Here is a 54,594-nt window from a genome sequence, read left to right as displayed (position 1 = left end):
GCGTGGACCGCGGCCTCCGCGGCCGCGTACTTGCCCATGTTGGACGCCTCCCCGGCACCCTTCCAGCCGGCGTCGTAGAGGGCGCAGGCCTTCGTGACCATGAGGCGTGCGAGCTCGACCTCGACCTTGATCTTCGCGAGCGGGTGGGCGACCCCCTGGTGGGCGCCGATCGGCTGGCCCCACACGTTGCGCTCGCGGGCGTAGGACGCCGCGAGGTCCAGGGCACGGTCGGCGGCGCCGAGGGCACCGGCGGCGGCCATGATCCGCTCGGGGTTCAGCCCGTCGAAGAGCGCGCCGAGGCCACCGATCTCGCCGCCGAGCACGCGGTCGGGGGAGACGGTGAGGTCGTCGAAGAAGAGCGTCCACTGGCGGTCGGGCATCCGCAGCGCCGTCGGGATCGCCTCCCGCGTCATGCCCGGCGCGTCCGCGTCGACGATGAACAGGAGCGGCAGGCCGAGCGTCCCGTCCTCCTGCTCCGCCCGCGCGACGACGAGCACGGCGGTCGCGTGCTCGACGGCGGAGATGTACGTCTTCTGGCCGTTGATGACCCAGTCGCCGCCGGGGCTGCGCTTCGCGCGCGTCTTGATCTTGTGCGTGTTCGTGCCGGCGTCGGCCTCGGTCACCGCGAAGGAGATCCGCTCGGTGCCGTCGGCGAGGCCGGGGATCCAGCGCTGTTTCTGCTCGGGCGTGCCGTGCTTGGCGAGGATCGAGCCGGCGATCGCGGGGGAGACGACGAGCAGCAGCTGTGTGCAGCCGTGATGGGCGAGCTCTTCCTGGACGATCGCGAGGCCGGTCATCCCCATCCCGCCGCCGCCGTACTCCTCCGGGAGGTTCGCGCCGACGAAGCCGTGCTCGGCGAGCTCGTCCCACAGTGCGGTCGGCGGCTCACCCGCCTCCGTGCACTCGAGCATGTACTTCTGCCCGTAGCGGGCGGCGATGGCGCCGACCGACTCGCGCAGCAGGCGCTCCTCGGCGGACGGGACGAGCCGGATGACGGGCTCTTCGGCGGTGGCGGGGGTCTCGGTGGTGCTCACCCGCGGATCTTCCCGGTCCGCCCGCGCGCCGTCAATGAACTGGATTCACTTCGGGCACGGTTCTACGCTGGTCCCTATGTGCCGCGGGGGCCTGGTCCCCGCGTTCGCGCCGTTCTACGCTGACGGATGTGCCGCCGGCCTCCCGTCGGGGCCTGGTCGTGGCGCCGGCGCCGTTCTACGCTGACGGGATGTGCCGCAACATCCGTCAGCTCCACAACTTCGCGCCGCCGGCGACCGAGGACGAGGTCCGGGCCGCCGCGCTGCAGTACGTCCGCAAGGTCAGCGGGTCCTCCAAGCCCTCGCAGGCGAACGCCGTCGCGTTCGAACGGGCGGTCGACGCCGTCGCGGCCGCCACCACCGCGCTGCTGGAGGACCTCGTCACCACCGCGCCGCCGAAGGACCGCGACGTCGAGGCCGCGAAGGCTCGGGCCCGGAGCGCCGCGCGGTTCGCGACCGAGCGCGGGCGGGCGGCCGCGGCGGGCTGAGCGCCCGCCCGGGGCGCTGACTGACAGCTCACGCAGACCTGTCCTGCCTGAGCTGTCACTCGGCGTGGGCGGCTGACGTTCGCCGCGACGACTCAGCGGCGCTCGAACCGCTGCTGCTCGGCCGGCGTGCGCTCGGCCTCCGGGTCGGTCGGGCCGCCGGGGATCGGGTCGCCCTTGTAGTCCTCGGGGTTGTCGACCTGCTCGCCGTTGACCATCACGGTGCCGTCGGCGCCGCGCTCGACCGTCCCCGGCCCGAGCTTCGCCGTCGGCCCCTCGCCGTACGGCTCATCGCTCTCGTGGCCGAAGGTGAGGAACTTCGCCTTCCCGTCCGGCCACTCGCTCGGGTCCGACGGGAGCTCGTCACGCGCCTCGAAGGCCCGCATCTCCTCCCGCGCGGCCTCCGGTCCGTCGTCGCCGGTCTGCTCGTCTGATGAGGTGGTCATGTCCTACGCGTACCCACCCCGCTCGTGACGAACCGCGCAAGCGGCGCTGCGATGACACCCACACCGTCACCGGCCGCACGGGTCGCCTACCATGTGATCCGACGGGCGCCCGCGCGCCCGCCACGCGCCCGTAGCTCAGCTGGATAGAGCGTCGGTCTACGGAACCGAAGGTCAGAGGTTCGAATCCTCTCGGGCGCGCTCTGTTTTCCGCGACAAATCGCCTGCAAACAGGCGGTTTCTCGCTAGTCCTGATGTTGTTGCCCGATGGCAACACCGGGGGCAACAGGGCAACACTCCAAGGCGCTGAGGACGACAACGCACCCTGGGGTCTATCAGCGAGGTTCGCGCTGGGTGGCGGTCTACCGACAGGATGGCCACCAGCGCAAGGAGTTCGCGGCGACGTTTCGCGAGGCGCGCGAGATCAAGATCCGGCGCACCGCCGAGGAGGCGAGCTGGCGCGCCGGGCCGACGCTGCACGCCTACGCGCTGGAGTGGGTCGACAACTACGCCGGCCGCGGCGCCAACGACGTCATCAACGACCGCACGCGCCGTGAGTACCGGCGGCTACTGATCACCTACGCGCTGGCCTACTTCGCGCCCGAGGAGCGCCTGCGCGACATCGACGAGCGTCGCGCCCGCGCGTTTGTCGACTGGCTGTGCCGTCTGACCGACGACGAGGGTCACCGGCTTTGCGACCGGTCGGTGCACAACGCCGTGCTGCCGCTGCAGTCCTGCCTGCGACACGCCGCCCAGTCGGGCCTGCTCGGCGACCGATCCGAGCCGATGATCCTGCTGCCACGGCGCCGGCGCGGACGCGCCTACGAGTTCGACGAGCGCCGCTTCCTCAGTCGCGCGCAGCTTGCACGACTACTGGCGGAGATCCCCGAACCGTGGCAACCGTTCTTCGACATGCTGGCCTCGACCGGCTTGCGGATCTCCGAGGCGATCGCGCTGCGGATCATGGACGCCGACCTCGATGCGGCGCAGCCGCGGATCCACGTGCGGCGTGCGATCGTGGACGGCCAGCTCACAGGCCCGAAGTCCCGGCACGGCCGGCGCACGATCCCGATCAGCCGCGACCTCGCCGAGCGACTGACCGTGCTCGCGGCCGATCGGGCGGAGACCGAGTTGCTGTTTGTCGGCGCGCAGGGCGCAGCCTTGCGACCGGGGAACCTGCGCTATCGCGTGGTGATCCCGGCCGCCGAGCGCGCGGGCGTGCCGTGGGCGCGTTTCCACACGCTGCGCCATACGTGCGCCGCGCTGCTGATCGACGCGGGCGCGAGCCCGCTTCGCTTGCAGCGCTGGATGGGGCATCACTCCGCCGCGTTCACGCTGGACAACTACGGCCATCTCATCGACGACAGTCTCGGGCCCTCGCTGGACCTGAGCGATCAACTCGCCGCGCGGCCTCAGCCGGTCTTGTAGCCGAGGCTCGTGTAGGCGCGCTGGCGCTTTGCGTACATGCGTCGCAGCACCGGGACCGCATGGTCGACGTAGTCGACGATGCGGATCTCGTGCTTGGTGTCGTGGTGGCGGTGCAGTCGGCCGGCGTACTGGGTCATCGTTCCCTTCCACGCGATCGGCATCGCGAGGATGAGCGTGTCAAGGCGCGGGTCGTCGAAGCCTTCGCCGATGTAGCGGCCGGTCGCAAGGACCACTCGCGGTCCGTCGCTGGTCAGCACCTCGTCGCTGCGACGGCGTGCTTTGACGCCCATGCCGCCGTGCAGCACGACGACGCGGTCGGTCTCAGCGGTGATGAGTTCGGCGATCGCGTTGAGATGTTCGCGTCGTTCGGTGAGCACGAGCGGGTAGCGGTCCTCACTCAACTCAGCGATGGCGTCGGCGGCGATGCGACGTGTGCGCGAGGCGTCGGCGGCGACGGCGCTGAGGACCTCCTGGATGCCCGGGTCGACCGGGAGACGGACGGGATCGAAGCCGCTGTCGCGGGCGATGAGTACCCGGCGGGTCGCCGTCTCGACCTGTTCGGACCGGGTCAGCGTGTGGCGGACGGGTCCGCACTGCATCGTGATGATCGGGTGGTGCCCGTCGCGGCGCTGCGGGGTCGCGGTCAGGCCGGTGATGGCGCGGGCCGGGAGCTCGCGCAGGAGGCGTTCGACTGAGAAGGCCGGGACGTGATGGCACTCGTCGACGATCACGTGTCCGTAGCGCGACAGGTCGAGGCCTTCGCGACGGGTCAGGGTCTGGACCATGACGACGTCGATGCCGCTGGCGCCAGGGGCCTTGGCCGGCGATCCGATCTGATCGCAGGAGATGTCCAGGAACTCGGCCAGCCGGCTGATCCACTGCTCAAGCAAGGGTCGACGGTGGACCAGCACGAGCGTGGATCGGGCGCGATTGGCGATGAGCGCGGTCGCCATCACGGTCTTGCCGGCACCGGGCGGTGCCACGAGCACGCCGGTCTCGTGCGCGGCCATCGCTTTGACCGCCGCCCGCTGCGGCCCGGTGAGGGTGCCGGCGAACGTCACCGAGATCGGGGTGCCGGGGCTGCGTTCGTCGCGGATGGTCACGGCGGTGCCCGCTGTTTCGAGTTCGTCCACGACGCCGCCGAGGCAGCCTCGGGGGAGAATCAGCCGATCGTCGGTGTCCTCGTGGCAGGCGATGACCCGGGGCGTTTGGTGTGTCGAGAGTCGCGCGCGTTCGCGCTCGAAGAACTCCGGGTTGGCGAAGGCGGCCGTGCGCCGGAGACGGTCGCGGAGATCTGCCGACATGCCGGCGGTGGGAATCTCCACGCGCCCCGTCAAGCAGACCTCAATCGCGCCCGAAGGGGCCGGCGTCAGCTGGCGCGGGCGCGAGCGGGCCTTCGTGACCGCGCGTTCGGGCAGGCCCAGCGTCCCGCCGGCATCTTCGGCGTCGGCGGCGATCTGCTCGGCCTGCTCGCTATCCAGCCGCTGAACATCGGCGAGATAGAGCCACTGATCCGGCCATGGCTCAAGATCTGAGTCGAGGAACACTGTGCAGCCATCGCCGCGCCGCGCGTGCTGCAGCGGCAGTGCGATCAGGTTGCCAAAGCCGCCCGCGGGCATCGTGTCTTGGTTGGGGAACAGGCGGTCATAGGAGGCCATCGAGATCGACCGGTGGTGCATAGCGCGCGTCAACAGCAACGAGCCGATGGCGCGCGCCACGCGCGCGCCCACGGGTCGCGTGAACAGCACCCACAGGTGCGCGCCGTTGCCGGAGCGTGAGCGCTCGACGAGCACTGGGATGTTCAACTCGCGGGCGCTGTCACGCAGCGCGCCAACGTCATCGCGCCAGCCTGGGCCATCAAGGTCGATCGCGACCAGCCAGCAGGTCTCGTTGGCCAGCAGTGGATAGATGCCCGCGACCTGGCGCCCCTCGAGATGGCGACGCGCCTCGGCCTCTGACCACGCGACAAAGCGTCGGTGCCCGCAGTCGGCGCACTTGACCCTCGGTTTCTCGCACACACCGGGCCGCCACTCGTTCAAGCAGCGTGGAGACCAGCCGGTCTTGCCGGGGCTCTTGGTGCTCTCCCAACGAGTGGCGAAGACATCCGGGCGCCCACGGAAGAGCGACGTGAACAGCGCGACGCGGCCCTCGGCCGTCGTGACATCCGGGCCGCCGGTGGCGGCTTCGATGCCGGCGATCGTCCGGCACAACTCCGCCCGTTCGCGATCGAGTTCCACGAGTCGCTCACGCGCTCGCGTCAGTTCGATCGTTGAGGCCCTCTTCACCATCCCATCGTCTCGGAGTCGTCGGACCGCTTGCGGTCCCGGCGCCGCTTCGAGCGGGAGCGATCTCCGAACCCAGCATCGCCGGAGTCAGGCCGTGTCCATATTTGTCCGTGATTGTCCAACCATGGTGTATCTTGGATCGGGACCTGTCGATGATCGCGATAAGGATCGTCTCGTCATGCGCCAAACCGCCGCTCGCCCTCAACTCCTGACCGTCGCTCAAGCGGCGTCGCTGCTGAACGTCTCGGAGAAGACGATCCGCCGGTGGGTCGCCGGCGACAAAGTGCCCTACGTGAAGTTGCCAGGCGGCAGCCTCCGGATCCCGCAAGGGGCGCTGCTGGCTTCGCTTCAGGGCACGCACGATCTGGCGGCAGAGGTCGCCGCGCTCGACGAGCGCTTCGCGGACCTCTCGGAGGACGACGTGCGCGCCGCAACCGGCGAGTCGCGCGGCTGAGTTCAGTCCGTCGCACGGATTAGCGTGCGACGGTAGTGCCTCTGGTCACCGTCGATACGAGCGTCGCGCTGCCGGCGATGCTCTCGCCGAGCGGCCATCCACGCAAGCTCCTGGTCGTGTTGGCCTACGGGGCCGTCGGTTACCGGGCCGAGCACCTGCGCCTCGACCTCGATGCGTTGAAAGAGCTCGCCGAGGCTGAAGGCGGCTCGGTGCACGGCGTCGACGTGCTCGAGCAGATGGTCGAACGCGCCGAGCGACGGCGAGCAGCCCTCGCCGAACTGCTGCCCTTCGATGCCCCCGGTGATTGGCACGCCGTCGGATTCTCGACGCTGTTCGACGAGTTCGCCCGCAAGCTCCGCGAGGCAGGGCCGCGCCTTGACCCGACGATCCGCGAGCAGGACATCCTGCCCCTGCGGCGCCAGTTCGAGAGCGTCTGCGTCGCGGGGCCTGCGCCGTTCGACCCGACCGACGTCCCCCCACACACCCGAGACCCGAACGACGACGCGATCGTCCACGGTGCGCTGCTTGCCGACAGCGACTTCCTCATCTCCGACGACCGCGACATCGTGCCTAACGGCGAAGCGCAGGACTACGACCACGACGGACACCGAACCCTCGCCGTCACCTTTCGTCACTTCACGCGCGAGCACTTCCGGCCAAGCGATTTCGGCTGGCCGGCGGTCGACGGTACGTGGCTTCGCACGGCCTTCGACCCTGGCGACTGACGCGGCCCCGTGGAAGATCGGAGAGTTTCTGGCGAGTATTTGGCGAGTTGACGACACCCAGGTGGCTTGCTAGAGCCAAAATCCGACGAAACGCCGCGGTCTACGGAACCGAAGGTCAGAGGTTCGAATCCTCTCGGGCGCGCTCAGGCTCTCGGCAGTTCGTGAACATCTCCAGGGGGTCTGCCGGCCGGCGTCGGGCGCGATGAGCAACCGTGCCGCGGCACCCCCGGTCAGCGTCGCCGCGTGGACCACCGCGCCGCGGACCTTCCCCGGCCGTACCGCGGCCCTCCACGGATGCCGCCACGGCGAGCCGGCGCCATCCTCGTCCGGTGACCCCGCCCTCGCCTCGGCTCTCGCGCGCCCGAACACCGCTGCGGCGGCTGGCCGACGCGCGAGCGCAGATCCTCGCTGCGATCGCCGTCGTGGCGATCGCTGCGGGCTTCCTGCTGCACGCGCTCGGCGCCCCTGAAGCCGGCCATCAGGTCTGGCGCGCCGCCGTCGCACTGCTCGCCGCCGAGCTCGCCTTCGAGGTGGTCCGCACCGTGGTGGTCGATCGCCACCTCGGGGTCGACACGATCGCCCTGGTCGCGATGCTCGGTGCGCTCGCCCTCGATGAGGAGCTCGCCGGCGCGGTCATCGGCCTGATGTTCACCGGTGGAGCGGCGCTGGAGGCCGTCGCGTCGCGGCGCGCGCGCCGCGAGCTGACCCTGCTCGTCCAGCGCGCCCCGCGCGTGGCGCAGCTGCACGTCGATGGCGCCATCGAGGAGATACCGGTCGATCAGGTCCGAGTCGGTGACACCGTGCTCGTACGCAGCGGCGAGGTCATCCCGGTCGACGGGACCGTCGCCAGCGACGAGGCGGTCGTCGACACCAGCACGCTCAGCGGCGAACCGCTGCCGCTCGCCCTCAAGGCCGGGATGGCGGTCAGGAGCGGCAGCGCCAACGCCGGCGCGCCGTTCGACGTCCGCGCCGGCCGTCCCGCCGCAGAGAGCGCGTACGCCGCGGCTCGTGCGACTCCGTCGAGCAAGCCCAGGCGCAGCGCGCGCCGTTCGTGCGCATGGCCGACCGCTACGCCGGCATCTTCCTGCCCATCACGCTCATCGTCGCCGCGCTGGCCTGGGCGCTCAGCGGCGACCCCGTGCGCGCGCTGGCGGTCGTGGTCGTCGCGACGCCGTGCCCGCTCATCCTCGCCGCGCCGATCGCCCTCGTGTCGGGGTTGTCCCAGGCCGCGCATCACGGCGTGATCGTCAAGGGCGCCGGCGCGATCGAGACGCTCGGCGAGGCCCGCACCGTCCTGATCGACAAGACCGGCACGCTGACCGTCGGTAGGCCCGAGGTCCGCGAGATCGTCGCGCTCAACGGCCTCGCACGCGGCGAGGTGCTGCGCCTGGCGGCGTCCGTCGACCGACTCTCGGCCCACGTGCTCGGCGAGGCGCTCGTCCGCGCCGCGAAGCAATCCGGGCTTGCGCTCACGATGCCCGCCGATGTCGACGAGGACCCCGGCCAGGGGATCGCCGGCACGATCGACAGCCGCCGCATCGCGGTGGGCAGCCGCGGCTTCCTGTGCGCGCAGGGCTACGACCGGGACGCGGTCACGGGCGCGTCGCTGGCCACCGGCAGCGGCTCCGGCGAGGCGCACGTGCTCGTGGGGATCGAACGGCGAGCCCGCCGGCGTCATCGTCATGGCCGACGAGCTGCGCCCCGACGCCGACCGGATCGTCGAGCGCCTGCGCCGGGAGGGGGTGCTCCACGTCGCGATGGTCTCCGGGGACCGCGCATCGGTCGCGCAGCGGATCGGCGACCTGCTCGGCGTCGACCGCGTCTACGCCGAGCAGTCGCCGGAGGACAAGCTCGAGGTCGTGCGCCGCCTGCGCGAGGACCCGCAGCTCAGCCCGGTGATCATGGTCGGCGACGGCGTCAACGACGCGCCCGCGCTGGCGATCGCCGACCTCGGCATCGCGATGGGCGCTGCGGGCGCCACCGTGTCCTCGGAGACCGCCGACGCGGTCATCGTCGTCGACCGCGTCGATCGCGTCGCCGACGCCGTCCACACCGGGCGCCGGGCGCTGCACATCGCCCGCCAGAGCGTCCTGGCCGGCATGGGACTCAGCATCGCGGCGATGGGCGTGGCTGCCGCCGGCTACCTTCCGCCCGTCGCCGGCGCGCTCCTGCAGGAGGTCATCGACCTCGCGGTGATCCTCAACGCGCTGCGCGCACTGCGCGGCTGACCACGGCGACCGCGGCGGCATCCGTGCTGCCGGCGGCGGCCTTCCGGCGGGCGCTGCTAGAGCGCGGCGGTCGCGACGCGCGTGCCGTGCGTCCGGTGGCCGCCGCGGGAGGTGACGCGCTTGGCCAGCAGCTGCGCGGGGATCGCGACGAAGAGGATCGCGCCCTCGACGAAGAGGTTCGCGAGGCCGATCGGCTCGGTCCAGTTCCCGATGTCGCCCGAGGCGTTCGGGAGCCCGGTCGTGCGGTCGAGGATGAACCCGGCGAGGGCGCTGGCGACGAGGCCGATCGCGGCCGGCATGGCCAGGCGCGAGCGCGTGAACAGCAGGGCACCCGCGATGGCGATGCTGCTGAGGATGAGGCCCATGTACATCCAGAACAGGTACGGGGTCTCGGTGTACTTGCCGACGGAATCGATCACGTGGATGAGCCCGACGCCGAGCAGGCCGACGGCGACGGTGGCGCGGGTGGCCATGTCGCGGACGGCGGTGGTGAGGTCAGGGGGCGTGTCGGTGGCGTGTTGCATGTCGGTGGTCCTGTCGTTCGAGGGTCAGGGAGGAGCTGAGGTGCACGGTCAGGATTGCCCGCGGCGGGTCAGGTGAGGGGCGACGTTCGGCAAAGCTTTGGCAAAACGCCTGCGTCCTGTCGCATATCGCCGTACGATCGGTGCGTGGCCCACCTGCTCTTGGCCGAGGACGACGACGGCATCCGCGTGCCCCTCATCCGTGCGCTCGAGCGCGAGGGCCATGAGGTCGAGGCGTTCACGAACGGCCTCGACGCCGCCGCCGCCGCCGAGACGGGGTCGCACGCGCTGCTCGTGCTCGACATCGGGCTGCCCGGGCTCGACGGTCTCGACGTCTGCCGGCGGGCCCGCGAGGCCCGGCCCGGCGTCCCGATCCTCTTCCTGACCGCGCGCGACAGCGAGCTCGACGCCGTCACCGGTCTCGACGCCGGCGCCGACGACTACGTCACCAAGCCCTTCGGCGTCGCGGTGCTCCTCGCGCGCGTGCGCGCCCAGCTGCGCCGCGGCGCCCCCGAGGCGCTCAGCGCCGGCGAGGTGAGCATCGACGTGTCCGCCCGCCGGGCCTGGCGGGGCGACGAGGAGCTCGAGCTCTCGCCGAAGGAGTTCGACCTCCTCGAGCTCCTCGTGCGCGAGGCCGGCCGCGTCATCACCCGCGAGCGGATCATGGCCGAGGTCTGGGACGAGAACTGGTTCGGGTCCACGAAGACGCTCGACATGCACGTGTCGTGGCTGCGCAAGAAGCTCGGGGACGACGCCCAGGCCCCGCGGCATCTCATGACGGTCCGTGGGGTCGGGCTGCGCTTCGAGCCGTGACCGTCCGCCGGCGCCTCGTCCGCTCGACGGTCTTCATCGCGCTCGCGGCGGTGCTCGTCCTCGGCATCCCGCTCGTCGTCGTGGAGACGGCGCGGGTCGGCACCGACCAGGCGTTCCGCCTCGAGCGTGAGGCGGACGTCGTCGGCGGCGTCATCGACGACCGCGTCGAGGCCGGTGAGCCGATCAGCGCGAAGCAGATCGCGCAGCACGTCCAGCCCGGCCACCGGGTGAGCGTCACGCTCGACGGCCGGACGCTCACGGTCGGGGCCCACCTCACGGGCGGGATCCGCAGCAGCCGCGCGTCGTCGTCCCGCAACGCCGTCGTGGTCGCGTCGGCCCCGCGCAGCGAGGAGTCCGCCCGCGTGCGCCGCGTGTGGCTCCTCATCATCCTGCTCGGGACCGGAGGCGTCGTGCTCGCCGTCGGGCTCGCCGCGTTCCAGGCGCGGCGCCTGTCCCGCCCGCTCGAGCGCCTCGTCGCGACGTCGGTCCGCCTGGGCGACGGCGACTTCTCTGCCCGCGCCACGCGCTCGGCGGTCCCCGAGATCGACGCGATCGCCAGCGCCCTCGACCGCAGCGCAGAGCAGATCGCGCGGCTCGTCGCCCGCGAGCGCGAGTTCTCCGCGAACGTCTCCCACCAGATGCGCACGCCGCTCACCGCCCTGCGCCTGCGGGTCGAGGAGCTCGCGCTCATCGAGGACCCGGCCCAGCGTGAGGAGGAGGCCGCCGCGGCGCTGCGCGAGGCCGACCGGCTCGAGGCGACGATCGTCCAACTCCTCGCGTACGCACGTGAGGAGCGGGTGGGCCGGGCGGTGCGCCTGGACCTGTCGGCCATCGCGGCCGATCACGTGGCGACGTGGAAGCCGGTCTTCGCGCAGACCGGGCGTTCGGTCCGGCTCGACGCGGCCGCCGGTGTCCGCGGCGTCGCCTCCCGGGGCATGGTCGGGCAGGTCCTCGACGTCCTGCTCGAGAACGCGCTGCGTCACGGGCGCGGCGCCGTCGCCGTCCGGGTGGCCACCGACCGGCAGCGGGCGACGGTGACCGTCGAGGACCAGGGGGCCGGCGTGCCTCCCGAGGGCCGCGAGGCGGTGTTCCACCGTGGTGCCAGCACGAGCGGCGGCACGGGCATCGGGCTGTACCTCGCGCGTGCGCTCGCGGAGGCGGACGGCGCGAGCCTCCGCGTCGTCCCGGGGCGGCCGTCGTGCCTGGAGCTGCGGCTCCCGCTCGAGAGCGGACCGCCCGGGCCGGTCGTGTCCGCCGCCGAGGTCGCCGCCCGCCGCTGAGGCCTGCGCGCGACGGCGGGGCCGTGAGTGGGCGCACTCGCCGCAGCGGTTTTTGCCGAGTCTTTGCCCGGCCTGCGCGAGCATCGCCGCCGTGCCTCCGCATCTCTCCGAACTCCACGGCGCGGCCACTCATCTGGCCGTCGTCGCCATTCCGCTCTACGCCGTCATCATGGGCCTGCGCCGCTACGGACGTGGGGGCGCGACGCTCGTCACGGTCGAGCCGTGGGTGCTCGGCGCCGCGGTCGTCGGCGTCGCCGCGTCGGGTCTGACCGGGCTGCTCGTCTGGGGCCAGGCGCAGCAGCAGCTCCGCGGCCACGCCTTCCGCAACGGCACCGTCCACTTCTGGCTCGGCATCGCGCTCGCCCTCGTCGTCGTCGGCACCGCTGCGCTGCGGTACCGGCCGCTGCGCACGGGGGGGACCACCGCGGTCGGGACCGCGCTGGCGGCGGTCGCCGTCCTCGCCTTCGCGATGGTCGCGGTCCAGGGATACGTCGGCGGCCGGATGACGTACGAGCACGGCGTCGGGGTGGAGGCCGGCGGGCAGTTCGCCCAGACCGCGCGCGGCGCGGGCGCGCTGAACCTCGCGCTCGTGGCGGGGATGTCCCCGGTGAAGGCGGGCGCGCAGGCCTTCTCCACGACCGGCCTCGGCTGCGCCGCCTGCCACGGCGACCACGCCCAGGGCGCCCGGGGTCCCGGGCTCGGCGGCGGCCGCGAGCTGGACGCCTTCCGCCGCGTGCACGCGCACGGGCTCTTCCCGCCGTCGGTCGTCACCGACAAGGACTTCGCGGCGATCAACGCCTTCCTGCGCACGCAGCCGCGCGTCAGGGGCGGCGACTGAGTCGCCGCCGGCCCGCCGGCCCGCCGCCCCGGACCCGTCAGAGCCCGTAGCTCTTGCCGATGACGTCGAGCATGATCTCGTCCGCGCCGGCGCCGATCCGGTAGAGCCGCAGGTCGCGCATGACCCGCTCGACGGGGTACTCCTTCATATAACCGGCACCGCCGTGGATCTGCACGCACTCGTCGGCGACCATCCACGCCACCTGCGTCGCCTTCAGCTTGGCCATCGAGATCTCGCGGACGTTGTACGCGCCCGCCGCGTAGTCGGCGGCGGTCGCGTAGATCATCCGGCGCGTCGTCTCGAGCTCGGTCGCCATGCGCGCGAACTTGTGGCGGATGGCCTGGTGGGTGCCGAGCGCCTGCCCGAACGTCTTGCGCTCGAGCGCGTACTCGAGGGTCTTGTCGAACGCGTACTGCGCGTAGGCGAGGCAGCCGGCGGCGGCGATCGACCGCTCGGCCTGGAGCTCCCACATGATGTGCTGGAAGCCCTTGCCCTCCTGCCCGAGGATGTCGTCGTCGGTCACGCGGACGTCCTGGAAGGCGAGCAGCGCGGTGTCGGACGCGTGCATGCCCATCTTCTCGAGCTTCTGCTCGCGGATGACGCCGGGCGCGTCCATCGGGACGAGGAAGAGCGTGAAGCCGCCGTAGCCGGCGTCCGGGTCGGTCTTCGTGACGAGCACGATCATGCTCGCCCGGTGGCCGTTCGTGATGTAGGTCTTGGAGCCGTTGATGAGCCACTCGCCGGTCGCCGCGTCCCGCACGGCACGGGTCTTGATCGCCGAGACGTCGGACCCGGCGTCCGGCTCGGTGATGCCGAGCGCGTAGATCTGCTCGCCCGCGATGCCCGGCTTGAGGTAGCGCTCCTTCTGCGCCTCGGTGCCGAACTCGAGCAGCGGCGGCATGACCATGTCGGTGTGGACCGAGAGGCCCATGAGGAAGCCGCCGCTGCCGGCGCGCGCGATCTCCTCGGCGAGCACGACGTTCGTGAAGTAGTCGCCCCCCTGGCCGCCGTACTCCTCCGGCATCGAGAGGCCGAGGAAGCCGAGCTCGCCCATGCGGCGGACGATGCTGTCGGGGAAGGTCGTGGTCTCCCACTCCTCGACGTGCGGGGCGACCTCACGGTCGACGAAGGAGCGGATCGACTCGCGGAGCATCCGATGCTCCTCGGTGAACACGCCGGGACGGGGGGCGACGGTGGACATGCACCACATCGTACAGGTTGTACGAAGTCCGGCAAGGGTCGTAGGATCGATCATCTTGTCTGCCGATCCCCCGACTCCGACCCCGGTCCCGTCCTCGCAGCAGGGCCGCGCGTACGCACCCGACCAGATCGAGCAGCTCTTCCGCGACGCGCTCGGCGTCCTCATGGCCGACGGCACGCCGTACCGGGACGTGAGCGTCGCCCGGCTCATCGGCGAGACCGGGATGGCCCGCTCGACGTTCTACGGCTACTTCGGGGACAAGGCGGCGCTCCTGCACGCGCTCAGCGCCTCGACGCTCACCCGCCTGTACTCGCCCCAGCGGGACTGGCTGCGCCGCGGCCGCGACGTCACCCGCGCCGACGTCGGGGAGGGGATGCGCCGGCTCCTCGACCTCTTCCTCGAGGACGAGGCCGTCCTGCGCGCGGTGGGGGAGGCGTCCGTCTACGAGCCGACGATCCGCGAGGCGTACGTCCGCAGCGTCGACGACTACGCGCGGGCGCTGGAGCGCTTCGTCCGCAAGGGGCAGAAGGAGGGCTGGGTCCGCGCGGAGGTCCGTCCCGCCGACACCGCCGACGCCCTCGCGTGGATGACCGAGCGCGCCGTCGGCCGCGTCCGGCCGGGGACGCCGGCGCGCCGCCTGGACGCGATCGCGGCGTCGCTGGCGGACGTGGTGTGCTCGACGCTGCTGGTGGCGCCGTAGCCGGGTCCTCGCCGACGCCGCGCGGTCCTACGACGCCCTGGGCTCGCTCGAGACCACCCGCTCCGTCCTCGGCGGCGCGACCGCACGCCGGTCGCGCCCCGGATCCGGGAGCGGGTCACGGCGTCGCCACCTGACGGGTCAGGCGGCGACCGCCTCGGCCACGACCGGCGTCCGCCCGTCGTCTACGACGCTGCCGAAGAGCACGGTGGCCAGGCGCGCGAGCTGGGTGACCTGGCCGGGGACGAACTGCAGCCGCAGCAGGGCGCCGCCGTCGCCGAGCGGCTGGCGCCCCCGCTCGTGGGCGACCAGCCGGATGTCCTGGCCGCCGAGGCGCATGGTCACCTCGACCGGGTCGTCGCCGGCCGGGGCGGGGTCCTCGCAGCGGACCATCGCGCCGCCGGTCGAGACGTCGACGAGGAGCCCGGGCCGGTCGTCGAGGCCGACCGCGCCGCCGAGGGCGAGCCGGACGGAGCCGCGGCGCTCGGAGGCGAAGCGGTCGGAGCGGATGCGGGCGAGCGCGCCGCCGAGGAAGGCGAGGTTGACGACCGCCCAGAACGCCGCGCCGTACGCGGTCCACACCACCCGGTAGTGGGCGGGCGTCAGGCCGGCGAGCGTCGCGCCGAACCACGCCAGCGCCACGACGGACGCCGCGGACAGCACCCACAGCGAGCGGGGCGCGGGGGACCGCCGGCGCTCCTCGGTGATGCCCTTCGTCGTCACCGTGAAGGCGTGCTCGCCGCGGGTGAGGAACGTGATCGTCGCCCGGATGTTGCTCTGCAGGCGCACCATGTCGAAGAGGGTGGCGATGCCCTGCGGCGCCTGCCCGCGCGCGAGCAGCCCGAGCGCGAACCGCTGGGCGACGAACGTCACGAGGAACGCCGGGAGGAAGGCCGCCATCGGCGCGTGGACGGGGTTCGTCCCGCTCGCGAGGACGACGAGCGGCAGGAGGACGTAGCCGAGCGTCCGCCACGCGTCGAACCACCCGAGGATCGTCGCCGCGTAGGAGAGGCGCTGGCCGAGCGTGAGGCCGCGGCGGGTCAGCGGGCGCTCGAGCCGGAGGATCTGCATCGCCCCGGTGCCCCAGCGCAGGCGCTGGCCCTGGTACTCGTCGGCGTTGCGGGCGGCCAGCCCGTGGGCGAGGACCTCGTTGTGGTAGACGGTCCGCCACCCGCGACGGTGCAGGCGGATGGTCGTGTGCATGTCCTCGGTGACCGTCTCGCACGCGACGCCCCCGATGTCCCGCAGCGCGTCCACGCGGACGACGGCGTTCGTGCCGCACCAGAACGCGGCGCCCCAGCGGTTCTTGCCCGGCTGGATGACGCGGTAGAAGAGGCCCTGCTCGCTGAAGGGCGCGGCCCCGTGGCGGGCGCGGTTCAGCCGCGAGCGGTTGCGCCCGTGCTCGAACGAGTCCACGTTGTAGAAGGCCTGCGGGGTCTGGACCACCGCGATCCTCGGGTCGTCGAAGTAGGCGAGCGTGTTCGTCAGGAAGCCGGCGCGGGCGACGTGGTCGGCGTCGAGGACCCCGACGACGTCGAAGTCGAGGACGGCGAGGGCGTGGTTGAGGTTGCCGGCCTTCGCGTGGTCGTTGCCCTCCCGCGTGAGGTACTGCGCGCCGAGCGACGCGGCGAGGGCACGCACCCACGGCCGGCAGCCGTCGTCGAGGACGACCGTGGCATGGGCGGGCTCGAGCGCGACGGCGGCCGCGATCGTCGGGAAGAGGATCTCGAGCGGCTCGTTGTAGGTCGGGATGAGCAGGCCGACCCGCAGGTCGGTCCGCGTCAGCGGCGCCGGGACGGTCGCGTGGTCGACGTTCCACAGCGAGAAGGCGAAGAGGGCGAGGCCGACGGTCGCGTGGAGCTCGAGCAGCCACAGCGGGATCGCCACCCACAGGTCCCCGCCGAGCGTGAAGCCGGCGCGCCACACGAGGTAGGCGACGCTCACGGCGAGCGCGAGGCAGGCGGCAGCCTGGATCGCGCGGCGGCGTGCCGCCGACTCGACGGGCGGGAGTCCCCCGCCGGGGAAGAGGTCGAGCGGCTCGCGCCCGTCGGCCGGTGGCCGTGGGGCAGGGGTGGAGGGGGCCGTACCGCCGGATCGCATGGCCCGGGTAGTCGGCACCGGCGCCGCATCCTGAACAGATGGACGAAAGTCGTTGGACATCGGCCGATACACCGGCGTAGGGTCGATCACATGCTCGAGACACCTCCGCAGGCGGCCGTCGACCCGGCCCACATCCTCCAGGTCGGTATGGGCTTCTGGGCGTCCAAGACGCTGCTGTCCGCCGTCGAGCTCGGTCTCTTCTCCGAGCTCGGATCGGGCTCCATGACCGGCGCCGAGCTCGGCGCCCGGCTCGGGCTCCACGACCGCGCCATCCCGGACTTCCCCGACGCGCTGCTCGCGCTCGGCTTCCTCGAGCGCGACGGGGACGGCGCGAACGCCCGCTATCGCAACACCGCCGAGACCGCGGCGTTTCTCGATCGCAACGGGCCCGCGTACGTCGGCGGCATGCTCGAGATGTGCAACGCCCGCCTCTACGGCTTCTGGGGCGACCTGACCGAGGCGCTCTGCACCGGGCAGCCGCAGAACGAGGTCAAGCGCGCCGGCAGCGCGATGTTCGACGAGCTCTACGCCGACGAGGCGCGCCTCGAGCAGTTCATGCGCGCGATGGCCGGCATCTCCGCCGGTCCGCAGCACGTGCTCGCGAACACGTTCGACTTCGCGCCCTACGCGACGGTCTGCGACGTCGGCGGCGCCACCGCCCAGCTCAGCACCGTGCTCGCCGCGCGCCACCCGCACCTGCGCTGCGTCTCCTTCGACCTGCCGGTGGTCGCGCCGATCGCCGAGCGGTCGATCGCCGCGGCGGGCCTCGCGGACCGCGTGACCACGGCGAGCGGCGACTTCTTCACCGACCCGCTGCCGCAGGCGGACGTCATCACGATGGGCCTCATCCTCCACGACTGGGACCTCGACGGGAAGCGCCACATCGTGAAGTCCGCCTACGACGCCCTGCCCGACGGCGGCGTCCTCATCGCGATCGACTCGATCATCGACGACGCGCGCCGCGAGAACGCCTTCGGCCTGCTCATGTCGCTGAACATGCTCATCGAGTTCGGCGCCGCCTTCGACTACACGGGCGCGCAGTTCACCGAGTGGTGCCTGGAGGCGGGCTTCAGCGAGACGGAGATCCTGCCGCTCGCCGGCCCGACGAGCGCGGCGGTCGCCTACAAGGGCAAGCCGCGCGCCGCGCGGCGCTTCGTCCGCGGCGCCTGAGCGGGCCGCACGGGTGGCCGGGCGTCAGTCCCGGCCGAGCGCGGACCAGATGCGGCCGGCGAGCGCGGTCGCGAACGCCGGGTCGTCGGTGTCCGGTCGCCGCTCGACGTGCAGGGCGATGGCGCGCTCGGTGCCCCACGCGAGGACCGTCGCCGCGGTCTCGGCCTCGAGGCCGGTGGCGGTCCCGTCGCGCTCCAGGCGCGCCTGCGCCACCGCCGCGAAGCCGTCGATCTGGGCACGCCAGAACGCCTGCACCGTCGGCTCGTAGCCGGCGACCTCGGTGACCGCACGGATGAGGTGGACGTGGCGGCGGTGCTCGGCCACGAGCTCGGTGAGCGTGTCGACGAGGCCGGCGCGCGTGTGCGCGGGAGCGGCGACCCACTCGCGCGCGAGGCCGAGCGCGTCCCCGACGACGACACCGGCGAGCCGGACGAGGAGCGCGGGCTTGTCGGGGAAGTGGCCGTAGAACGTGGAGCGGCCCATCCCCGCGGCGTCGGCGATCCGCCCGATGCTCAGCTCCGTGAACGTGTGGCCGTCGGCGAGCAGTCTTTCGACGACCTCGAGCACGTGCTGCTGAGCGGGCGGGAGGCCGGGCTCGCCGGGGCGGCGAGGGCGGGTCACCGACGGCATCGGCGCGTCAGCCGTCGGCCCGCTGGTTGCGGTTCCACTCGATCCAGCCGGTGCCGGCGCGGCCGTCCGTGGTCCGCACCCGGCACATCGCGCGGGGGAAGTGCGAGGTGCGCCCGTCCGGCGCGGTGAGCAGCAGCGCGCCGAAGGCGACCGGCTCGACCTCGACGTCGACCGCCGCCGGGGCGCCGGTGATGCGCGCGCTCGTGATGAGCCCGTCGTCGCCGACCTCCTCGGTCGCGGTGAGCGCCGTGACCTCCTCCACGACGCCGTCCTTCTGCGCGTAGCCGACGCCGAAGCCCGGCATCGTGGGGATGCCGACGGCGTGCGTGTGGGTGCCGTCCTCGAGGTGCAGGCCGCTCCACATCCAGTCGGTGGCGAACCAGTCGCGCGAGCCCCACGAGTGGTCGCGCTGCCCGACGCCGGCGAAGGCGATCTCCTCGTCGCCGACGCGGATCGTCCCGCTGACGCGGCAGGGGATCTCGTAGCGCGAGGTCTGCCGCCACAGGTACGGCACGCCGTCCGTCTCCCACGTGAGGTCGAAGGCGACGTCGACCGGGGTGCCCTCCTCGCCGCGGAGCGGGGCGGCCGGGTCCTCGTGCGCCTGCGCCGTGCCGGAGACGACGACGCGGAAGCGGCGCAGCGGCTCCTCGCAGTGCTGCTCCGCGCGGAGCCCGGAGATGTCGATGACCTGCGCGTCGTCGGCGATGTCCGGCAGCGGCGCACCCACGTCGACGAGCATGATCGACGGGCGGCCGGGGCCGACGATCGCGGCGGTGAAGAGCGCGACGCCCTGGTTCGGGACGCGGCCGAGCCGCGTGTACATCCCGAGCTGCCCGTCGTCGGAGACGGCGTCGAAGTACCAGCTCTCGTTCCACGTCGCCTCGGCGCCCGGTTCGTGGCGACCGGTGTCGTCCGCGGCCTCGGGCTGCAGCGGCGCGGGCGGCGCCGCGCCCTCCTCCGGGAGCAGCTCGAGCGAGCCGAGGTCGAGGATCATCTCCCCGTTGCGGGCGAGCCACGCCATGAACATGTCGTCGCCGCGGTCGGTCCGCTCGACGACCATCGAGGCGACGATCGTCATGAGGATGCCGCCGAAGGCCTGGCGCCGGTACTCGTCCCAGCAGTGCTCCTCGTCGAGGCCGGTGACGCCGTGCGCAACGAGCTCGGAGTGGTAGAGGCGGACGAGCTCGCGCTCGTGCTCGCGGCGCACGTCCGGCTCGAACGCACCCGCGATGAAGTAGGCGAGGTCGTAGAGCGCCGGGCCCCAGCTCACGGTCTGCCAGTCGACGACGGTGCACGCGCCGTCGGCGAAGAGGAGGTTGTCGAGGCGGTAGTCGCCGTGCACGAGCCCGAGCGGCGGGCGCTGGTCGGCCATCCACGCGTCGACGACGGCGGCGAAGCGGCGGCAGACGTCCGCGTGCTCCGGCGCGATGCGACCCGCGTAGCGCTCGAGGAAGCCCGGCAGGACCGCGTTCGTCAGCGCCTGGTTCAGCGGGTTCGGCTGGTTGAGGTAGTCGACCGTCCCGGCGTGCAGGTCGCCGAGGACCGGCGCGTGCACGCGCGCGAGCGTGCGGATCGCGAGGCGCGCCGTCTCGATGTCGCAACCGGCGATCTGGTCGCCCTGCTCGGCGCCGGCGATGTCCTCGAGGACGAGGGTGAACCAGCCCTCGGCCTCGTCGTAGGCGGCGTGGTGGCAGGCGGGGAGGCCCTGGGGGATGCGGCTCGCGATGCCGCGGTAGAAGGAGACCTCGCGCCAGTACGCGCGCATCCCGACGCCGGTCGCACGGCTCTCGGCGCTGGCGGAGGCGAGCTTCACGACGACGGTGCCCGGCGTCCCGTCGGCGCGCGTGAAGCTCACCCGGTGGCTCTGGCTCATCTGCCCGGTGCCGATCGCCTCGACGGCGTCGAGCCTGAGGCCGTCCTGTCCGAGCACCTCCCCGAGCCAGCTCGCGGTGATGTCGTCCGGGACGCGGACGACGGGGACGGGGAGCGTGCTCGACATGGTGTCGGACACTATGTCGGAGGTGCTTGCGCTGTCAAGGTGCCCCCCGAGGTCGCGGAGCTCCCCGCCGCCTCGAGGTCCCCGCGGCGCTGCTGCCGGCCGACGGTGCGGCCGCGACGGTAGCCTCGGCCCTCATGAGCACCCTCGCCGAGAAGTTCCGCCTCGACGGCCGCGTCGCCGTCATCACCGGGGCCTCGTCCGGCCTCGGCGTCGCCTTCGCCCTGGCCTTCGCGGAGGCGGGGGCCGACGTCGTCGTCTGCGCGCGCCGCGAGGCGATGCTCGCCGACACCGCCGCGAAGGTCGAGGCGCTCGGCGTCCGCTGCCTCGCCGTCCGCGCCGACGTCGCCGTCCCGGACGACTGCACCGCCGTCGCCACGCGGGCGATGGAGGCCTTCGGCCGCGTCGACGTGCTCGTCAACAACGCGGGCATCGGCACCGCCGCGCCCGCGACGCGCGAGCGCCCCGAGGACTTCCGCCGCGTCCTCGACATCAACGTCAGCGGCTCGTTCTTCATGGCCCAGGCCTGCGCCAGGGTCATGCAGCCCGGCTCGAGCATCATCAACGTCGGCTCGATCCTCGGCTCGACGACCGCCGGGCTCCCGCAGGCCGCGTACTGCACGAGCAAGGCGGCGATCCTCGGCCTCACCCGCGACCTCGCGTCGGAGTGGACCGGCCGCAAGGGCATCCGCGTCAACGCGCTCGCGCCGGGCTTCTTCCCGTCCGAGATGACCGACGAGTACCCCGACGGCTACCTCGAGCAGATGCTGCCGCGCGTCCCCGCCGGCCGGGTCGGCGACCCGGCCGAGCTCGCCGCCGCCGCCGTCTTCCTCGCGAGCGACGCCGCCTCCTACGTCACCGGCGTCCTGCTGCCGGTGGACGGCGGGCTGCTCACCGGCTGAGCCCCCGGCCGGCGTGCGGCCCGGTGGGGGCATATCCCCCACCAGGCCGCACGCTGCCGTGGGGTGCTGACGACGCCTGCGGGCTGCCGCGGCGACGGGGGCCCGGGCGCCGGCTCAGGCGCCGTTGCTCCCGGCGCCTGCCTTCTCGTCCTCGAGCGCGAGGCCGCGCAGGCCGTCGATGATCGCCTCGCTCAGGAGGCCGCCGGGGTCGCCCTGGAGCGCGGCGGGCGGCCACGTCGCGATCGAGTTCAGGGACCCGATGGCGGCGAACGTCAGCGTCGTGAGCTGCTCGGTCGGGCGGCTCGGCAGGCAGCGGTGGACGGTGTCGATCCAGCGTTCGATGAACTGCCGCTGACGGCGGTGGATCCGGCTGCGGTAGGTGTCGGAGAGCAGGCGGCCCTCGCGGATCCAGACCCCGCCGAGCGCGCGGTGCTCGATCATGAACGCGGCGTGCCCGGAGACGAGCGCGGCGATCTCGTCCCACGGGTCGTCGGAGTCCGTCCCGGTCGCGAGGAAGAGCGCGTCGAGGGCGTTCTCGCAGAGCGTCGCGAGGATCTCGTCCTTGCCCTTGAAGTGCCGGTAGATCGCCGGGCCGGTCACGCCGGCGGCCTTCCCGATCTCGTCCACCCCGACGTCGGCGAAGCCGCGCTTCGCGAAGAGGCCGGCCGCGGCGTCGAGGATCTGGACGTCGCGGGTGACCAGGCGCCGACGCTGGGTTGCCATCGGCATATGGTACCGCCTGCGTGAACGACCGGTCACCGCGAGAACCCGCTGCCGACGATCGCTCACCGGCGTCGCAGAAGGCCCGGTTCGACCGCCGACCGGGTGGCGGCGTGAACGGGGTTCACGAGCGTTCACCCCGTGGTAGGGTCGGCGCGCTGTGAGCACCGTCGCCGAGTCCGAAGCCGACGCCACCGGGCCTGAGTCCCCGGCGTCGGGGAAGCCCGCGAAGCACATCCCCGGCGAGGAGGGGACGTGGATCTTCATCCTCGGCGACATGACGGTGTTCGCGCTGCTGTTCGGCGTGTTCATCGACGCCCGGTCGAAGCACCCCGTCCTCTTCGACCACTCGCAGGCGATCCTCAACCAGAACTACGGCGCGATCAACACGCTGCTGCTGCTCTCGAGCTCGATGATGGTCATCACCGGGATCCGCGCGATCCGCCACGACATCCGCGGCCTCGCGCCGGCGATGTTCCTCGGCGCGATCGGCTGCGGGCTCGGATTCGCGTTCATGAAGTACCTCGAGTGGAGCGAGAAGTTCAGCCACGGGATCAAGCCCGCGACCAACGACTTCTGGATGTACTACTTCATCCTCACGGGGCTGCACTTCTTCCACCTCATCCTCGGCATGCTCGTCCTGACCTACCTGTTCGTGCAGTCCCGGAAGCCGGCGCTGACCGTCCGGCAGTTCGCCTTCGTCGAGGGCGGCGCCTGCTTCTGGCACATGGTGGACCTGCTGTGGATCGTCCTGTTCCCGCTGCTGTACCTCGTGAAATGACCCGCGCCGCCCTGCTCCGTCATCCGGTCTCCGTCGTCTGGGGGATCCTCATCGCCGCGACGCTCACGTCGTGGTGGCTCGGCACCGATCACGGGGTCAGCAACGAGCAGACCGCGAGCATCCTCATCCTCGTCGTGGCCTTCATCAAGGTGCGCTTCGTCGGGCTCTACTTCATGGAGCTCCGCCACGCCCCGCTGCCGCTGCGGATGATCTTCGAGGGCTACTGCTTCGTCGTCTGCACGACCGTCATCCTCATGTTCGTCATCGAGTGAGGCGGACGCCGGTCCGGACCGCCTCGGCGCCGGCTGAATGAAGGTTCACGGTGCTCATGACACCGTGAATCTTCATTCACCTCCCGCGCGCCGGCCGCCCCCCGTTCGGGGGGACGCGCGTAACCGGGGCGCCGGGACGGGGCTACCTGCCCCCATGACGCGGGTGGGACTTGTGCTGGGCGCCGGCGGGATCACGGGGATCGCCTGGCTCGTCGGCGCGCTCGAGGCGGTCCGCGAGCACAGCGGGTGGGACCCCCGCACGGCCGACGTCATCGCCGGGACCTCGGCGGGGGCGGTCGCCGCCGTCGTCACCGCGGCCGGGATCCCGTCCGCGGACCTCCTCGCGATGGCCGAGCAGCCCGAGCGACTGGAGCGGGCGATCCGCCAGGCCACCGGTGGCCGCGGGCGCGCGACCGCGCCCGGTCGTCCGCCGCTGCTGCCGGGCTCGCTCCGGCTCGCGCTCGGCGGACTCGTCGCCGCCGACCCGCGCCACCGCGTCGCCTCGCTGCAGGGCCTCGTCCCGCGCGGCTGGCGCGCGGGCGACGAGATCCGCGGCCTCACGCACGCCGCCGTCCGGCACGGCTGGCCGCGGCACACCCAGCTCCTGCTGCACGCCTGCGACGTGCGCACCGGCGCCCGCGTCGCCTTCGGCCACCCCGACGCCCCGGCCGCCGACGTCGCGGACGCGGTCGTCGCCTCGTGCGCCGTGCCCGCCTACTACCGGCCGGTGCGCATCGGCGGCCGCGAGTACATCGACGGCGGCCTCGCGTCCTTCTCGAACGCCGATTCGCTGCTCGGGCTGGAGTGCGACGTCGTGCTCTGCCTCTCGCCCTTCGCGTCACGCCACCGCGGCTCGGTCCTCGACTCGACGCTCTTCGGCGCGGTCCGGCGCGCGACCGCCTGGCGACTGGACCAGGAGGTCCGGCAGCTGCGCGCGGCGGGCACGGAGGTCGCGGTCATCGGGCCGGCGGGCGACGACCTGCGCGCGATGGGCCTGCAGGTCATGGACCGCTCGCGCAGCCGGCTCGTCATGGAGACGGGGCGCGCGTCGGTCGGCGCGCGCCTCGACGAGCTGCTGGCCGGCGTCGCGCTCCCCGGGCCGGCGCCGCGGCCGGAGCCCCGGCTCCTCGCCGCCTGAGCGGCGGGCGGGCGGCCGCCGTCAAGCACGGCCGAGGTGACCGCACGGTGGTCCCGCCCTCATCGGTCCCCCGTAGGGTGAGGGCATGAGCGATTCGTTCGACTACGTCATCGTCGGTGCCGGCTCGGCGGGCTGCGTCCTCGCCAACCGCCTCAGCGCCGACCCGGGCACGCGCGTCCTGCTGCTCGAGGCCGGGGGCCGCGACCGCAGCCCGAACATCAAGATCCCCGCTGCGTTCCCGAACCAGTTCCACACGAAGCTCGACTGGGACTTCGCGACCGAGCCGGAGCCGCACGTCGACGGCCGCAGCCTCTACGTGCCGCGCGGCAAGTCGCTCGGCGGGTCGAGCTCGATGAACGCGATGCTCTACGTCCGCGGCTGCCCGCTCGACTACGAGAGCTGGGTCCGCGCCGGCGCGACGGGCTGGGGCTGGGAGGACGTCCTGCCGTACTTCATGCGCTCCGAGCACAACGCGCGCGGCGCCTCCGAGTACCACGGGGTCGGCGGCGAGCTGCACGTCAGCGAGCAGCGCTCACCACGGAAGCTCGACCGGCGCATCCTCGCCGCGAGCGAGGCCGCGGGCATCCCCCGCATCGCCGACTACAACGGCCCCGAGCAGGACGGCGTCTCGATGTTCCAGGTCCTCCAGAAGGGCGGCCGGCGGTGGAGCTCGGCCGACGCGTTCCTCACCCCGGCCCGCGGCCGCCCGAACCTCGAGATCCGCACGAACGTCCTCGTCGAGCGGCTCGCGCTCGAGGGCACGCGCGTCACCGGGGTGCACTACCGCGGCCGGCGCGGCGGCAGCCGGCTCGTCCGCGCCGGGGCCGAGGTCATCCTCGCGGCGGGCGCGATCGGCTCACCGCAGCTGCTCCAGCTCTCCGGCATCGGCGACCCCGCCGACCTGCAGGCCGTCGGCGTCAAGCCGATCCACGACCTGCCCGGCGTCGGCGCGAACCTCCAGGACCACCCGTTCCAGACCGTGAACTTCGCCGTGAGCGAGTCCGGGACCCTCTACGGCGCCGACAAGCCGAAGCCGCTCGCCGAGTGGATCCTCCGCCGCTCCGGGCCGCTGACCTCGACGGTCGCCGAGGTCAACGCGTTCGTCCGCAGCCGGCCCGGCCTCGCGGCGGCCGACCTGCAGCTCCACATGGGCGCGGCCTACTTCGACGACCACGGGTCGGTCGAGTACCCCGGGGACGCGATCGTCATCGGCCCGGTGCTCGTCGCGCCGAAGTCGCGGGGGAAGGTGTGGCTGCGCTCCGCCGATCCGGCCGACAAGCCGCGCATCCTCACGAACTCGCTGTCGGAGCCGGAGGACCTCGACGCGCTCGTCGCCGGCGTCGAGCTCGCGCGGCGCATCGCGGCGGAGAGCCCGCTCGCCGAGGTCGTCACGCACGAGATCACCCCCGGCCCCGACGCGGTCGACCGCGACGCGATCGAGGCGGACATCCGCCGGCGGCTCATGCTCATCTACCACCCCGTCGGCACCTGCGCGATGGGGGACGGCGAGCAGGCGGTCCTCGACGCCGAGCTCCGCGTCCGCGGCCTCGACGGCGTGCGGGTCGCCGACGCGTCCGTCATGCCGACGATCACGCGCGGCAACACCCACGCGCCGTGCGTGATGATCGGCGAGAAGGCGTCCGACCTCATCCTCGGCCGGACGGCGCTCCGCCGTGAGCGGAGCGCCGTGGCGTAGCCCCGGTCCTACGGCGTGACGAGCGCCTTGATCTCGGTGTTGCCGAAGGCGCCGCTCGCGCAGTCCTCGATCGGCGCCGGCTTCGGCGGCGCGGCCGTCGCCGAGCCCTGCGCGGCGTCCACCAGTCCCTGCCGGTAGGCGTTGACGGCGTCGCACTGCGCGGCGTCGTGGAGGCTCGTGTAGACCCCGACCGCCCCGGCCGGGGTCGCCGCCACCTGGTTGTAGTCACCGATGAACTCGTCGCCGAGGGCGTTGGCGGACGACGCGCGGCCGTCGCCGTCCGCGCTCTCCGCGGCGGCCTGGACCGGGACGCCGAAGCCCGTGGCCGTGACGGGCACGCTGAGCAGGACGCCGAGGAAGCGTCGCGACCCGGTGAGCGAGTCGCGGAACGGGTCGCGGTCGGCCGAGTAGACCGAGTAGAGCGTCGACGCGTCGGGCGACAGCGCGACGCCGGGCATCACCGGCCGGTCCCCCGGCAGGGCGATGTTCACCGGCGCGCTCCACGTCACGCCGCGGTCGCGCGAGACCTGGGCGAGCTCCTGCTCCTGGCCGAGGCCGAGGCGCCCGTCGGCCCAGGCGAGGACGATCGTCGAGCCCGCGATCGCGACGTGCGGGAAGGAGTCCGCCCGCGCGCCGGCGACCCCGTCGATGTCGGTGTAGCCGGCCGAGGTGAAGCTCGGCTGCCCGATGTCGACGACGTCCGCGACGGGGCGCGGACGGTCGAACGACCGGCCGCCGTCGAAGGAGCGCGCCATGAGGATGCCGTTGCCCCGGTTGCCCTGGACCTCGGCTCTCGAGGAACGCGTAGACGACGCCGCTCGCGTCGGTCTTGATGTCGCAGCCCTGGCGGCCGGTCTTCGACGCCGAGGCGGGGGTGATCGCCATCGGCGAGGTCCACGTGTCGCCGCCGTCACGGGAGCGGGAGACGACGATCGGCTGCCCGCCGGACGAGTTGGAGCGGAAGTCGGTCCAGCAGACGTAGGCGTAGCCGAAGTACGGGCTGCCGGCGGCGCCGTCGACGGTGAGCGCCTCCTTGTCGGAGAACGTGACGGCGCTCTGCTTCGTCGACGAGATGACGCTCGGCGCGCTCCAGCCGTTGTCGCTCGTCGCCGAGCCGGCGATCGCCTTGCTCAGGTTCGTCGTGTGGGAGACCGCCATCGCCTCGTAGCCCTTGAACGTCTCGTCGGACTTCGCCGTCGCGAGGTTCGCGGTGAGTGACGCGTAGTACGCCTGCGGGCCCTGCGCGCAGGTGAAGCCGCCGGCGATGTGCTTCGGCCCGAAGGCGACCGACGGGTCGCCGTCGGAGACGAGCCCCGCCTCGTAGTAGTTCGGCACGGTGCCGATCGGCCCGACGTAGGTCGTGCGGGGGGGAGGCCGGGGTCCCGCCCGACGGCCGGCCCGTGAGCCCGCGTTAGGTCGGCTGCGTCCAGGTCGAGCCTCCGTCGGTGGAGAACGAGACGCCGGAGTTGCCGACGCCGGCGACGAACGAGCAGTCCGATCCGGCGCAGGCCGGCTCGTCGACCTCGTCGTTCGCGCCGCTGATGAGCAGTGCCGGGTTCAGCGGGTCGACGGCGACCGCCGGCTCGTTCTGCTTGTTCTGCGGGAAGGGCGCGGCGGGGCTGCCCGAGAAGACGACGGGATCGGCGAGCGCGGGGCTCGCGAGGCATGTGGCGGTGACCAGGCAGGCGAGCGCGGTGCGGGCGCGGTTGACCTTCATCGGGGCCTCCGGCGGCTGGTGCTGTGCGGGTGCGCGTGGACGCTACACCTGCCCGGGGCCGCCGGACAGGGGGCGCGGCCGCGCTCAGAACGCACAGATTTACGTTGCATCATGGGCGGGGCCGGTGGGAGAGTCATCGGGTCAGGCTCGGCCGTCCCGACCGGGCCGCGAGCGAAGGGAGGTCGGCATGGCCGACCGCATGCTGTTCATCGGATGGGGGGACGTCGCGAGGGGCCGCGAGGAACGCGCCCTCGAGGTGTTCGACGAGGCGCTGGGGATCCTCGGCCGGATGGAGCAGGACGGGCGCATCGAAGGGTTCGACGTGGCGCTGCTGGCGCCGAACGCCGGCCTCGACGGCTACATGCAGGTCCGGGGCACGGCGGCGCAGATCGCCGCGGTGCGGGACGACCCGGAGTTCATGCGCAACACGGTCGACGCGGGGCTCGTCGTCGACGGCCTGCGCCACGTCGAGGGCTTCTGCAACGACGGGGTGGCGCGGCAGATGGCGATGTACGCCGAGGCGGCCGGTCGCGTCGGCCAGGCTGCCTGATCCGGGGCCGGGGTGTCCCGGGCGCGCGCCCGGGACACGCCGGCGGATGTGACGTCCAGTCTGCGGCGGGGTAACCGATCACAGGACCATGGACGACCAGCCCGCCAAGCCCGAGATCGGCGACCACATCCGCGCCATCGACGCGCGGGGCGACGAGGACGCCCAGCTCCTGAGCGCCGTCATCAGCCAGCAGTGCTGGCCCGGCGGTGGCGCGGACCAGACGAGCGCGAGCGCCCGCCAGTGGGTCCGCCGGTGGCGCCCCGTCCGCGGGATGCCGTTCGCCGCCGCGTGTGGCTGCGCCGCGGGGCTCTGCCTCGTCTGCAACTGACGTTCGGCGCACACGGCCTGCTCCCGGCGGGGTCCCCCGCGGCCGCGCGCCAGGATTTGACACGCCGTCAACGTCGATCGGATAGCGTCGCGCGAGAGGGATTCAATCGACGCGACCGCGGCCGCCCGTGCCCGGTCCAGAGGAGAGCAGATGTACGATTACGTGATCGTCGGAGCCGGCTCCGCGGGCTGTGTGCTCGCCGCCCGCCTGACCGAGGACCCCGAGGTGAAGGTCGCCCTGCTGGAGGCCGGCGGCCCTGACACCGACGACGAGATCCACATCCCGGCCGCCTTCGGCGCGCTCTTCAAGGGCCGCCGCGACTGGGACATGAGCACCGAGCCCGAGCCCGGGCTGAAGAACCGCCGCGCATACCTGCCGCGGGCCAAGATGCTCGGCGGCTGCAGCTCCATGAACGCCATGGTGTACATCCGCGGCAACCGCGCCGACTACGACGAGTGGGCGGAGATGGGCGCCGAGGGCTGGGGCTATGACGACGTCCTCCCGTACTTCAAGAAGTCCGAGGACAACGAGCGCGGCGACGACCAGTTCCACGGCACCGGGGGGCCGCTCACCGTCAAGGAGAGCCGCTCGATGAACCCCGTCGCGGACGCGTTCGTCGAGGCGGCCGCGCAGGCCGGGCACGAGAAGAACCCGGACTTCAACGGCGCCCGTCAGGAGGGCTTCGGCCGCTACCAGACGACGCAGGAGAACGGGATGCGCGCGAGCACGTCCGTCCGCTACCTGCACCCGGTGATGGGCCGCGAGAACCTCACGGTCATCACCGAGGCGATGGCGCTGCGGATCCTGTTCGACGGCGATCGCGCGAGCGGCGTGGAGATCGACCACGCGGGGACGGTCGAGGAGGTCCACGCCTCGCGCGAGGTCATCCTCGCCGCCGGCGCGTACCAGTCGCCGCAGCTGCTCATGCTCTCGGGCATCGGCCCGGCCGACCAGCTGCCGCTCTTCGGCATCGAGGTCCGCCAGGACCTCCCGGTCGGCCAGAACCTGCAGGACCACTGCATGACGCTCATGAACTGGAGCGCGGACTACGAGTCGCTCATGACGGCGCTCACGCCCGAGAACGTCGAGCTGCTGCAGACCGAGGGCCGCGGCCCGCTGTCGTCGAACATCGCGGAGGCGGGCGGCTTCATCCGCACGCGGCCGGGCCTCGACGCGCCGGACTGCCAGTTCCACTGCGCGCCGGTGCTCTTCTGGCAGGAGGGCCTCGGGCCGGCGGTCGAGCACGGGGTCGCCTTCGGGCCGGGCGTCGTGAAGCCGACGAGCCGCGGCGCGGTGACGCTCCGCACGCCGAGCCCGTACGTCAAGCCGCGGATCCAACACAACTACCTCACGACCGAGGAGGACCGCGCGACGATGCTCGCGGGCGTGAAGGTGGGGCTGCAGATCGCCCAGCAGGACGCGCTGAAGCCGTTCATCACCGGGGAGTTCGCCGCGCCGAAGCCCGACGCGACCGACGAGGAGCTGCTCGACTTCATCGCCGACCAGACGATGACGATCTACCACCCGACGTCGACGTGCTCGATCGGGCCGGTCGTCGACCCGCGCCTGAAGGTCCACGGTGTCGAGGGTCTGCGCGTCGTCGACGCGTCGGTCATGCCGACGATCGTCCGCGGCAACACGAACGCGCCGGTGATCATGATCGCCGAGAAGGCGGCGGACCTGATCAAGGCCGACGCGACCGCGCCGGCCGCGACGGCGGCCGCCTAGGAGGATCTGCGCTCAGGCGGCGGCCGGCTCGTCCAGGAGCTGCGCCGCCGTCTCGAGCAGGAGGGGCTTCATCGCCTCCCAGCGGGCGTCGACGGCGTCGCGGCCCGAGATCGGGATGCCGACGAGCAGGCCGCGGATGAGACAGACCGCGGTGTCGATGAGGGCGGGGAAGCGCGGGTCGTCGGCCTGCTCCGGGAAGAGCGTCGAGGCCGTCATCAGGAGGATCGTCCCCAGTCGGCGCTCGAGGTCCTGGAGCGCGACGGCGACCTCGGGCTCGTTCCACGCGGCGAACCACAGCTGCAGGACGGCGAGGGACCCCGGCGAGGTGAACTGCCGCCACGCCTGGTCGAGGACCGCATCGCGGCGCTCGGGCCGCTGCAGCGCGGAGAGGTCGATCGCGTCGAGCGCCTCGTCGGCGAGCCGCATCGCGAGATGCGTCACCGCCTCGACGAGGAACGCCTCGCGCGTGGGGAAGTGGTGCATGAGGGTGCTCTGGGCGACGCCGGCGCGCTCGGCGACCCGGCGCGTCGTCAGGCCGTCGTAGCCCTCCTCGACGAGCTGGGCGGCGGTCGCGTCGAGCAGCGCCAGGCGCGTCGCGGCGCGCTGCTGCGCCCGCGTCGTCCGCCGGGGCTCCGTCCCGTCCGGGGGGTCGCTCTCCGCTTGACCGTTCACCTGAACGGTGATTGTATCCACGTATTCGCCGTTCGGTTGATCGACGAATGGCCGGGTCACCCTTTCCCCCCGACACAGAGGACCACGTTGAGCGACGAAGAGATCCGCGGCTCCCGCTTCCGGCGCGCCGCCTCCATCACCGGGACGGCCGCCGGGGTCGCCGCCCGCGAGGCGACCGCGCGGGCGATGGTCCGCACCGCCGGCAGCTCCGACGCGCGGCGCGCCGCGGCCTCCCGCCAGCAGCTGAAGTCGGCGCAGGCGCTCGTGAAGGTCTTCGCCGGGATGCGCGGCGCCGCGATGAAGGTCGGCCAGACGCTCTCGGCGGTCGACCTCGGCATGGTGCCGGAGGAGATCCGCCCCGAGTTCCAGGCGATCCTCGCGCAGCTCCAGCAGGGCGCCGACCCCGTCTCGTTCAAGGCGATCACGAAGGTCATCGAGTCCGACCTCGGGGAGAAGCTGCGCGAGAGCTTCGCCGACATCGACCCGGAGCCGATCGCCGCGGCTTCGATCGGGCAGGTGCACCGCGCGACGCTCCACGACGGGCGTGACGTCGCGGTGAAGGTGCAGTACCCCGGCATCGCCGAGGCGATCCACGCCGACATGCAGAACCTGCGGCTCGGGCTGAAGCTCCTGTCGGCGATCGCGCCCGGGATCGACACCGGCGCGATCGCGGGGGAGATCCGCGAGCGCATCACCGAGGAGCTCGACTACGAGCTCGAGGCGTCGAACCAGCAGGCGATGGCGCGCGTGTACCGCGGCCACCCCTTCGCCGTCGTCCCCGGGGTCGTGACCGACCTCTGCCGCGAGCGGGTCATCGTCACCGACTACGTCGAGGCCATGCGCTTCGCGGAGTTCAAGGACACCTCGTCGCAGGCGGAGCGCGACCGCGCCGCCGAGATCATCGTCCGCTTCTACCTCAACGGCCCGATGCGCCACCGCCTGCTCAACGGCGACCCGCATCCCGGCAACACGCTCTTCCTGCCGGACGGCCGCATCGCCTTCCTCGACTTCGGCTTCTTCAAGCGCATGGGGGACGACGAGGTGCGCCACCTCGTGAAGACGACGCGCGCCCTCCACGAGAACGACCCGATGGGCCTGCTCGAGATCGTCGCCGAGCTCGGGGCGCTGCCCGCCGACCCGGCGCTCGCCCAGCCGTTCTACGAGAACTACGAGGCGATCTTCGGGTGGCTGCTCGACGAGGAGCCGACGCGCATCGACGCGAGCCAGACCGCGCAGATGATGCGGCGCTACACGGCCATGCGCGGCGACGAGGGCTTCGACCAGATGACGCTGCCCGCCGAGCACTTCGTCCTCATGCGCGGCGTCATGCTCGTCATCGGGCTGCTCGGCCAGCTCCAGGCGGAGGGCCGGTGGTTCGACGTCGCCCGCGAGTGGCTGCTCGGCGACGATCCGCGGACGGGGCTGGGGAAGGCCGAGGCGGCGTTCTTCGGGACGCGGCACGAGTACACCACCGGCGTCGCGGCATGACCACGACGGCCGCCCGCACGCCGTCGCTCGACAGCCTGCCCGTCGCGTGGGACATGCTCACGCGCGGGCTGCACGTCGACGGGCCCCTCGTCACCGGGGCGCCGGGCTCGGACATCGTCACGGTGCGGATCGGCCGCCGCCGCCAGTTCATCCTCCGCCACCCCGACTACGTCGACCACGTCCTCCACGAGGGCGCCGACGGGTACCACAAGTCGATCGAGTACGAGCTGCTCCGGGCGGTCCTCGGGCTCAACCTCTTCACCGACGAGGACGAGTCCTGGCGCCGCCACCGGATGATGCTCAACCCGACGATGTCCAAGCGGCACGTGCGCGGGATGGTCGACCTCATGATCGACCCGATCGAGCGCTTCGTCGCGGACATCGGGGACGGGTCGGGGCCGGTCCGCGTCGACATGTCCGGGGACATGGTCGCGCTCACGATAGACGTCGTCGGGACCGCGCTCTTCGGGCACGCGTTCGGCGAGATCGGGCGCCGGATGAAGCGCGTCGTCACGACCGGGCTGCGCAGCGCCGAGGTCGCCACGCGCCTGCTGATGGTCTTCGCGCCGCCGGTCTGGGGGCTGCGCGCGTTCGCCGGCGCGATCCACCGGGCGCCGTACCTGCCGCCGCCGCTCGCACCCCTGCAGTGGGTCATGAAGACCGTCGACGAGACGGTCTGGGCGCTCATCGACGACCGGCGCGCGCACCCGACCGACACCGACGACCTGCTCAACCTCCTGCTCACCGTGCGGGACGACGAGGGGCGGCCGCTGCCGCTCCGCCGGGTCCGCGACGAGGTGACGACGTTCATGCTCGCCGGGCACGAGACGACCGCGAACGCGCTCGCGTGGATGTGGTACCTGCTCGCGCTGAACCCGGACGCGCGCGACCGGATGCTCGCCGAGGTCGACGAGGTGCTCGGCGACGGTCACCGGCCGACGACCGCCGACATCGCGCGGCTCGAGTGGACGACCGCCTGCTTCCAGGAGGCGATGCGCTTCTACCCGCCCGCGTGGGTCATCCCGCGGACGGCGACCCGCGACGACGTCATCGACGGGCACCGGATCCCCAAGGGCTCCACGGTCCTCATCCCGATCCACGCGATCCACCACGACGACCGCTTCTGGGCGGCCCCCGAGACGTACGACCCGTCGCGCTTCCTCGGCGACGCGCCGAAGGGCCGTCACCGCTCCGCCTACCTGCCGTTCGGCGGCGGACGGCGCGTGTGCATCGGGACGAGCTTCGCCCTCATGGAGGCGACGCTCATCACCGCGATGATGAGCCGGGACTTCGTCTACGACCTCGTGCCCGGCCACCCGGTCGAGCCGGAGGCGACGCTGACGCTGCGGGCGCGGTACGGCGTGAAGATGGTGGCGAAGCCCCGCCCAGGGGCTCGGCTGCGCCGGGACGAGGACATCTCATGAGTGGCGGCCGCGGCATCGACGTCGAGGGCGCCCGCATCGTCATCACCGGCGGCGGGAGCGGCATCGGGGAGGCGACCGCGCTGCGGGCGGCCGCGTCGGGCGCGGCGGTCGTCGTCGTCGACATCGACGGGGCGGCGGCCGCACGCGTCGCCGAAGCCTGCACCGCCCTCGGCGCGCCGCCGGCCGTCGCCCGCGTCTGCGACGTCGCGGACGCCGGCGCGGTGCACGAGCTGGCGGCGCAGGTCGAGCGCGAGGACGGCGCGGTCGACGTGCTCGTGAACAACGCCGGCGTCGGCATCGTCGGGCCGTTCCTCGACACGACGCTCGAGGACTGGCAGTGGCTGCGCTCGATCAACCTCGACGGGGTCGCGCACGGGTGCTACGCCTTCGGGCCCGCGATGGTCGCGCGCGGCCGCGGGCAGGTCGTGAACATCGCCTCCGGCGCGGCGTACATCCCGAACCGCCACATGGCCGCGTACTGCGCGACGAAGGCCGCGGTCGTGTCGCTGTCGCAGTGCCTGCGGGCCGACTGGCGGCCGCACGGCGTCGGCGTGAGCGTCGTCTGCCCCGGCGTCATCGCGACGCCCATCGCCACCGCCACGCGCTACCGCGGCCGCATGGTCCCGCGCCGGGCGCGCGCCGAGAAGGCGCTCGGCATGGGCCACTCGCCGGACCTCGTCGCGAAGGCGGTCCTCGACTGCGCGCGGCGCGACCGCGACGTCGTCCCCGTCGGCTTCGAGTCCACCCTCGCCTACAAGCTGCTGCGCGGCGCGCCGCAGCCGATCCAGTCGCTCGTCGCCCGGGCGGAGCTCTAGGAGGCCCACCGTGTCCGAGAACCAGCACCACCGTCTCGTCATCGTCGGCGCCGGCATCGCCGGGGTCGGCCTCGGGGTCCGGCTGCGCCAGGCCGGCATCGAGGACTTCGTCATCCTCGAGCGCAACACGTCGGTCGGGGGGACGTGGTTCGAGCACACCTACCCGGGCTGCGGCTGCGACATCCCGGCGACGCTCTACTCGTACTCCTTCGCGCGCAACACCCGCTGGACGCGCCTCTTCCCGCGGCAGGAGGAGATCCTCGACTACGTGCGCCGGACAGCCGACGAGTACGGCGTCACCCCGCACATCCGCTTCGCGACCGAGATGGCCCACAGCGCGTGGGACGAGGACGCCGTGCTCTGGCGGGTGCGCACGGCGGACGGCGAGGAGCTCACGGCCGACCTGCTCATCAGCGCGATCGGCGCGACGGCCGAGCCGGAGGAGCCGTCGATCCCGGGGCTGACGCGGTTCCGCGGGCACCGCTTCCATTCCGCCCGCTGGGACCACGACCACGACCTGCGCGGCGAGCGGGTCGCCGTCATCGGCACGGGCCCCGCGGCGGCGCAGTTCGTCCCGCTCATCCAGCCGGACGTCGCCGAGCTCCACGTCTACCAGCGCACCCCGCCGTGGGTCATGCCGCACGTGGACCGGCCGGTGCCGTGGGCCGAGCGGCAGCTGTACAAGCTCCTGCCGCCGGTGCAGGACGCGCAGCGCAACCTCCTCTTCGGCGTCTACGAGTCGCTCGGCGTCGGCTTCCGCGGACGGACGGAGCTCATCGGGCCGATCGAGGCGATCGGCCGCGCGCACCTGCGCCGCCAGGTGAAGGACCCGGTCCTGCGCGAGCAGCTCACGCCCCGCTACCGGTTCGGCTGCAAGCGCCCGATCCAGTCCAACACGTACTACCCCGCGCTCGCCGCCGGCAACTGCACGCTCGTCACCGACCCGATCGCGAAGGTCGACGGGCGGGCGATCGTCACGGCCGACGGGACGCGCCGCGAGGTCGACACGATCATCACCGCCATCGGCTACAAGTACAGCCGCTCGCTGCTCGCCCACCGCATCGCGGGCCTCGGCGGACGCACGCTCGGCGAGGTGTGGGACCGGTCGCCGCGGGCGTACCTCGGGTCGGCGGTGCCGGGCTTCCCGAACATGTTCATCCTCCTCGGGCCGAACTCGATCGGGATCAACTCGGTCATCTTCTCGCTCGAGGCGCAGATCGCCTACGTCATGAGCGCGCTCGCGCAGATGGACGCCGGCGGGGTGGACCGGGTCGAGGTGACGCCCGAGGCGCTGCGGGCCTACGTCGACGAGGTCGACCGCCGCAGCGCAGGGTCCGTTTGGACCGACGGCGGCTGCCAGGCTTACTACCTCGACGACACCGGGCGGAACTTCGCGATCTATCCGGGCTTCGCGGCCGGCTACCGGCGGCGCACGCGCCGCTTCGACCCGGGGCCCTACCGGATACGCGCGGCGGCATGAACGTCCCGGTGCTCTCGCCGCTCGCGCGGGTCGTCGTCTCGGTCGTCCAGCTGCCGCAGACGCTCGAGCGGCTCTCCGGCGCGCTGCAGTCGCTCGACCGCCTCGCCGAGCTCGACGAGACGCTCCGCACGCTCGGGTCCTTCGAGCAGTCGCTCATCGGGATCGCGACGGTCGCCGAGCACCTCGAGCGGCTCACCGATGCGGTCGAGTCGCTGCCCGAGCTGACGGCGGCGGCGAGCGCGCTGCCGGAGCTCACGGCGAGCGCCGGCTCCCTCCCCGCGCTCACCCGCCACGCGGCGGCGCTGCCCGAGCTCGTCCCGCGGGTGGCGAGCGTCGAGCAGACGGTCGTCCAGATCCTCGATCACCTCGAGCGGCTCTCGCCGGTCATCGACGACCTCACCGCGGCGGCCGGCGGCCTCGAGCGCGCGGTCGGTCCGATCGGGCGCATCGCCGGGCGGCTGCCCGGGTCACGGGACCGGTCGGCCTCGGCGGCGGTGCCTGAACCGGTCGCGGCCGCGACCGCGACCGAAGCGGGCTGAGAACCGCTCGGGCCTCCGGCGCGTAGAAGCAGGCGTGACCCCGCTCGCCCTCTCCGTCGCCGACCCCGGCCGCGCCCTGCCCATCGCGGCGGCCGCGGTCGTCCTGCTCATGCTCGCCGTCTGGCTGCTGAGCATCCGGCTGCAGGACGTCTCGATCATCGACCCGGTGTGGGGGCCGGCGCTCGCGCTCGTCGGCGTCGTCGGCCTCGTCGCGGGGGACGGCAGCACCGGGCGGCGCGTGCTGCTCGCGGGCATGGTCGTGTTGTGGGGCGGACGGCTCGGCTGGCACCTGACGGTCCGCAAGCGCCACGAGCCCGAGGAGGACCGCCGCTACGCGGTCATGCGCGAGAAGCAGGGCGACCGCTTCGTCCTGTGGTCGCTGCGGATGGTCTTCGGGACGCAGGCGCTGCTCGTGCTCGTCGTGTCGCTGCCGCTGTCCGTGGCCGCGGGCGTCGACGACCGCATGGGGCTGTGGGCGGTCCCGGGCGTCGTCGTGTGGGCGGTCGGCCTCGCCTTCGAGACGATCGGCGACGCCCAGCTGCGCGCGTTCAAGGCCGACCCGGCGAGCAGGGGGCAGGTCATGGACCGCGGTCTGTGGCGCTACACCCGCCACCCGAACTACTTCGGCGACGCGTGCGTGTGGTGGGGCTTGTGGCTCGTCGCGGTGACCGCCTCGGGCGTCTGGTGGACGGCGATCGGGCCGGCGGTCATGACGCTGCTGCTCGTGCGCGTGTCGGGGGCCGGCCTGCTCGAGAAGGACATCGGCATGCGGCGGCCGGGCTACGCGGCGTACATCGAGCGCACGAGCGGCTTCGTGCCCTTGCCGCCCCGGAAGGGGCCACGGGGGGCGCGCTCGTGAGGGCCGCGCGGGCCGGCAGTGCCGAGCGCGTCTGCGACGTCGGCCGGGGGATCCGCCTCGCGTACGAGGATCTCGGCGAGCCGGACGCGCCCCTCGTCCTGCTCGTCATGGGCCTCGGGCTGGACCTCTGCTGGTGGCGGGACGACTTCTGCGCCGATCTCGTGGCGCGCGGGTTCCGGGTCGTCCGCTTCGACAACCGCGACGTCGGGCGCTCGACGCACCTCAGCGGGCCGGGGGTGTCCGCCCTCGGCTTCCTGCGGCGCCGGGCGGCGCCGACCTACACGCTCGGGGACATGGCGGACGACGCGGCCGGGCTCGTCGCGGCGCTCGACCCGGCGGGCGCGCACGTCGTCGGCGTCTCGCTTGGCTCCTTCGTCGCGCAGGAGATCGCGATCCGCCACCCGGACCTCACGCGGTCGCTCGTCTCGATCATGGGGCGGCCGGGGGACGGGCGCACGGGCAAGGTCTCGCGCCGGATGATCCCCGAGTTCCTGCGGCGGGGCCCGAGCGATCCGGCCGGCGCGGTCGAGCACCTCGTGAGGTCCTTCCACCGCATCGGCTCGCGCGGGCGGACCGAGGAGGACGACGAGGACGTCCGCGTCGTCATGCGCCGCTCGATGGCCCGCGAGGAGGGCGACGGGACGGGGTCGGGCCGCCAGCTCGCGGCGATCCTCGCCGAGCGCGACCGCACCGCCGACCTCGGCCGGCTCACGATGCCCGCGCTCGTCGTCCACGGCCTCCACGACCGCGTCGTCCTTCCGAGCGGCGGCCGCGCGACCGCCGCCGCGATCGGAGGGGCCGAGCTGCTCGAGCTCCCGGACATGGGCCACGACCTCGCGCGCTGGACGTGGCCCGCCGTCCTCGACGGGATCGAGCGGACGGCGCGGCGGGCGGCGAGGGGTGTCAGCCGCGCTTGCCCATGAGGTAGTGGCTGACGAGCCACGCGTCGCCGCCCTTGTACTTCCAGATCTCGTCGGTCGAGAGGAGGAAGAGGCGCCAGCCGCCGAAGAGGACCTTCGCCTGGCGCCTGGAGCGGCCGTCGGCGCGCAGGAGCGCGATCGCCTCGCTCCGGCGCGCGTCGAGCTGGGCGAGCCACGCGACGAGCGTCTTCGCGTAGTGCGTGCCGGGGACGACCCAGCGCTCCTCGAGGACGAGGTCGCGCTGGAAGCGCGGCAGCAGGTCGTGTGAGGGCATGAGGCCGGCGGTGAAGAAGCGCTCGGCCGCCCACGTCGACTCGAAGAGGTACGGGAGCGTGCGGTGGCTGAAGACGTGCACGAAGAGCTTGCCGTCGTCCTCGAGCCAGGTGGAGATGCGGCGGAGGAGCTCCTGCCAGTTGCGCATGTGCTCGAACATCTCGATCGACATGACGCGGTCGAAGCGGCCCTCGGGGGTGAACGTGTTCACGTCGGCGGTGATGATCTGGAGGTTCGTGAGGCCCCGGGCCGTCGCCTGGGACTCGATCCACTCCCGCTGGCCGTGGGAGTTCGAGACGCCGGTGATGCGGGCCTTCGGGTACTGCTCGGCGAGCCACAGCGACAGCGACCCCCAGCCGCAGCCGAGGTCGAGGATGCGCATGCCGTCCTCGACGCCCGCCCGCCTGCAGCTCAGCGCGAGCATCGCCTCCTCCGCCTCGGCGAGGGTCGTCGTGCCGTCCTCCCAGAGGCAGCCGGAGTACTTGCGCCGCGGGCCGAGGACGATGCCGAGGAACTCGGCCGGCAGCTCGTAGTGCTGCTCGTTCGCCTTCTCAGGGACCTCGGCGATGGGGCCGCTCGTCATGCGGTCCAGGAGCGCGGTGAGGCGCGCCTCCTGGGCGACGACGCCGCCGCGGCCCTCGTGGCGCTCACGCCAGTGCGCGCCGTAGCGGGAGCCGATCCGCAGGGCGATGTCGGGGACGAGGCCGGCACCGAGGCCGGCGTCGAGGAGGCGGTAACGAAGGGCGCTCATACTCGGCCTTCATTCGGGCGGGAGGCGGCGGCGGATCACCGCGGGCGTGGCTCCGGGAGACGGGCCGCCCCCGGCGCGGCGCGAACGGCGCGGCGTGCGGTCGAGTGGGACATATGACCCCACGAGCCCGCACGCCGCGCCGGACGGGCCGAGGAACCCGGGGCGCGGCGGGCTGGCTACGGTGGGACCCGTCATGACCGCGCCCTTCACGTCCCCGCTCGCCGCGTCCCTCGCCGAGGACCTCCTCGCCCGCTTCGACCGCTACGTCCGCATCGACACGCAGTCGGCGCGCGGGCGGACGGAGAGCCCGAGCACGCCGGGGCAGCTCGACCTGTCGCGGCTGCTCGTCGACGAGCTGCTCGCCCTCGGCCCGACGGACGCCGCGCTCGACGGCAACGGCTACGTCACCGCGACGCTCGCCGCGTCCGGGGGCGGGGACCCGGGCGTCGTCGTCGGCCTCGTCTCCCACGTCGACACGAGCCCGGACGCGCCCGGCGCGGGCGTCGTCCCGCTCGTCCACCGCGCGTACGACGGCGGCGTCATCACGCTCCCGAAGGGCGGCACCGTCCTGGACCCTCGCGCGGAGCCGCACCTCGCCTCGCGCGCCGGCCACGACGTCGTCACCTCCTCCGGGGACACGCTGCTCGGCGCCGACGACAAGGCCGGCGTCGCCGAGATCATGACCGCGATCGCGCACCTCGCCGCGCGCCCGGAGCTGCCACGCCCGACGCTGCGCATCTGCTTCACACCCGACGAGGAGGTCGGCCTCGGCGCGTCGCTCTTCGACGTCGAGGCCTTCGGCGCGCAGTGCGCCTACACGATGGACGGCTCGTCGCTCGGGGAGATCCAGGACGAGACGTTCTCCGCGAAGGAGGCGACGATCACCGTCACCGGTGTCGACGTGCACCCGGGGTTCGCCACCGGCATCCTCGTCAACGCGGCGCGCGTCGCGGCGAAGATCGTCGCCGCCCTCCCCGACGACCTGACCCCCGAGACGACGTCAGGCCGCGACGGGTTCATCCACGTCTACGAGACGAGCGGCGAGGCGGCGACCGCGACGGTGCGCGCGATCCTCCGCGACTTCGACGACGACCGGCTCGACGGACACGTGGCGCTGCTGCGGCAGACCGCGGAGGACGTCGTCGCGCAGACGCCGGGCGCGTCGGTCACGATCGAGGTCGCCGACCAGTACCCGAACATGCGCGCGCACCTGGAGCCCTTCCCCGAGGTGACCGAGCACGCGATCGCGGCGATCCGCGCCGAGGGCCTGGAGCCGCTGCGCGAGCCGATCCGCGGCGGCACCGACGGCTCGGTCCTCAGCGCCCGCGGCCTCCCGACGCCGAACATCTTCACCGGCGGGCACGCCTACCACTCGTGCCGCGAGTGGGCCTCGCTGCAGGACATGGCCGCGGCCGCCGCGGTCATCGTCCACCTCGCGGCGGAGTGGGCGGCTGAGCGGTAGGCCACGCCGACTGACAGCTCACGCGGAGCAGTCCGGCCTGAGCTGACAGTCGACGGCGTCCGGGCCCCCGGGCGAGGATCAGCGCGTGACGCGGAACCCGCCGCGCATGAACGGGTGCACGCGGCAGAAGTACGTGTAGGTCCCCGGCGGGAGGTTCGCGGGGGTCGACCAGCGGTCGGTCCCCTTCGCCGCGGTGAGGTTCGCGGGGCCGTAGCCCAGCTCGCCGGAGTCGAAGTCGACGGGGCCGTCGGCGAGCGGGTAGGCGATGCCGGCGTCGCGGTCGCAGGGGACCCGGCAGGCGGTGATCGTGTGGTAGATGTCCTTCGCCGCGTCCCGGTTGACGAACGTCAGGCGCGCGCCGTGGCGGACGGTCGGCAGCGTGCGGCCCATGACGTTCAGGTCGCCGCGGGCGGACAGGAACTCGGCGACGGCGATCGACCCGGCGGCCGGGCGCCCGTTCAGCATCTCGCGCGCGTCGGGGAGCACGTGCCGCCCCCCGCCGTGGTTGTCGTTCTCCCCGAGGTGCCCGTGGGTGACGATGCCCGTGGTCCGCGGCGCGGTGACGAACGGGTCCACCCCGCCCGCGTCGGTCCCGAGGTACCGCGCGACGAGCATGATCGCCATCGACTCGTACCACGAGGCGCGCGAGACGTCGTAGGTGCCGGACAGGCGGACGACGTCGCCCCGCTTCAGCTGCACCCGCCAGGACGGGCGGGTTGCGGTCATCGCGACGTCCCACGACACGGGCCCGGCGGGCTCGAAGTAGCGCGCGGTCGAGCGGAAGAGCTTCACGGTGCGCCCGTCGCGGGTGACGGTGAGGTCGGTGTGCAGGCCGCCGGGGTGCAGGTGGCCCGCCGTCGCGACGAGGGTCTGGTCGCGCTCGACCGTCCACTCGTGCTCGGGGCCGAGGCCGCGCGCGCCCGGCGCGGCCTGGTCGGGGAACGTGAACGTCCTGCGGCCCTTCTTGCGCAGCGCGTCGAAGACCGGGTAGGCCGACGGGCCCGAGACGTCCATCCACTTCGTCGTCACCGGCCTGATCGAGGCGGCCGCCGGCGCGGTGTCCGGGAGGAAGTCGATGTCCCATGTGATGTAGACGTCGGCCTCGGTCGGGTAGAGGTCGTGGATCATGTGGTTCATGACCCACTGCTGGCCCGGGTCGTAGCGCCAGCCGAACCCCTGCGGCAGGTCGCTGTTCGTCTTCTCCTCGCCGCTCGCCCAGCGCCGCTCGCCGTCGACGAGCCAGACGCCGTGGTGCAGGTGGACGACGTCGACGTCGGGGACCCGCCCGTCGAGGTAGGTGAGGTTCGGGCGGAAGGCCGTGATCCAGCCGGGCACCGACGGGCGGCCCGACGCCCCGATGCCGCCGAGCTGGATGAGGTTCTGCCCGGGGGAGAGGTGGACCGGCCCGTAGCGGTAGTGCAGGTGCTGCAGGCCCGGATAGGTCGCCGACGGGTAGGTGTCCTGGGTGAGGACACGCGCCGGCGTCACCGCGGCGGACGCGGGCGCGACCGCGGTCCCCAGGGCGAGGAGCGCCAGGGCCGCGACGAGCGCGGCCGGGCAGCGGAGGGCGGGCCGGCGCGCGGGCATCACGACCTACGGTGACGCCCGGGAGCCCCGGCGTCCATCGTCCGTGTGTCCGCCCGGACCCCGGCGGCGGATCGCTACGCGGTGGTCCGGCCGGCCGCGCGGGCCTCGGACGTCTTCACGACGCCGGTGACGAGTTGGCCGACGACGAGCTTCATGACGCCCTTGAGGATCGGGGCGAGCGGCGCGGCCGCGCTGAAGTCGACCCGGTAGGTCATGAACGTCCCGCCCGCGCGCTCCTCGAGGTCGACGTCGCCGCGGTGGTTCTTCACCGGGGCGCCGGAGATGATCGAGTACGAGAAGCCGGTCGACGGCTCGTAGCGCGTGACCTCCTCGCGGAGGGCCGGGCCCGCGCCGGTGATCTTGCGGACGGCGCCGAGGCCGTTGCGGGCAGGGGAGCCGGGCTTCTCGAGGGTGAACTTCACCGGGCCGGGCGTGAACGCGGTGGCGCCCTCGTGGTCGGTGAGCACCTCGAAGACGGTCTCGACGGGGGCGGCGATCTGCTTGGTGATGACGAATCCGGGCATGTTCGCCGCAGCCTACACGGGCCTGAACGCGCCCGTTCGACAGCCCGTCAGCCGGTGATGCCGACGATCGCGGCGCAGTCCCAGTTGCGCGCGCCGCGGCCGTTGTCCCACAGCTTCGCCGCGAGCCGGTCCTGCTCGGCCTTGGACGCCTGATAGGCCTGCGGGGTCGAGCCGCCGAGGCCCTTCCAGGTGGCGACCATGAACTGGTAGTAGCCCGAGGCGCCCGCGGAGTTCGGTCCGACGTTCTGCCCGCCGGACTCGCACTGGACGATCGCCCACGGGATCGCCCACGGCCCGCCGGGACCCGCCTTGGAGACCGCGGCGCGGGCGGCGGCGCGCTCCTGCTCGGCGAGGACCTTCGTCAGGCGGTGCTGCGCCGCACGCCGGTTCGCACGGGTCGCGGTGAGGGCGGCCAGGCGAGCGGCGCGGGCCTGCGCGAACGCGTTGCGCCGGGCCTGGAGGCCGGCGCTGATCTGGGCGAGCGCGTCGCGGCGGGCGCGCACCGCGTCGGCGGCGGCCTGCCGCTTCGGGAGCAGGCGCTGGTACTCGCGGCGGTCGGCGAGCGCGTCGATCTTCGCGCGGCGGACCTCGCCGAGGACCGACGAGTTGCGCTGCTGGATGCTGTGGAGGAACTGCACGCGCTCCTGGAGCTCGGCGAACGACCGGGCCTGCAGCACGACGTCGGTCCAGTCGAGCTGCCCGGTCTCGTAGCGGGCGCGGAGGACGTCGGCGAGCCGGGCGCGGACCAGGGCGAGGCGGCTGCGCAGGCGGATGTGGCGCGAGCGCGCGGCCCGCAGGCGCGTCTCGGTGTCGGCGAGGCGGGCGGCGGCGCGGTCGAGCTCGGACTGCGCCGCGTCGAGGCGGCCCTGCAGCAGCGCGATGGCCCGGGCGGCGCGCTGCTCGAGCCGGCCGAGGCGGGCGGCGGCGGAGCCGAGCTGGGCCTCGAGCCGCTTGGAGTGCCCGATCGCGCTGCGGAGCTGGCCGGTGCTCGCGGCCCGGGCGGTCGAGGTGCCGCCGTCGCGGCCGGCGGGCAGCGTCGCGAGCCCGGCAAGGAGGGCGACGGCGAGGAGCGCCACGAGGAGCGGGCGCGGGATGGCGAGGCGGCGGACGGGCATGCGGAGGCCACCGGCGACGCGGAGGCGGGCCGTCCACGGTAGGCGGCGGACCGCGCGCGGGCGAGCGCTGCAAGCGGGCGCCCGCGCCCGGGTCGCGCTCGGCCGCGGCGCGTAGCGTTGCCGCATGCGCCACGCGATCTTCCTGGCCCCGTTCGACGCCTGCAGCGAGCCGGCGGTGCTGCTCGAGCTCGCGGTGGCGGCCGAGGCGGCGGGCTGGGACGGCTTCTTCCTCTGGGACCACGTCGTCTACCGCGACCCGGTGCGGGCGCTTGCCGACCCGTGGATCGCGCTCGCGGCGATGGCGGTCGTCACCGAGCGGCTGCGGCTCGGCCCGATGATCACCCCGCCGGCGCGCCGGCGGCCGTGGAAGCTCGCCCGCGAGACGACGACGCTCGACCGCCTGAGCGGCGGGCGGCTGACGCTCGGCCTCGGGCTCGGCTCCGACAACTCGAAGGAGCTCTCAGGCTTCGGCGAGGAGCTCGACGACCGCGTGCGGGCCGCGCGCCTGGAGGAGGCGCTGGCGGTGCTCGAGCAGTGCTGGTCCGGCGAGCCGGTGCGGTTCGGCGGTGAGCACGTCTCCGTCGACGCAAAGCCGTTCCTCCCGCGCCCGGTCCAGCTCCCGCGCCCGCCCGTGTGGCTCGCGTCCCGGGGCGGCGCGCGCCGGCCGATGCTCCGGGCCGCGCGCTACGACGGCTGGTTCCCGATCGAGCTCGACGGACCCGGCGCCCTACGGGCCGGCATCGCGGACATCGCGGCGGTGCGGGCGGCCGCCGGGGCGCCCGCGGCCTTCGACGTCGCCGTGACGACGGACGACGGCGAGGACCCAAAGCCGTGGGGGGACGCGGGCGCGACGTGGTGGCTCGAGGGCTTCGGGCTCAGCCCGGACCTCGAGCGCGTGCGCCGGACGATCGCGACGGGCCCGCGGCGCTGAGGGCACCGCGGGCGGGCGCGGGCGGGCGCGGGCAGCCGCGGGCGCCGCGGCCCGCGTCCTCAGGCGGCCGGCTCGACGAAGAGGTCGGTGATGAGGTCCTCCTCGCGGGCGCCCTCGCCGAGGTAGCGCGAGAAGTCGGTGAGGCCCGTCCGCTCGGTGAGGATCTCGTCGTCGATGAGGAAGCGGCCGGTGAGCTCGCGCGACGGCGCGGTGAAGATCGCGTGCGCCGCGTCGGCCATGATCTCCGGGCGGCGGGAGCGGGCCATCGAAGCGTCCCCGCCGAGGAGGTTCTGCACGGCCGCGGTCGCGATCATCGTCCGCGGCCACAGCGCGTTGGAGGCGACGCCCTGCTCGCGGAACTCCTCCGCGAAACCGAGCGCGCACATGCTCATGCCGTACTTCGCGATCGTGTAGCCGACGTGGTTCCCGAACCACTTCGGGTCGTGGCTCAGGGGCGGGGAGAGCGTGAGGATGTGCGGGTTCGTCCCCTTCAGCAGGTGGGGGAGGCAGGCCCGGGAGACGACGTAGGTGCCGCGGGTGTTGATGTCCTGCATGAGGTCGTAGCGCTTCATCGGGAGGTCGAGCGTCCCCATGAGGGCGATCGCGCTCGCGTTGTTCACGCAGATGTCGATGCCGCCGAAGCGCTCGGCGCACTGCGCCACGGCGGCGTCCACGGCTTCCTCGTCGCGGATGTCGCCGACGATGCCGAGGGCCTGGCCGCCGGCCGCCTCGATCGCGGCCGCCGCGGTGTGGACCGTGCCCTCCAGGCGCGGGTCGGGCGTCCCGGTCTTCGCCATGAGGCAGATGTTCGCGCCGTCCTGCGCGGCGCGGAGGGCGATGGCCAGGCCGATGCCGCGGGACGCGCCGGAGATGAACAGCGTGCGGCCCGCGAGAGATGTCGTCGTCATGGGTTGCAAATTACTACCGACTCCGGGCACGTGTCACCCGGAGCCGCGCGGGAACCCCCGGTCAGGGGGTGCCGGCCGAGGCGCCGACGGGCGCCCCGGCCGGGGCGAGCGCCGGGCCCTCCGCCGCGGCGGCGACGATCGCCGCGTGGGCGGAGGCGTCGGCCATCCCCGGCCGCCAGCCCGGACCGCGCAGCAGGTAGCCGAGGCGGTCGCGCCACTTCGGCGTCGAGCGCACGTCGTGCCAGATGGCCTCGTACTCGTGCGTGAGGACCTTCATCGGGCTGAACGTCCGGATGTTCGTCGTGAGGCCGTAGCGGACGCGCTCGGTCTCGCCCTGGAAGGACCCGAACAGGCGGTCCCAGATGATGAGGATGCCGCCGTAGTTGCGGTCGAGGTAGATCTCGTTCGCGCCGTGGTGGACGCGGTGGTGCGACGGCGTGTTGAACAGGAACTCGATCGGGCGGGGGAGCTTCCCGATGCGCTCGGTGTGCAGGCCGAACTGGTAGATGAGCGACCACGACTGGGCCAGCAGGATCATCCACGGCTTGTAGCCGAGGAGCGCGAGCGGGAGCCAGAACGGCATCGTCAGCGGGACCCACGGCTGCCGCAGCGCCGTCGAGAGGTTGTAGTGCTCGCTCGAGTGGTGGACGACGTGGCTCGCCCAGAAGACGCGGACCTCGTGCCCGACCCGGTGGTAGGTGTAGTACGCGAGGTCGTCGGCGAAGAACAGCAGCGGCCAGATCCACCAGTCGCCGGCGTCCATCCGCAGCGGCGTCAGTTCGTAGGCGGCGGCCCAGACGGCGATGAGGACGAGGTGCCAGAAGGCGTTGACGACGAGGCTGCCGACGCCCATCGTCAGGGACGTGCGCGTGTCGCGGGCCTCGTAGCCGACGTAGGCGGGGTGGCCCGCGGCGGCGCGCGCGGCGTCCTCCTCGCGGGCCTCCTGCGCCTCGCGGCGGAAGGCGAGGATCTCGACCCCCATCATGAGGATGAAGAACGGGATGGCGTAGACGGTGAGCTCGATCATCGTGACGGGGCCTCGGTCGGGGACAGCGCGGTGAGGGTGTGCGCGGTGAGCGTCGCGGCGGCGGCGCGGGCCGCGTCCGCGTCGCTGTCGAGGACGGCGGCGACGAGCGCGTCGGTGGTCTCCGCGTCGAGCAGTTCGTCGCGGAGGTAGATGACGGCGACGGCGGTGACCGCGTCCTCGCCGTGGAGGAGGGAGTTGTAGGCGAGCCGGTAGGCGATGTTGCCGGTGGCGTCGACGAGGACGTCCCACAGCTCGCGGTAGGCGTCGAGGAGCGCGGGGCCCGGGCTCACCGGGCCGTCGGTGGCGACGCAGTGCTCGCGCGCGGCGGCGAACGCGGCGGCGCGGGCGGCGAGGCTCGCGCGGTCCTCGTCGGTCGCGCGCGCGGCGGCGCGGGCGGCGACGTCGGCGGCGATGCAGGCGCGCAGCTCGTAGGCGGCGCGGGCGACGCCGACGTCCTCCGGCGGCAGGTCGACGAGCAGCTCGAGCCCGCCGGTGCGGCGCCAGTCGAGGACGCGGGTCGCGCCGCCGTGGGAGACCTGGACGAGCCCCGCCTGCTGAAGGCGCTTGACCGCCTCGCGGACGGCGTGGCGGTTGACCTCGAAGCGCTCGCTCAGCGTCCGCTCGGACGGGATGCCGTCGCCGGGGCGCACGCGGCCGCTGAGGATGTCGGCGCGGAGGGCGTCGTAGACGACGGTGGAGACGGGGACCCGGGCGTCTGGCATCGCGAGGCCCACGGTAGCAACTGGTTGGACCAGTTGGCAAGGAGGAGGAGGTCGCGGGCTCGCGGGAGGGGGGCGGCGCCGGGGGCCCGGCGTGGTGGGCCGGCGCCGGCGGGGCCGGCGCCGGGCCCGCCGGCGGGCGGGTCGGCGCCGGACCCGGCGCCGGGGGCCCGTGAGCGGTGAATGAAGATTCACGGTGCTCTGGGCACCCTGAACCTTCATTCACTGCCGACGGGCTACGCCGACGCCGGCCGCGTTACGAGCGCGCTGAGGATGACCTGGGAGCGGGTGCGCAGGACGGAGCCGTCCTCCTGGAGGGCGCGGATGAGGCGTTCGAGGTCGGCGTTGGAGCGCGTGCGGACCCGGGCGATCGCGTCGGCCTCGCCCGTGACGCTCCAGGCCTCGACGACCTCGGGGTAATCGCGCAGGGTCGCGGCGACCTCCTCGAGCAGGGTGCCGGGGGCGAAGAAGAGCTCGACGAGGGCCTCGGTGGTCCAGCCGAGCGCGGCGTGGTCGAGGATCGCGGTGAAGCCGTGGAGCGCACCGTCGGCCTGGAGGCGGTCGACGCGGCGGCGGACCGACGGCGGGCTCAGCGCGACGCGGGTCGCGATGTCGTCGTACGTCCGGCGCCCGTCCTGGACGAGAAGCGTGAGAATCTGACGGTCGACGGCGTCCATTCGTTTGATTCTGACGCAAAGTCGACGCAAAGTGGTGGTGAAAGCGCACAATTGGCCCCGTAGGCTTGTCGGATGCCCCGCCGTGAGCCCATCGCATCCGTCCTCTTCGACGAATCCCACGGCCAGGCGTGGACGATCCGCCCGGCCGTCGCCGCGGCGATGCAGCCGGCGCACCCGGGCGACTCGTCGTACGCCGACGCCGCCGCGCTCCTGCGCGCGCACGACCTCACGACGGCCGCGCACACGCCGGCGGACGGCCCGCTCGACGCGGCGGCGCTCGCGACGGCCGACGTGCTCGTCGTCGCGCACCCCTCGGAGGCGCGCTGGGAGCGGACGGTCCCCGGCGGCTCGCCGGTCTTCTCCGCGGCCGAGCTCGACGCCATCGCCGCGCACGTGCGCGGGGGCGGCGGGCTCGTCGTCCTGGCCGAGACCGAGCAGGACAAGTACGGGACGAACCTCTCCGCGCTGCTCGCGCGGTTCGGGCTCGGCGTCGTCAACGACACGGTGAGCGACTACGAGCACCACCACGCCGGCGCGCCCCACTGGGTGCTCGCCGATCTCGAGCCCGACGCGAGCCGGCGGCGCGGCGTGGACCTCCTCGCGCGCGTGGACGAGGTCTGCTTCTACCGGGCGGGCACGCTTGCGGTCAACGGAGCGGGCGCGCGCATCCTCGCTCGCGCGAAGGCGACGTCGTCGGCGCCGGGCGCGCCACTCGCGGCGATCGCCGAGCACGGCGCCGGCCGCGTCGCGCTGCTGGCCGACTCCGACCTCTTCGGGGACGACTGCCTCGCCGACCTCGGGCACCGCGAGCTGTGGCTCGGCCTCGTCGGCTGGGCGGCGGGCCCGCGGCTCGCCCGGGCCCTGCCGGCGGTCGCCTCGCCGCTCACCGCCGACCCCGCATGGCCCGCGCTGAAGGACGCCACGGACGCGCTGCGCCTGCTCCAGGCGCCCGACGGCGCCCTCGCCGCCGGCGCGGACCCGGCCTACGCCCACCCGCTCGTCGACGTGATGCTCGACGCGCTCGGGCGCCTCGCGGTGCACGTCCCGCACCAGGCGGCCTACGTCGGCGCGGCCGCGGCGGACCTGGAGGCGTGGCGGGCCGGCGGCTTCAGCGTCCCCGACTTCACCGCGGCGCTGGACGCCTTCCGCCCCGATCAGCACCGCGTCGACGGCATCGAGCACCTCGTCCTCTTCCCGATGTACAAGCAGAACGGCTCGCGCGACAAGGTCTTCGAGGCGCTCGTCGTCCGGGTGCCGTGGCCCCGGTGGCTCGCCGACCTCGAGGCGACGCGGTACGACAACGCGAAGTTCGTGCCGGTGACGCTCGTCGACCACACCGCGGGCTACGACAGCGAGTGCGCGGTCCTCTTCCCCGAGACGGTGACGGTCGGCGGCACCCCGGCGAACCACTTCGGCGGGATCTTCTGCGACCGCGAGAGCGCGCGCTTCCGCGAGCACGTCGGGGCGGCCGCGGGCGTGCTCGGCGTCAATCTGCCGCCGGACGCGGCGGCGCTGCTCACGAGCGAGGCGCTCTCGCGGGACGCGTTCGTCCTCTGGGACCTCGTCCACGACCGCGCGCACTCGCACGGGGACCTGCCGTTCGACCCGTTCATGATCCGCCAGCGCGCGCCCTACTGGATGTACGCGCTGGAGGAGCTGCGCTGCGACCTGACGGCGTTCACCGAGGCGGTGACGCTCGAGGCCGAGGACTTCGCCTTCGCCCGCCACGTGCAGACCGCGATCCTCTTCGACCGCCTCTTCCGCTTCCCGGTCACCGGGCCGCGCGTGCGCAACTACGACGGGCTCGGCGGGCAGCTGCTGTTCGCCTACCTGCACCAGAGCGGACGGGTGCGGTGGACGGACAACCGGCTGACGATCGACTGGGACCGCGTGGCCGGCGGCGTGCTCGAGCTGCGGACGCTCGTCGAGGAGCTCTACCGGCGCTCGATCGACCGCTCGCGGCTCGCCCACTGGGGAGCGGCGCACGACCTCGTGGCCGCATACGTGACCCCGGCGGCGGGCTCGCGGTGGGTCGCGGGCGTACGCGCGTACGAGGAGGCCGAGGACCTGCGCCCGGCCATCGACGAGGTGCTCGAGGACGAGTTCCCGTTGTCGATGTTCTACCTCGCGCTGCAGCGGCGGCTGGCGGCGGCGCGCGCCGAGGCGCCCGGTGCCGCTACCGTCGCAGCATGACCCTCGACTCTCGGGCCCTCGCCGGGCGGACGATCGCGATCGCGGGGGCCAACGGCTCGCTCGGTCCCTACGTGGCGCGGGCCGTGGCCGGCGCCGGGGCGACGGTCGCGATGACCGATCGCGACCTGCCGGCGCTCGAGATCCTCGCGGCGGAGCTCGGGGTGCCGGCCGAGCGGGTCGACTGCCAGGTCGTCGACCTCATGGACGAGGTCGCGACGCGCAGATGGGCGGCGTCGGTGCGCTCGCGGTTCGGCGGCGTCGACGGCGTCCTGCACCTCGTCGGCGGCTGGCGCGGCGGGAAGCCGCTCGCGAGCGCGCCGCTCGGAGACTGGGACGACATGGCCAACCTGCTCGTGCGGACGGTGCAGCACACGAGCCGCGCCTTCCACGACGCGCTGAACGACTCGGGCTGCGGGCGGTTCGCGATGATCGGTGCGCGCCAGGCCGTGGCGCCGAGCCACACGAACGCCGCGTACGCCGCCGCGAAGGCCGCCGCCGAGACGTGGACGTACGCTCTCGCGGACGCGTTCGCCGAGGCCGACCACGGCGCGACCGCGAACGTCGTCGCGATCAACGCGCTCGTCACGCCCGAGCAGCGGACGGCGGAGCCCGACAAGTCCTTCAAGACGTTCACGGACGCGGAGGACATCGCCGACACGCTCGTGTGGCTGTGCAGCGACGCGGCCGGCAAGGTCAACGGGCAGCGCATCGAGCTGTACGGCCGCTGAGGACGCGGGCCGGCGCATGAGGGGGTTCGCGTCCGACAACTACGCCGGAATCCACCCCGAGGTCCTCGCGGCGATCACGGCCGCGAACGACGGCACGCACGCGAAGGCCTACGGGGCCGACCCCGTGACGGCCCGGATGGAGGCGCTCTTCCGCGAGCACTTCGGCGAGGACGCCCGCGCGTACGTCATGTTCAACGGGACCGGGGCGAACGTCACCGCGCTGCGTGCCTGCTGCCGCCCGTGGGAGGGCGTCATCTGCGCGGACACCGCGCACGTCCACGTCGACGAGGGCGGCGCGCCCGAGCGGATGGGCGGCCTGAAGCTCCTCACGACGCCGACCCCCGACGGCAAGCTCACGCCGGCCGACGTCGCGCGGCTCACGATCCGGGTGGGGGACGAGCACGCGGTCCAGGCGCGCGTCGTCACCGTCACCCAGCCGACGGAGCTCGGGACGCTCTACTCGCTCGAGGAGCTGCGGGCGCTCGCCGAGGCGGCGCACGCGCGCGGCCTCCTGCTCCACGTCGACGGCGCCCGGCTCGCGAACGCGGCGGTCGCGCTCGGGACCGGCTTCCGCGCCTTCACGACCGACGCGGGTGTCGACGTCCTCACCTTCGGCGCGACGAAGAACGGCGCGCTGGGGGCCGAGGCGGTCGTCTTCCTCACCGCCGGCCTTGACGACGGGTTCCTCTACCTGCGCAAGCAGTCGATGCAGCTTGCGTCGAAGGGGCGCTTCTACGCGGCGCAGCTCGCCGCGCAGCTCGACGGCGACCTCTGGCACCGGGCGGCGGCGCAGGCGAACGCGATGGCGCAGCGGCTCGCCGCGGGGGTCGCGGCGATCGACGGCGTGCGCGTGACGCAGGCCGTCCAGGCGAGCGCGGTCTTCGCGATCCTGCCGCCCGTCGCGGCGACGCAGGTCATGGCGGCCTTCCCGTTCTACGTCTGGGACGAGCACACCGGCGAGGTGCGCTGGATGTGCTCGTGGGACACGACCGAGGCCGAGGTCGACGGCTTCGTCGCGGCGATCGCGCAGGCGGTGGCTCAGGCCGGATAGCGTCCCCGCATGGGACAGCTGCAGCTCGGATACACGACCGGCTACTGGTCGCCGTGGGGCCCGCCGACGGGCGTGGAGGACGCGATCGCGGAGGCCGACCGCCTCGGCCTGCACTCGATCTGGAGCGCCGAGTCCTACGGGTCGGACGCGATCTCGCCGCTCGCCTGGTGGGGTGCGGCGACGAAGACCGTCAAGCTCGGCACGTCGATCATCCAGCTCAGCGCGCGCACGCCGGCGATGACGGCGATGACCGCGATGACGATCGACCACCTCAGCGGCGGGCGCTTCATCTGCGGGCTCGGCGTCTCCGGGCCGCAGGTCGTCGAGGGCTGGTACGGGCAGTCGTTCCGCCGGCCGCTCGCGCGGACCCGCGAGTACATCGCGATCATGCGCGACATCTGGGCGCGCCGCGGCCCGGTCACCGCACCCGGGCCGCAGCTGCCGCTGCCCTACGCGGGCGGCGGCGGGCGGCCGGAGCCGACCGGGCTCGGCAAGCCGATCAAGTCGAACCTGCGGCCGGTCCGCGAGGACATCCCGGTCTACCTCGGCGCCGAGGGTCCGAGAAACATCGCCCTGGCCGCCGAGATCTGCGACGGCTGGCTCCCGCTCTTCTACTCGCCCCAGCACGAGGACTTCTACCGCGAGGCGCTCGACGCCGGGTTCGCCGTCGACGGTGCGCGGCACACGCGCGAGAGCTTCGAGGTCTGCGCGACCGTCCCGCTCATCATCACCGACGACGTCGAGGGCGCCGCCGACTTCCTGCGCCCGATGTACGCGCTGTACTTCGGCGGGATGGGGGCGAAGGGGACGAACTTCCACGCCGACGTCGCGATCCGCATGGGCTACGAGGCCGAGGTCGACCGGATCACCGACCTCTACCTCGAGGGGCGGAAGGACGAGGCCGCCGCCCTGGTCCCGACGTCGCTCGTCGAGCAGCTCGCGCTCATCGGGCCGCGCGAGAAGATCGACCACGACCTCGACGCCTGGCGCGACTCGCAGGTGACGACGCTGCTCGTCGGCGGGGACGCGGCGACGCTGCGGACGGTCGCGGAGCTCGTCCTGGGGTGAGGCCCCGGCGCGCGGGCGCCGGCTCCCCGCGGAGGGCGGGCGCGGGCTCCCCGCGGAGGGCGGGCGCGGGCTCCCCGCGGCGCCGACTGACAGCTGACGCAGACCTGTCCGGCCTGAGCTGTCAGTCGGTGAGCTCGCGGACGACGAGGTCGGCCTTCTGGCGGCCCTCGAGCGTCAGGACGACGCGGCCGGCGGCGAGCGCGGCCGGATCGAGCAGGCCGTCCGCCGCGAGCCGGTCGGCCTCACCGCGCGCGGCGGGCGACAGGAGGGCGACGTCGGTCCCCGTGTGCAGGCGCGAGGTGAGCATGATCGCCTCGAAGCGCTGCTCCTCGGCGGTGAGGACCTCACGCCCGAGCGCCGGCGAGCGGCCGGCCTGCAGGCGGGCGGCGTGGGCCGAGGGGTGCAGGACGTTCCACCAGCGCACCCCGCCGACGTGGGAGTGGGCGCCCGGCCCGATGCCCCACCAGTCCCCGCCGTCCCAGTAGCCGAGGTTGTGACGGCAGGCCGCGGGCCCCGGCGCCTCCGGGGCGCCCGGCTGCGGACGCGCCCAGTTGCACACCTCGTACCAGCGCAGCCCGGCGGCGGCGAGGCGCTCGTCCGTCCGCGCGTAGCGGGCGGCCATCGTGTCCTCGTCGGGCGCGGGCAGCTCGCCGCGGCGGACCTGGGCGGCGAGCCGCGTCCCCGGCTCGACGATGAGCCCGTAGGCGCTGATGTGGTCGGGGTCGCAGGCGAGCGCGGCGTCGAGCGTGTCCTCCCAGTCGGCCGCGGTCTCCCCCGGCGTGCCGTAGATGAGGTCGAGGCTCACATGCTCGAAACCGGCGGCGCGGGCCTCGGCGACCGCTGCGGCCGGCCGGCCCGGCGTATGGGTCCGGTCGAGCGTCGCGAGCACGCCCGGCGCCGCGCTCTGCATACCGAGGGAGAGGCGCGTGAACCCACCCTCGCGGAGCGTCGCGAGCGCGGCCGCGTCGACGCTGTCGGGGTTCGCCTCCGTCGTCACCTCCGCGCCGGGGGTGAGACCGAAGAGCTCGTCGATCGCGCGGAGGAGCCCGACGAGCTCTTGCGGCGGGAGGAGCGTCGGGGTCCCGCCCCCGACGAAGACGGTCTGCACCGGCCCGGCGCCGGAGCCGAGCACCTGGCGCGCCAGGCGCAGCTCCGCGAGCGCCTGCGCGGCGTACGTCGTGCGCGACACGCCGCCCTTCAGCTCGGCCGCGGTGTACGTGTTGAAG

56 protein-coding genes, 1 tRNA gene and 1 pseudogene (2 of these 58 only partly in view) are annotated in these 54,594 nt (G+C 73.3%); 36 read left to right on the top strand and 22 right to left on the bottom strand.

Annotation, left to right across the window (positions count from 1 at the left end; all coding sequences use genetic code 11):
- Positions 1-1,034, bottom strand: the 5' portion of a protein-coding gene (locus tag NBH00_RS21295) for an acyl-CoA dehydrogenase family protein (RefSeq protein ID WP_254570588.1). Its footprint begins 166 nt before the window's first position; the window shows 1,034 of its 1,200 coding nt (coding positions 1-1,034); its start codon is at positions 1,032-1,034; its stop codon lies beyond the left edge, outside the window.
- 188 nt (positions 1,035-1,222) lie between these two features.
- On the opposite strand from NBH00_RS21295, the gene NBH00_RS21290 reads away from it, so the two are divergent.
- Positions 1,223-1,519, top strand: a complete 297-nt coding sequence (locus tag NBH00_RS21290) for a DUF2277 domain-containing protein (protein WP_254570587.1) — start codon at positions 1,223-1,225, stop codon at positions 1,517-1,519.
- A gap of 92 nt (positions 1,520-1,611) precedes the next feature.
- Here NBH00_RS21290 and NBH00_RS21285 read toward each other — a convergent pair whose 3' ends face one another.
- On the bottom strand, positions 1,612-1,962 hold the full coding sequence (locus tag NBH00_RS21285; RefSeq protein WP_254570586.1) for a hypothetical protein: 351 nt from the start codon (positions 1,960-1,962) through the stop codon (positions 1,612-1,614).
- A 124-nt stretch (positions 1,963-2,086) separates the two neighbouring features.
- Between NBH00_RS21285 and NBH00_RS21280 the strand changes: the two genes are divergently transcribed.
- A tRNA-Arg gene (locus tag NBH00_RS21280) sits at positions 2,087-2,160 on the top strand.
- Between the two features lie 153 nt (positions 2,161-2,313).
- Positions 2,314-3,387 carry a tyrosine-type recombinase/integrase gene (locus NBH00_RS21275; protein ID WP_254570585.1) on the top strand — a complete coding sequence of 358 codons (1,074 nt, stop codon included), beginning with the start codon at positions 2,314-2,316 and terminating at the stop codon, positions 3,385-3,387.
- Here the strand turns inward: NBH00_RS21275 and NBH00_RS21270 are convergent.
- Positions 3,372-5,624, bottom strand: a complete 2,253-nt coding sequence (locus NBH00_RS21270) for a DEAD/DEAH box helicase (protein WP_254570584.1) — start codon at positions 5,622-5,624, stop codon at positions 3,372-3,374. The genes NBH00_RS21275 and NBH00_RS21270 overlap by 16 nt on opposite strands.
- Before the next feature lie 226 nt (positions 5,625-5,850).
- On the opposite strand from NBH00_RS21270, the gene NBH00_RS21265 reads away from it, so the two are divergent.
- Together NBH00_RS21265 and NBH00_RS21260 are read left to right on the top strand one after the other, a co-directional pair.
- Positions 5,851-6,126 carry a helix-turn-helix domain-containing protein gene (locus tag NBH00_RS21265; protein ID WP_254570583.1) on the top strand — a complete coding sequence of 92 codons (276 nt, stop codon included), beginning with the start codon at positions 5,851-5,853 and terminating at the stop codon, positions 6,124-6,126.
- 35 nt (positions 6,127-6,161) lie between these two features.
- Entirely contained in the window at positions 6,162-6,851 is a 690-nt protein-coding gene (locus NBH00_RS21260; protein ID WP_254570582.1) for a hypothetical protein, read from the top strand.
- Positions 6,852-7,081: 230 nt separating this feature from the next.
- Here NBH00_RS21260 and NBH00_RS25645 read toward each other — a convergent pair whose 3' ends face one another.
- Complete coding sequence (locus NBH00_RS25645; protein ID WP_367401364.1) at positions 7,082-7,597, bottom strand: hypothetical protein; 516 nt, start codon at positions 7,595-7,597, stop codon at positions 7,082-7,084.
- On the opposite strand from NBH00_RS25645, the gene NBH00_RS25740 reads away from it, so the two are divergent.
- The 3 genes and pseudogenes from NBH00_RS25740 to NBH00_RS21250 all read left to right on the top strand — a co-directional run bounded on the left by NBH00_RS25740 (position 7,496) and on the right by NBH00_RS21250 (position 9,079).
- Positions 7,496-8,095: a P-type ATPase actuator domain-containing protein gene (locus tag NBH00_RS25740; protein WP_496196728.1), complete on the top strand. Its 600-nt coding sequence runs from the start codon at positions 7,496-7,498 to the stop codon at positions 8,093-8,095. The genes NBH00_RS25645 and NBH00_RS25740 overlap by 102 nt on opposite strands.
- A pseudogene (locus tag NBH00_RS25635) lies at positions 7,990-8,364 on the top strand (HAD family hydrolase); the annotation flags it as partial. The gene NBH00_RS25740 and the pseudogene NBH00_RS25635, both read left to right, overlap by 106 nt.
- Positions 8,336-9,079 carry an HAD-IC family P-type ATPase gene (locus tag NBH00_RS21250; protein WP_254570580.1) on the top strand — a complete coding sequence of 248 codons (744 nt, stop codon included), beginning with the start codon at positions 8,336-8,338 and terminating at the stop codon, positions 9,077-9,079. The pseudogene NBH00_RS25635 and the gene NBH00_RS21250, both read left to right, overlap by 29 nt.
- 56 nt (positions 9,080-9,135) lie before the next feature.
- Here NBH00_RS21250 and NBH00_RS21245 read toward each other — a convergent pair whose 3' ends face one another.
- A complete protein-coding gene (locus NBH00_RS21245) occupies positions 9,136-9,603 on the bottom strand; it encodes a hypothetical protein (protein WP_254570579.1) in 468 nt (155 codons plus the stop codon).
- 144 nt (positions 9,604-9,747) lie between these two features.
- On the opposite strand from NBH00_RS21245, the gene NBH00_RS21240 reads away from it, so the two are divergent.
- From NBH00_RS21240 to NBH00_RS21230, 3 genes are all read left to right on the top strand, one after another.
- Positions 9,748-10,413, top strand: coding sequence for a response regulator transcription factor (locus NBH00_RS21240; RefSeq protein WP_254570578.1), 666 nt, complete (start codon positions 9,748-9,750; stop codon positions 10,411-10,413).
- On the top strand, positions 10,410-11,693 hold the full coding sequence (locus NBH00_RS21235) for an ATP-binding protein (RefSeq protein ID WP_254570577.1): 1,284 nt from the start codon (positions 10,410-10,412) through the stop codon (positions 11,691-11,693). Before NBH00_RS21240 ends, NBH00_RS21235 begins: the two co-directional genes overlap by 4 nt.
- A gap of 91 nt (positions 11,694-11,784) precedes the next feature.
- Positions 11,785-12,531 (top strand): DUF2231 domain-containing protein, encoded by a 747-nt coding sequence (locus NBH00_RS21230; protein WP_254570576.1) that lies wholly within the window; start codon positions 11,785-11,787, stop codon positions 12,529-12,531.
- 37 nt (positions 12,532-12,568) lie between these two features.
- Here NBH00_RS21230 and NBH00_RS21225 read toward each other — a convergent pair whose 3' ends face one another.
- Positions 12,569-13,732 (bottom strand): acyl-CoA dehydrogenase family protein, encoded by a 1,164-nt coding sequence (locus tag NBH00_RS21225; protein WP_254570575.1) that lies wholly within the window; start codon positions 13,730-13,732, stop codon positions 12,569-12,571.
- A 55-nt stretch (positions 13,733-13,787) separates the two neighbouring features.
- Between NBH00_RS21225 and NBH00_RS21220 the strand changes: the two genes are divergently transcribed.
- Complete coding sequence (locus tag NBH00_RS21220) at positions 13,788-14,432, top strand: TetR/AcrR family transcriptional regulator (protein ID WP_254570574.1); 645 nt, start codon at positions 13,788-13,790, stop codon at positions 14,430-14,432.
- Positions 14,433-14,570: 138 nt separating this feature from the next.
- Here the strand turns inward: NBH00_RS21220 and NBH00_RS21215 are convergent, their stop codons facing one another.
- The gene (locus tag NBH00_RS21215; RefSeq protein ID WP_254570573.1) at positions 14,571-16,529 is read right to left on the bottom strand and encodes a glycosyltransferase; all 1,959 of its coding nucleotides are present in this window, start codon (positions 16,527-16,529) and stop codon (positions 14,571-14,573) included.
- Positions 16,530-16,619: 90 nt separating this feature from the next.
- Here NBH00_RS21215 and NBH00_RS21210 point away from each other — a divergent pair, with 90 nt between their 5' ends.
- Complete coding sequence (locus NBH00_RS21210) at positions 16,620-17,699, top strand: methyltransferase (RefSeq protein WP_254570572.1); 1,080 nt, start codon at positions 16,620-16,622, stop codon at positions 17,697-17,699.
- A 24-nt stretch (positions 17,700-17,723) separates the two neighbouring features.
- Here NBH00_RS21210 and NBH00_RS21205 read toward each other — a convergent pair whose 3' ends face one another.
- Both NBH00_RS21205 and NBH00_RS21200 read right to left on the bottom strand, forming a co-directional pair.
- On the bottom strand, positions 17,724-18,320 hold the full coding sequence (locus tag NBH00_RS21205) for a TetR/AcrR family transcriptional regulator (RefSeq protein WP_254570571.1): 597 nt from the start codon (positions 18,318-18,320) through the stop codon (positions 17,724-17,726).
- 16 nt (positions 18,321-18,336) lie between these two features.
- The gene (locus NBH00_RS21200; RefSeq protein ID WP_254570570.1) at positions 18,337-20,328 is read right to left on the bottom strand and encodes a DUF7064 domain-containing protein; all 1,992 of its coding nucleotides are present in this window, start codon (positions 20,326-20,328) and stop codon (positions 18,337-18,339) included.
- Positions 20,329-20,462: 134 nt separating this feature from the next.
- On the opposite strand from NBH00_RS21200, the gene NBH00_RS21195 reads away from it, so the two are divergent.
- Positions 20,463-21,227 carry an SDR family NAD(P)-dependent oxidoreductase gene (locus NBH00_RS21195; protein ID WP_254570569.1) on the top strand — a complete coding sequence of 255 codons (765 nt, stop codon included), beginning with the start codon at positions 20,463-20,465 and terminating at the stop codon, positions 21,225-21,227.
- Between the two features lie 114 nt (positions 21,228-21,341).
- On the opposite strand, the gene NBH00_RS21190 is transcribed toward NBH00_RS21195, so the two are convergent.
- Positions 21,342-21,950 carry a TetR/AcrR family transcriptional regulator gene (locus tag NBH00_RS21190; RefSeq protein ID WP_254570568.1) on the bottom strand — a complete coding sequence of 203 codons (609 nt, stop codon included), beginning with the start codon at positions 21,948-21,950 and terminating at the stop codon, positions 21,342-21,344.
- 157 nt (positions 21,951-22,107) lie between these two features.
- On the opposite strand from NBH00_RS21190, the gene NBH00_RS21185 reads away from it, so the two are divergent.
- From NBH00_RS21185 to NBH00_RS21170, 4 genes are all read left to right on the top strand, one after another.
- Positions 22,108-22,728, top strand: coding sequence for a cytochrome c oxidase subunit 3 family protein (locus NBH00_RS21185; RefSeq protein WP_254570567.1), 621 nt, complete (start codon positions 22,108-22,110; stop codon positions 22,726-22,728).
- Positions 22,725-23,000 carry a cytochrome C oxidase subunit IV family protein gene (locus NBH00_RS21180; protein ID WP_254570566.1) on the top strand — a complete coding sequence of 92 codons (276 nt, stop codon included), beginning with the start codon at positions 22,725-22,727 and terminating at the stop codon, positions 22,998-23,000. The genes NBH00_RS21185 and NBH00_RS21180 overlap by 4 nt, the downstream gene beginning before the upstream one ends.
- A 163-nt stretch (positions 23,001-23,163) precedes the next feature.
- Complete coding sequence (locus NBH00_RS21175; protein WP_254570565.1) at positions 23,164-24,138, top strand: patatin-like phospholipase family protein; 975 nt, start codon at positions 23,164-23,166, stop codon at positions 24,136-24,138.
- A gap of 85 nt (positions 24,139-24,223) precedes the next feature.
- Entirely contained in the window at positions 24,224-25,834 is a 1,611-nt protein-coding gene (locus tag NBH00_RS21170; RefSeq protein ID WP_254570564.1) for a GMC family oxidoreductase, read from the top strand.
- 8 nt (positions 25,835-25,842) lie between these two features.
- Here NBH00_RS21170 and NBH00_RS21165 read toward each other — a convergent pair whose 3' ends face one another.
- Complete coding sequence (locus NBH00_RS21165) at positions 25,843-26,589, bottom strand: sialidase family protein (RefSeq protein WP_254570563.1); 747 nt, start codon at positions 26,587-26,589, stop codon at positions 25,843-25,845.
- 77 nt (positions 26,590-26,666) lie between these two features.
- Here NBH00_RS21165 and NBH00_RS21160 point away from each other — a divergent pair, with 77 nt between their 5' ends.
- Together NBH00_RS21160 and NBH00_RS25340 are read left to right on the top strand one after the other, a co-directional pair.
- Positions 26,667-26,816 carry a hypothetical protein gene (locus tag NBH00_RS21160; protein ID WP_254570562.1) on the top strand — a complete coding sequence of 50 codons (150 nt, stop codon included), beginning with the start codon at positions 26,667-26,669 and terminating at the stop codon, positions 26,814-26,816.
- 51 nt (positions 26,817-26,867) lie between these two features.
- Positions 26,868-27,002 (top strand): hypothetical protein, encoded by a 135-nt coding sequence (locus tag NBH00_RS25340; protein WP_302182658.1) that lies wholly within the window; start codon positions 26,868-26,870, stop codon positions 27,000-27,002.
- A 243-nt stretch (positions 27,003-27,245) separates the two neighbouring features.
- On the opposite strand, the gene NBH00_RS21155 is transcribed toward NBH00_RS25340, so the two are convergent.
- On the bottom strand, positions 27,246-27,551 hold the full coding sequence (locus tag NBH00_RS21155) for a hypothetical protein (RefSeq protein ID WP_254570561.1): 306 nt from the start codon (positions 27,549-27,551) through the stop codon (positions 27,246-27,248).
- Positions 27,552-27,738: 187 nt separating this feature from the next.
- Here NBH00_RS21155 and NBH00_RS21150 point away from each other — a divergent pair, with 187 nt between their 5' ends.
- The 3 genes from NBH00_RS21150 (at position 27,739) to NBH00_RS21140 (ending at position 30,157) form a co-directional block, all read left to right on the top strand.
- Positions 27,739-28,101, top strand: coding sequence for a hypothetical protein (locus tag NBH00_RS21150; protein ID WP_254570560.1), 363 nt, complete (start codon positions 27,739-27,741; stop codon positions 28,099-28,101).
- An 88-nt stretch (positions 28,102-28,189) separates the two neighbouring features.
- Positions 28,190-28,429, top strand: a complete 240-nt coding sequence (locus tag NBH00_RS21145; protein WP_254570559.1) for a hypothetical protein — start codon at positions 28,190-28,192, stop codon at positions 28,427-28,429.
- Positions 28,430-28,579: 150 nt separating this feature from the next.
- Positions 28,580-30,157: a GMC family oxidoreductase gene (locus NBH00_RS21140; protein ID WP_254570558.1), complete on the top strand. Its 1,578-nt coding sequence runs from the start codon at positions 28,580-28,582 to the stop codon at positions 30,155-30,157.
- A gap of 12 nt (positions 30,158-30,169) precedes the next feature.
- On the opposite strand, the gene NBH00_RS21135 is transcribed toward NBH00_RS21140, so the two are convergent.
- Complete coding sequence (locus tag NBH00_RS21135) at positions 30,170-30,829, bottom strand: TetR/AcrR family transcriptional regulator (RefSeq protein WP_254570557.1); 660 nt, start codon at positions 30,827-30,829, stop codon at positions 30,170-30,172.
- 87 nt (positions 30,830-30,916) lie between these two features.
- On the opposite strand from NBH00_RS21135, the gene NBH00_RS21130 reads away from it, so the two are divergent.
- From NBH00_RS21130 to NBH00_RS21100, 7 genes are read left to right on the top strand one after another with little or no spacing between them, the layout of a single operon-like run.
- The gene (locus NBH00_RS21130; RefSeq protein ID WP_254570556.1) at positions 30,917-32,317 is read left to right on the top strand and encodes an ABC1 kinase family protein; all 1,401 of its coding nucleotides are present in this window, start codon (positions 30,917-30,919) and stop codon (positions 32,315-32,317) included.
- Positions 32,314-33,741 (top strand): cytochrome P450, encoded by a 1,428-nt coding sequence (locus tag NBH00_RS21125; RefSeq protein ID WP_254570555.1) that lies wholly within the window; start codon positions 32,314-32,316, stop codon positions 33,739-33,741. The genes NBH00_RS21130 and NBH00_RS21125 overlap by 4 nt, the downstream gene beginning before the upstream one ends.
- On the top strand, positions 33,738-34,556 hold the full coding sequence (locus NBH00_RS21120) for an SDR family NAD(P)-dependent oxidoreductase (RefSeq protein WP_254570554.1): 819 nt from the start codon (positions 33,738-33,740) through the stop codon (positions 34,554-34,556). Before NBH00_RS21125 ends, NBH00_RS21120 begins: the two co-directional genes overlap by 4 nt.
- Positions 34,557-34,566: 10 nt before the next feature.
- A complete protein-coding gene (locus tag NBH00_RS21115; protein ID WP_254570553.1) occupies positions 34,567-36,036 on the top strand; it encodes a flavin-containing monooxygenase in 1,470 nt (489 codons plus the stop codon).
- Complete coding sequence (locus NBH00_RS21110) at positions 36,033-36,575, top strand: hypothetical protein (protein ID WP_254570552.1); 543 nt, start codon at positions 36,033-36,035, stop codon at positions 36,573-36,575. The genes NBH00_RS21115 and NBH00_RS21110 overlap by 4 nt, the downstream gene beginning before the upstream one ends.
- 34 nt (positions 36,576-36,609) lie before the next feature.
- Complete coding sequence (locus tag NBH00_RS21105; RefSeq protein WP_254570551.1) at positions 36,610-37,434, top strand: DUF1295 domain-containing protein; 825 nt, start codon at positions 36,610-36,612, stop codon at positions 37,432-37,434.
- Positions 37,431-38,357, top strand: a complete 927-nt coding sequence (locus tag NBH00_RS21100) for an alpha/beta fold hydrolase (protein ID WP_254570550.1) — start codon at positions 37,431-37,433, stop codon at positions 38,355-38,357. The genes NBH00_RS21105 and NBH00_RS21100 overlap by 4 nt, the downstream gene beginning before the upstream one ends.
- Here the strand turns inward: NBH00_RS21100 and NBH00_RS21095 are convergent.
- Positions 38,338-39,378 carry an SAM-dependent methyltransferase gene (locus NBH00_RS21095; RefSeq protein WP_254570549.1) on the bottom strand — a complete coding sequence of 347 codons (1,041 nt, stop codon included), beginning with the start codon at positions 39,376-39,378 and terminating at the stop codon, positions 38,338-38,340. The two genes, NBH00_RS21100 and NBH00_RS21095, sit on opposite strands and share 20 nt — an antisense overlap.
- A gap of 193 nt (positions 39,379-39,571) precedes the next feature.
- Between NBH00_RS21095 and pepT the strand changes: the two genes are divergently transcribed.
- Positions 39,572-40,840, top strand: coding sequence for a peptidase T (gene pepT / locus NBH00_RS21090; RefSeq protein WP_254570548.1), 1,269 nt, complete (start codon positions 39,572-39,574; stop codon positions 40,838-40,840).
- 78 nt (positions 40,841-40,918) lie between these two features.
- Here pepT and NBH00_RS21085 read toward each other — a convergent pair whose 3' ends face one another.
- From NBH00_RS21085 to NBH00_RS25715, 3 genes are all read right to left on the bottom strand, one after another.
- On the bottom strand, positions 40,919-42,427 hold the full coding sequence (locus NBH00_RS21085; RefSeq protein ID WP_254570547.1) for a cupredoxin domain-containing protein: 1,509 nt from the start codon (positions 42,425-42,427) through the stop codon (positions 40,919-40,921).
- Positions 42,428-42,501: 74 nt separating this feature from the next.
- The gene (locus tag NBH00_RS21080) at positions 42,502-42,951 is read right to left on the bottom strand and encodes an SRPBCC family protein (protein WP_254570546.1); all 450 of its coding nucleotides are present in this window, start codon (positions 42,949-42,951) and stop codon (positions 42,502-42,504) included.
- Between the two features lie 47 nt (positions 42,952-42,998).
- On the bottom strand, positions 42,999-43,454 hold the full coding sequence (locus tag NBH00_RS25715; protein WP_437126628.1) for a transglycosylase family protein: 456 nt from the start codon (positions 43,452-43,454) through the stop codon (positions 42,999-43,001).
- Positions 43,455-44,190: 736 nt separating this feature from the next.
- On the opposite strand from NBH00_RS25715, the gene NBH00_RS21070 reads away from it, so the two are divergent.
- On the top strand, positions 44,191-44,997 hold the full coding sequence (locus tag NBH00_RS21070) for an LLM class flavin-dependent oxidoreductase (protein WP_254570544.1): 807 nt from the start codon (positions 44,191-44,193) through the stop codon (positions 44,995-44,997).
- A 59-nt stretch (positions 44,998-45,056) separates the two neighbouring features.
- On the opposite strand, the gene NBH00_RS21065 is transcribed toward NBH00_RS21070, so the two are convergent.
- The 4 genes from NBH00_RS21065 to NBH00_RS21050 form a co-directional block, all read right to left on the bottom strand.
- Positions 45,057-45,905 (bottom strand): SDR family oxidoreductase, encoded by an 849-nt coding sequence (locus tag NBH00_RS21065; protein ID WP_254570543.1) that lies wholly within the window; start codon positions 45,903-45,905, stop codon positions 45,057-45,059.
- Between the two features lie 61 nt (positions 45,906-45,966).
- The gene (locus tag NBH00_RS21060; protein ID WP_254570542.1) at positions 45,967-46,932 is read right to left on the bottom strand and encodes a sterol desaturase family protein; all 966 of its coding nucleotides are present in this window, start codon (positions 46,930-46,932) and stop codon (positions 45,967-45,969) included.
- Positions 46,929-47,654 (bottom strand): FadR/GntR family transcriptional regulator, encoded by a 726-nt coding sequence (locus NBH00_RS21055; protein WP_254570541.1) that lies wholly within the window; start codon positions 47,652-47,654, stop codon positions 46,929-46,931. The genes NBH00_RS21060 and NBH00_RS21055 overlap by 4 nt, the downstream gene beginning before the upstream one ends.
- Before the next feature lie 233 nt (positions 47,655-47,887).
- Positions 47,888-48,328 carry an Lrp/AsnC family transcriptional regulator gene (locus NBH00_RS21050; RefSeq protein ID WP_254570540.1) on the bottom strand — a complete coding sequence of 147 codons (441 nt, stop codon included), beginning with the start codon at positions 48,326-48,328 and terminating at the stop codon, positions 47,888-47,890.
- Between the two features lie 72 nt (positions 48,329-48,400).
- Between NBH00_RS21050 and NBH00_RS21045 the strand changes: the two genes are divergently transcribed.
- The 4 genes from NBH00_RS21045 to NBH00_RS21030 are packed head-to-tail and all read left to right on the top strand — an operon-like array spanning position 48,401 to position 53,368.
- Positions 48,401-50,521 (top strand): DUF6421 family protein, encoded by a 2,121-nt coding sequence (locus NBH00_RS21045; RefSeq protein WP_254570539.1) that lies wholly within the window; start codon positions 48,401-48,403, stop codon positions 50,519-50,521.
- A complete protein-coding gene (locus NBH00_RS21040) occupies positions 50,518-51,249 on the top strand; it encodes an SDR family oxidoreductase (RefSeq protein ID WP_254570538.1) in 732 nt (243 codons plus the stop codon). Before NBH00_RS21045 ends, NBH00_RS21040 begins: the two co-directional genes overlap by 4 nt.
- Positions 51,250-51,265: 16 nt before the next feature.
- Positions 51,266-52,300, top strand: a complete 1,035-nt coding sequence (locus NBH00_RS21035) for a threonine aldolase family protein (RefSeq protein ID WP_254570537.1) — start codon at positions 51,266-51,268, stop codon at positions 52,298-52,300.
- An 18-nt stretch (positions 52,301-52,318) separates the two neighbouring features.
- A complete protein-coding gene (locus tag NBH00_RS21030; protein ID WP_367401353.1) occupies positions 52,319-53,368 on the top strand; it encodes an LLM class F420-dependent oxidoreductase in 1,050 nt (349 codons plus the stop codon).
- A 121-nt stretch (positions 53,369-53,489) separates the two neighbouring features.
- Here the strand turns inward: NBH00_RS21030 and hemW are convergent, their stop codons facing one another.
- A protein-coding gene (gene hemW / locus NBH00_RS21025; RefSeq protein ID WP_254570535.1) for a radical SAM family heme chaperone HemW crosses the window boundary here: on the bottom strand, positions 53,490-54,594 show its 3' portion. It continues 140 nt past the right edge of the window; 1,105 of the gene's 1,245 nt are visible here — the last part of the coding sequence; its start codon lies beyond the right edge, outside the window — the gene reads right to left on this strand; its stop codon occupies positions 53,490-53,492.

Origin of the sequence: Paraconexibacter antarcticus (assembly GCF_024220175.1) — a bacterium.
GTDB classification, from domain to species: domain Bacteria; phylum Actinomycetota; class Thermoleophilia; order Solirubrobacterales; family Solirubrobacteraceae; genus Paraconexibacter; species Paraconexibacter antarcticus.
This window is presented reverse-complemented; position numbering and strand designations above follow the sequence as displayed.

Coding starts and splice junctions, on each gene's coding strand:
- NBH00_RS21290 (WP_254570587.1), top strand. CDS start 1,223: ATGTGCCGCAACATCCGTCAGCTCCACAACTTCGCGCCGCCGGCGACC.
- NBH00_RS21285 (WP_254570586.1), bottom strand. CDS start 1,962: ATGACCACCTCATCAGACGAGCAGACCGGCGACGACGGACCGGAGGCC.
- NBH00_RS21265 (WP_254570583.1), top strand. CDS start 5,851: ATGCGCCAAACCGCCGCTCGCCCTCAACTCCTGACCGTCGCTCAAGCG.
- NBH00_RS25740 (WP_496196728.1), top strand. CDS start 7,496: ATGTTCACCGGTGGAGCGGCGCTGGAGGCCGTCGCGTCGCGGCGCGCG.
- NBH00_RS21250 (WP_254570580.1), top strand. CDS start 8,336: ATGTCGACGAGGACCCCGGCCAGGGGATCGCCGGCACGATCGACAGCC.
- NBH00_RS21245 (WP_254570579.1), bottom strand. CDS start 9,603: ATGCAACACGCCACCGACACGCCCCCTGACCTCACCACCGCCGTCCGC.
- NBH00_RS21225 (WP_254570575.1), bottom strand. CDS start 13,732: ATGTCCACCGTCGCCCCCCGTCCCGGCGTGTTCACCGAGGAGCATCGG.
- NBH00_RS21215 (WP_254570573.1), bottom strand. CDS start 16,529: ATGCGATCCGGCGGTACGGCCCCCTCCACCCCTGCCCCACGGCCACCG.
- NBH00_RS21210 (WP_254570572.1), top strand. CDS start 16,620: ATGCTCGAGACACCTCCGCAGGCGGCCGTCGACCCGGCCCACATCCTC.
- NBH00_RS21200 (WP_254570570.1), bottom strand. CDS start 20,328: ATGTCGAGCACGCTCCCCGTCCCCGTCGTCCGCGTCCCGGACGACATC.
- NBH00_RS21195 (WP_254570569.1), top strand. CDS start 20,463: ATGAGCACCCTCGCCGAGAAGTTCCGCCTCGACGGCCGCGTCGCCGTC.
- NBH00_RS21190 (WP_254570568.1), bottom strand. CDS start 21,950: ATGGCAACCCAGCGTCGGCGCCTGGTCACCCGCGACGTCCAGATCCTC.
- NBH00_RS21180 (WP_254570566.1), top strand. CDS start 22,725: ATGACCCGCGCCGCCCTGCTCCGTCATCCGGTCTCCGTCGTCTGGGGG.
- NBH00_RS21170 (WP_254570564.1), top strand. CDS start 24,224: ATGAGCGATTCGTTCGACTACGTCATCGTCGGTGCCGGCTCGGCGGGC.
- NBH00_RS21165 (WP_254570563.1), bottom strand. CDS start 26,589: ATGGCGCGCTCCTTCGACGGCGGCCGGTCGTTCGACCGTCCGCGCCCC.
- NBH00_RS21160 (WP_254570562.1), top strand. CDS start 26,667: ATGTCGCAGCCCTGGCGGCCGGTCTTCGACGCCGAGGCGGGGGTGATC.
- NBH00_RS21155 (WP_254570561.1), bottom strand. CDS start 27,551: ATGAAGGTCAACCGCGCCCGCACCGCGCTCGCCTGCCTGGTCACCGCC.
- NBH00_RS21150 (WP_254570560.1), top strand. CDS start 27,739: ATGGCCGACCGCATGCTGTTCATCGGATGGGGGGACGTCGCGAGGGGC.
- NBH00_RS21145 (WP_254570559.1), top strand. CDS start 28,190: ATGGACGACCAGCCCGCCAAGCCCGAGATCGGCGACCACATCCGCGCC.
- NBH00_RS21140 (WP_254570558.1), top strand. CDS start 28,580: ATGTACGATTACGTGATCGTCGGAGCCGGCTCCGCGGGCTGTGTGCTC.
- NBH00_RS21125 (WP_254570555.1), top strand. CDS start 32,314: ATGACCACGACGGCCGCCCGCACGCCGTCGCTCGACAGCCTGCCCGTC.
- NBH00_RS21120 (WP_254570554.1), top strand. CDS start 33,738: ATGAGTGGCGGCCGCGGCATCGACGTCGAGGGCGCCCGCATCGTCATC.
- NBH00_RS21110 (WP_254570552.1), top strand. CDS start 36,033: ATGAACGTCCCGGTGCTCTCGCCGCTCGCGCGGGTCGTCGTCTCGGTC.
- NBH00_RS21095 (WP_254570549.1), bottom strand. CDS start 39,378: ATGAGCGCCCTTCGTTACCGCCTCCTCGACGCCGGCCTCGGTGCCGGC.
- pepT (WP_254570548.1), top strand. CDS start 39,572: ATGACCGCGCCCTTCACGTCCCCGCTCGCCGCGTCCCTCGCCGAGGAC.
- NBH00_RS21085 (WP_254570547.1), bottom strand. CDS start 42,427: ATGCCCGCGCGCCGGCCCGCCCTCCGCTGCCCGGCCGCGCTCGTCGCG.
- NBH00_RS21080 (WP_254570546.1), bottom strand. CDS start 42,951: ATGCCCGGATTCGTCATCACCAAGCAGATCGCCGCCCCCGTCGAGACC.
- NBH00_RS21070 (WP_254570544.1), top strand. CDS start 44,191: ATGCGCCACGCGATCTTCCTGGCCCCGTTCGACGCCTGCAGCGAGCCG.
- NBH00_RS21065 (WP_254570543.1), bottom strand. CDS start 45,905: ATGACGACGACATCTCTCGCGGGCCGCACGCTGTTCATCTCCGGCGCG.
- NBH00_RS21060 (WP_254570542.1), bottom strand. CDS start 46,932: ATGATCGAGCTCACCGTCTACGCCATCCCGTTCTTCATCCTCATGATG.
- NBH00_RS21055 (WP_254570541.1), bottom strand. CDS start 47,654: ATGCCAGACGCCCGGGTCCCCGTCTCCACCGTCGTCTACGACGCCCTC.
- NBH00_RS21050 (WP_254570540.1), bottom strand. CDS start 48,328: ATGGACGCCGTCGACCGTCAGATTCTCACGCTTCTCGTCCAGGACGGG.
- NBH00_RS21045 (WP_254570539.1), top strand. CDS start 48,401: ATGCCCCGCCGTGAGCCCATCGCATCCGTCCTCTTCGACGAATCCCAC.
- NBH00_RS21040 (WP_254570538.1), top strand. CDS start 50,518: ATGACCCTCGACTCTCGGGCCCTCGCCGGGCGGACGATCGCGATCGCG.
- NBH00_RS21035 (WP_254570537.1), top strand. CDS start 51,266: ATGAGGGGGTTCGCGTCCGACAACTACGCCGGAATCCACCCCGAGGTC.